Annotated in this window: 45 protein-coding genes and 1 pseudogene; 16 read left to right on the forward strand and 30 right to left on the reverse strand. The window is 64.4% G+C overall.

Annotated elements, in window-relative coordinates; translation table 11 throughout:
* The 5 genes from ACFOLG_RS07225 to tssJ all read right to left on the reverse strand — a co-directional run.
* Positions 1 to 575: type VI secretion system Vgr family protein (locus ACFOLG_RS07225; RefSeq protein WP_386090133.1), on the reverse strand; the 575-nt coding region annotated here is incomplete at its 3' end.
* On the reverse strand, positions 575 to 1060 hold the full coding sequence (gene tssE, locus ACFOLG_RS07230; protein ID WP_386090135.1) for a type VI secretion system baseplate subunit TssE: 486 nt from the start codon (positions 1058 to 1060) through the stop codon (positions 575 to 577). The genes tssE and ACFOLG_RS07225, both read right to left, overlap by 1 nt.
* 3 nt (positions 1061 to 1063) lie before the next feature.
* On the reverse strand, positions 1064 to 1768 hold the full coding sequence (icmH, locus tag ACFOLG_RS07235; protein WP_386090137.1) for a type IVB secretion system protein IcmH/DotU: 705 nt from the start codon (positions 1766 to 1768) through the stop codon (positions 1064 to 1066).
* Between the two features lie 7 nt (positions 1769 to 1775).
* A complete protein-coding gene (gene tssK / locus ACFOLG_RS07240) occupies positions 1776 to 3122 on the reverse strand; it encodes a type VI secretion system baseplate subunit TssK (protein WP_386090139.1) in 1347 nt (448 codons plus the stop codon).
* Between the two features lie 67 nt (positions 3123 to 3189).
* Positions 3190 to 3726: a type VI secretion system lipoprotein TssJ gene (gene tssJ / locus ACFOLG_RS07245; protein WP_386090141.1), complete on the reverse strand. Its 537-nt coding sequence runs from the start codon at positions 3724 to 3726 to the stop codon at positions 3190 to 3192.
* 162 nt (positions 3727 to 3888) lie between these two features.
* On the opposite strand from tssJ, the gene ACFOLG_RS07250 reads away from it, so the two are divergent.
* The 11 genes from ACFOLG_RS07250 to ACFOLG_RS07300 all read left to right on the forward strand — a co-directional run bounded on the left by ACFOLG_RS07250 (position 3889) and on the right by ACFOLG_RS07300 (position 17848).
* The gene (locus ACFOLG_RS07250) at positions 3889 to 4761 is read left to right on the forward strand and encodes a M15 family metallopeptidase (protein WP_386090143.1); all 873 of its coding nucleotides are present in this window, start codon (positions 3889 to 3891) and stop codon (positions 4759 to 4761) included.
* Between the two features lie 98 nt (positions 4762 to 4859).
* Complete coding sequence (gene tssM, locus ACFOLG_RS07255; protein ID WP_386090146.1) at positions 4860 to 8747, forward strand: type VI secretion system membrane subunit TssM; 3888 nt, start codon at positions 4860 to 4862, stop codon at positions 8745 to 8747.
* A gap of 6 nt (positions 8748 to 8753) precedes the next feature.
* On the forward strand, positions 8754 to 9782 hold the full coding sequence (gene tagF / locus ACFOLG_RS07260; protein ID WP_386090148.1) for a type VI secretion system-associated protein TagF: 1029 nt from the start codon (positions 8754 to 8756) through the stop codon (positions 9780 to 9782).
* A gap of 43 nt (positions 9783 to 9825) precedes the next feature.
* Positions 9826 to 10338, forward strand: a complete 513-nt coding sequence (gene tssB / locus ACFOLG_RS07265) for a type VI secretion system contractile sheath small subunit (protein ID WP_386090150.1) — start codon at positions 9826 to 9828, stop codon at positions 10336 to 10338.
* A 3-nt stretch (positions 10339 to 10341) separates the two neighbouring features.
* Positions 10342 to 11826: a type VI secretion system contractile sheath large subunit gene (tssC, locus tag ACFOLG_RS07270; RefSeq protein WP_386090152.1), complete on the forward strand. Its 1485-nt coding sequence runs from the start codon at positions 10342 to 10344 to the stop codon at positions 11824 to 11826.
* Positions 11827 to 11922: 96 nt separating this feature from the next.
* Positions 11923 to 12420, forward strand: a complete 498-nt coding sequence (locus ACFOLG_RS07275) for an Hcp family type VI secretion system effector (RefSeq protein ID WP_386090155.1) — start codon at positions 11923 to 11925, stop codon at positions 12418 to 12420.
* Between the two features lie 60 nt (positions 12421 to 12480).
* Entirely contained in the window at positions 12481 to 12963 is a 483-nt protein-coding gene (locus tag ACFOLG_RS07280; protein WP_386090157.1) for an OmpA family protein, read from the forward strand.
* 315 nt (positions 12964 to 13278) lie between these two features.
* Positions 13279 to 15441 carry a hypothetical protein gene (locus tag ACFOLG_RS07285; protein ID WP_386090159.1) on the forward strand — a complete coding sequence of 721 codons (2163 nt, stop codon included), beginning with the start codon at positions 13279 to 13281 and terminating at the stop codon, positions 15439 to 15441.
* Between the two features lie 114 nt (positions 15442 to 15555).
* A complete protein-coding gene (rstA, locus tag ACFOLG_RS07290) occupies positions 15556 to 16263 on the forward strand; it encodes a two-component system response regulator RstA (protein WP_386090161.1) in 708 nt (235 codons plus the stop codon).
* Between the two features lie 3 nt (positions 16264 to 16266).
* Complete coding sequence (gene rstB, locus ACFOLG_RS07295) at positions 16267 to 17565, forward strand: two-component system sensor histidine kinase RstB (protein ID WP_386090164.1); 1299 nt, start codon at positions 16267 to 16269, stop codon at positions 17563 to 17565.
* Between the two features lie 88 nt (positions 17566 to 17653).
* The gene (locus tag ACFOLG_RS07300; RefSeq protein ID WP_349588665.1) at positions 17654 to 17848 is read left to right on the forward strand and encodes a hypothetical protein; all 195 of its coding nucleotides are present in this window, start codon (positions 17654 to 17656) and stop codon (positions 17846 to 17848) included.
* Between the two features lie 76 nt (positions 17849 to 17924).
* On the opposite strand, the gene rph is transcribed toward ACFOLG_RS07300, so the two are convergent.
* The 3 genes from rph to ACFOLG_RS07315 are packed head-to-tail and all read right to left on the reverse strand — an operon-like array spanning position 17925 to position 20462.
* Entirely contained in the window at positions 17925 to 18641 is a 717-nt protein-coding gene (rph, locus tag ACFOLG_RS07305; protein ID WP_386090166.1) for a ribonuclease PH, read from the reverse strand.
* Positions 18642 to 18672: 31 nt separating this feature from the next.
* A complete protein-coding gene (locus ACFOLG_RS07310) occupies positions 18673 to 19518 on the reverse strand; it encodes a PP2C family protein-serine/threonine phosphatase (RefSeq protein ID WP_386090168.1) in 846 nt (281 codons plus the stop codon).
* Positions 19515 to 20462 (reverse strand): serine/threonine-protein kinase, encoded by a 948-nt coding sequence (locus tag ACFOLG_RS07315; protein WP_386090170.1) that lies wholly within the window; start codon positions 20460 to 20462, stop codon positions 19515 to 19517. Before ACFOLG_RS07315 ends, ACFOLG_RS07310 begins: the two co-directional genes overlap by 4 nt.
* 79 nt (positions 20463 to 20541) lie before the next feature.
* On the opposite strand from ACFOLG_RS07315, the gene ACFOLG_RS07320 reads away from it, so the two are divergent.
* Positions 20542 to 21408, forward strand: coding sequence for a YicC/YloC family endoribonuclease (locus tag ACFOLG_RS07320; protein WP_386090173.1), 867 nt, complete (start codon positions 20542 to 20544; stop codon positions 21406 to 21408).
* A gap of 137 nt (positions 21409 to 21545) precedes the next feature.
* Here the strand turns inward: ACFOLG_RS07320 and ACFOLG_RS07325 are convergent, their stop codons facing one another.
* The 17 genes from ACFOLG_RS07325 to smc all read right to left on the reverse strand — a co-directional run bounded on the left by ACFOLG_RS07325 (position 21546) and on the right by smc (position 41169).
* On the reverse strand, positions 21546 to 22415 hold the full coding sequence (locus ACFOLG_RS07325) for an NAD(P)-dependent oxidoreductase (RefSeq protein WP_386090175.1): 870 nt from the start codon (positions 22413 to 22415) through the stop codon (positions 21546 to 21548).
* A gap of 33 nt (positions 22416 to 22448) precedes the next feature.
* On the reverse strand, positions 22449 to 22790 hold the full coding sequence (locus ACFOLG_RS07330) for an EscU/YscU/HrcU family type III secretion system export apparatus switch protein (RefSeq protein ID WP_386090178.1): 342 nt from the start codon (positions 22788 to 22790) through the stop codon (positions 22449 to 22451).
* Entirely contained in the window at positions 22771 to 24117 is a 1347-nt protein-coding gene (gene fliK / locus ACFOLG_RS07335) for a flagellar hook-length control protein FliK (protein ID WP_386090181.1), read from the reverse strand. The genes ACFOLG_RS07330 and fliK overlap by 20 nt, the downstream gene beginning before the upstream one ends.
* The gene (locus tag ACFOLG_RS07340; RefSeq protein ID WP_386090183.1) at positions 24114 to 24482 is read right to left on the reverse strand and encodes a DUF2802 domain-containing protein; all 369 of its coding nucleotides are present in this window, start codon (positions 24480 to 24482) and stop codon (positions 24114 to 24116) included. The genes fliK and ACFOLG_RS07340 overlap by 4 nt, the downstream gene beginning before the upstream one ends.
* Before the next feature lie 93 nt (positions 24483 to 24575).
* The gene (locus ACFOLG_RS07345) at positions 24576 to 24899 is read right to left on the reverse strand and encodes a hypothetical protein (protein ID WP_386090186.1); all 324 of its coding nucleotides are present in this window, start codon (positions 24897 to 24899) and stop codon (positions 24576 to 24578) included.
* Positions 24886 to 25317: a flagellar export chaperone FliS gene (gene fliS, locus ACFOLG_RS07350; RefSeq protein ID WP_386090188.1), complete on the reverse strand. Its 432-nt coding sequence runs from the start codon at positions 25315 to 25317 to the stop codon at positions 24886 to 24888. Before fliS ends, ACFOLG_RS07345 begins: the two co-directional genes overlap by 14 nt.
* A gap of 3 nt (positions 25318 to 25320) precedes the next feature.
* Positions 25321 to 27324, reverse strand: coding sequence for a flagellar filament capping protein FliD (fliD, locus tag ACFOLG_RS07355; RefSeq protein ID WP_386090190.1), 2004 nt, complete (start codon positions 27322 to 27324; stop codon positions 25321 to 25323).
* Positions 27325 to 27339: 15 nt separating this feature from the next.
* Positions 27340 to 27744 (reverse strand): flagellar protein FlaG, encoded by a 405-nt coding sequence (locus ACFOLG_RS07360; RefSeq protein ID WP_386090192.1) that lies wholly within the window; start codon positions 27742 to 27744, stop codon positions 27340 to 27342.
* Between the two features lie 68 nt (positions 27745 to 27812).
* Positions 27813 to 29300: a flagellin gene (locus ACFOLG_RS07365; RefSeq protein ID WP_386090194.1), complete on the reverse strand. Its 1488-nt coding sequence runs from the start codon at positions 29298 to 29300 to the stop codon at positions 27813 to 27815.
* Positions 29301 to 29552: 252 nt separating this feature from the next.
* On the reverse strand, positions 29553 to 30362 hold the full coding sequence (locus ACFOLG_RS07370) for an S-methyl-5'-thioinosine phosphorylase (RefSeq protein ID WP_386090195.1): 810 nt from the start codon (positions 30360 to 30362) through the stop codon (positions 29553 to 29555).
* The gene (gene fliB, locus ACFOLG_RS07375) at positions 30329 to 31552 is read right to left on the reverse strand and encodes a flagellin lysine-N-methylase (protein ID WP_386090197.1); all 1224 of its coding nucleotides are present in this window, start codon (positions 31550 to 31552) and stop codon (positions 30329 to 30331) included. The genes ACFOLG_RS07370 and fliB overlap by 34 nt, the downstream gene beginning before the upstream one ends.
* A 106-nt stretch (positions 31553 to 31658) precedes the next feature.
* Positions 31659 to 32201: a hypoxanthine-guanine phosphoribosyltransferase gene (locus tag ACFOLG_RS07380; protein ID WP_386090199.1), complete on the reverse strand. Its 543-nt coding sequence runs from the start codon at positions 32199 to 32201 to the stop codon at positions 31659 to 31661.
* 65 nt (positions 32202 to 32266) lie between these two features.
* Positions 32267 to 33139: a UTP--glucose-1-phosphate uridylyltransferase GalU gene (galU, locus tag ACFOLG_RS07385; RefSeq protein ID WP_386090201.1), complete on the reverse strand. Its 873-nt coding sequence runs from the start codon at positions 33137 to 33139 to the stop codon at positions 32267 to 32269.
* A gap of 198 nt (positions 33140 to 33337) precedes the next feature.
* Complete coding sequence (gene ligA / locus ACFOLG_RS07390) at positions 33338 to 35773, reverse strand: NAD-dependent DNA ligase LigA (RefSeq protein ID WP_386090202.1); 2436 nt, start codon at positions 35771 to 35773, stop codon at positions 33338 to 33340.
* Positions 35774 to 35836: 63 nt separating this feature from the next.
* A complete protein-coding gene (locus ACFOLG_RS07395; RefSeq protein ID WP_386090205.1) occupies positions 35837 to 36973 on the reverse strand; it encodes a cell division protein ZipA C-terminal FtsZ-binding domain-containing protein in 1137 nt (378 codons plus the stop codon).
* 96 nt (positions 36974 to 37069) lie between these two features.
* Complete coding sequence (locus tag ACFOLG_RS07400) at positions 37070 to 37747, reverse strand: energy transducer TonB (protein WP_386090208.1); 678 nt, start codon at positions 37745 to 37747, stop codon at positions 37070 to 37072.
* A gap of 2 nt (positions 37748 to 37749) precedes the next feature.
* Positions 37750 to 41169 carry a chromosome segregation protein SMC gene (smc, locus tag ACFOLG_RS07405; protein ID WP_449369284.1) on the reverse strand — a complete coding sequence of 1140 codons (3420 nt, stop codon included), beginning with the start codon at positions 41167 to 41169 and terminating at the stop codon, positions 37750 to 37752.
* Between the two features lie 191 nt (positions 41170 to 41360).
* On the opposite strand from smc, the gene ACFOLG_RS07410 reads away from it, so the two are divergent.
* Together ACFOLG_RS07410 and ruvX are read left to right on the forward strand one after the other, a co-directional pair.
* A complete protein-coding gene (locus ACFOLG_RS07410; RefSeq protein ID WP_386090213.1) occupies positions 41361 to 41921 on the forward strand; it encodes a YqgE/AlgH family protein in 561 nt (186 codons plus the stop codon).
* On the forward strand, positions 41914 to 42345 hold the full coding sequence (gene ruvX, locus ACFOLG_RS07415; RefSeq protein ID WP_386090216.1) for a Holliday junction resolvase RuvX: 432 nt from the start codon (positions 41914 to 41916) through the stop codon (positions 42343 to 42345). The genes ACFOLG_RS07410 and ruvX overlap by 8 nt, the downstream gene beginning before the upstream one ends.
* Before the next feature lie 25 nt (positions 42346 to 42370).
* On the opposite strand, the gene ACFOLG_RS07420 is transcribed toward ruvX, so the two are convergent.
* Positions 42371 to 42586 (reverse strand): hypothetical protein, encoded by a 216-nt coding sequence (locus ACFOLG_RS07420; RefSeq protein ID WP_386090233.1) that lies wholly within the window; start codon positions 42584 to 42586, stop codon positions 42371 to 42373.
* On the opposite strand from ACFOLG_RS07420, the gene ACFOLG_RS07425 reads away from it, so the two are divergent.
* Positions 42482 to 42742: a hypothetical protein gene (locus ACFOLG_RS07425; protein ID WP_386090231.1), complete on the forward strand. Its 261-nt coding sequence runs from the start codon at positions 42482 to 42484 to the stop codon at positions 42740 to 42742. The two genes, ACFOLG_RS07420 and ACFOLG_RS07425, sit on opposite strands and share 105 nt — an antisense overlap.
* A pseudogene (locus ACFOLG_RS07430) lies at positions 42627 to 42914 on the forward strand (nucleotidyltransferase family protein); the annotation flags it as partial. The gene ACFOLG_RS07425 and the pseudogene ACFOLG_RS07430, both read left to right, overlap by 116 nt.
* Positions 42915 to 42956: 42 nt before the next feature.
* Here the strand turns inward: ACFOLG_RS07430 and ylqF are convergent.
* The 4 genes from ylqF to ACFOLG_RS07450 form a co-directional block, all read right to left on the reverse strand.
* Positions 42957 to 43895, reverse strand: coding sequence for a ribosome biogenesis GTPase YlqF (gene ylqF, locus ACFOLG_RS07435; protein ID WP_386090219.1), 939 nt, complete (start codon positions 43893 to 43895; stop codon positions 42957 to 42959).
* A 3-nt stretch (positions 43896 to 43898) separates the two neighbouring features.
* Positions 43899 to 44111 carry a DUF3820 family protein gene (locus ACFOLG_RS07440; protein ID WP_386090222.1) on the reverse strand — a complete coding sequence of 71 codons (213 nt, stop codon included), beginning with the start codon at positions 44109 to 44111 and terminating at the stop codon, positions 43899 to 43901.
* Between the two features lie 62 nt (positions 44112 to 44173).
* Positions 44174 to 44524 carry a DUF4870 family protein gene (locus ACFOLG_RS07445; RefSeq protein WP_386090225.1) on the reverse strand — a complete coding sequence of 117 codons (351 nt, stop codon included), beginning with the start codon at positions 44522 to 44524 and terminating at the stop codon, positions 44174 to 44176.
* Positions 44525 to 44541: 17 nt separating this feature from the next.
* Positions 44542 to 45066 carry a hypothetical protein gene (locus ACFOLG_RS07450; protein WP_386090227.1) on the reverse strand — a complete coding sequence of 175 codons (525 nt, stop codon included), beginning with the start codon at positions 45064 to 45066 and terminating at the stop codon, positions 44542 to 44544.
* Between the last annotated feature and the right edge of the window lie 478 nt (positions 45067 to 45544).

Raw genomic sequence — 45544 nt, forward strand, 5'->3', positions numbered from 1 at the left:
CGCCAGGACAGCCCTTCCTCACGCAGCAGGCGGCAGATGAAATCGTGATCGGATTCACGGTACTGCAGGCAGTAGCTGCGCGGCGGCAACGGGCCGGACAACACGAACTCCAGCGCCTGGCCGGCGGCGAACACCGGATTGATTGCCGCGTGCTCGGCAAAGATCTGCCGCACCATGGCCTCCACCGACAAGTCCTGAAACACCCGCGAGGTCTGGCGCAGCCGCAGCAGCGCGAACGGCGGCTCGACGGTCAGCGCGTACCTGGCGAAGCCGCCATCGCTGCCCAGCGCCTCGGCAGCGCTGACCATGCCGCAGCGGAGGCTCTCGCTGCCGTCGGCGCCGGCGATGCCGAGCCGCACCGGCAAACCCAGCAGCGTCTTCAGTTCGATGCTATCGCTGGCGGACAGGCACTCGACACGGAAGCGGTAGTCGCCGGCCAGCGCCTCCTCGCCGCTGAGTGTCAGCGGCAGCAGCGTCTCGCCCCAGCGCTGACCGTCGCCCAGTTGCAGGGTGAGCAGGCGCTGGTCCTGGTTGAAGGCGGACGCGAAGCTGGCGAGCAGGTCGGGGAGGTTCATCAGCCCTGCACCTTGTAAACGTTGGAAGACAGTTGCAGGGTGGCGTCAAAGCTCACCGGTGGACGGTGCGGGTGCACTTTCAGCACCGCATCCACCCGGAAACGCAGGTGCCGCTCCAGCTCGCGCGGCGCATCCAGGTTCACCCGTACCCGCGACAGGCGTGGCTCGTGGATTTCGATGGCGCGGCGCAGTTGTTCGCGCAGCAGCTCGCGGTCGTCCGGGTTGAGCAGGCTGATGCCGCTGAGGTCGGGGATGCCGTATTGCAGCATGCTGTCGTTGGCCAGGGTATGCGCGTCGAACAGCGCCGGCTGCGACATCACCCGGGTGTTAAGCAGCGATTCCAGGTCACGCGCCAGCGCACGGCGGAACTGCGGCAGCTCGTACTGCAGCGGGTCGGCACCGTGGCTGATGTCGGGCTGGTCGTCCAGCAGGCGATCCAGTACCGATGGCAGGATACGGGTATGCCGCAAGCCGTTGGGTTGCATGATCTAGATGCCGAACAGTGTGTGCAGTTGGCGACCCAGCAACCAGTGGTAGGTGCCCCAGATGGCGGCCGCAGCCAGCGCCAGCAGCGCGAAGTACAGCCACAGCGGCAGCTCGTGGCGCACAAAGGCCTGGAAGCGCTGCGGCAGCTGCCAGCTGGGAGCGAAGTCAGCCTTGCCACCGCGCACCTGCTGGATTTCCTGACCCAGCTTGTGGGTGAGGTAGCCGAGCTTTTCCTCGCCTTCCAGCAGGTAGCGGCCCTGGAAGCCCAACAGCAGGCAGGTGTAGTACACCTCCAGCTCCTCGATATGCCTGGCCGGGTCCAGCCGCAGCTGTTCCAGACGGTTGAAGAAGCCCTCGCCGGCCAGGTGCTCGCCGAACAGGCGCAGCTGCAGCGGCATGCGCTCCCATTCGTCGCGCAGTGCGAAATCGGACGCCAGCACAATCTCGTCCAGCAGTGCGCAGAATGCATACTTGGACTGGCCGATGGCCTCGTGCGATTTGCCGAAGTTGCGCGCATTGCGTTCGTACTGCTGCAGGAACTGGTCGATGCGGCGGTTGAATTCCACGCTGCTGCCCGGCGTGTTGCCATCTTTCAGCAGGAACAGCAGGTAGACGCCGTCTTCCAGCATTTCGCGCAGGCTGGGGCCGCTGGCGGCGACGGCGATGGTGGCGGTTTGCTCGGCGGGGGTTGCGGCAGCTTGACTCATGTTGGCCTCAGCGGAAAACGGCGATCAGTTCCAGGTTCAGCCCGGACAGGGTTTGCGGCACGTAGATGCAGATGCTGCGCGATTGCAGCATGCGGGCGTAGATGTCGCCCTGCGGCTGCAGCGCAAAGTAGTGATTGCCCACCCGCACCGGCATGGCGGACGGGGTCTGGGCGGCATGGCTCAACGCCACGCCGCGCATGGCGGAGTTGAGGATCTTCTCGACATCGTCCGGCGCACCGATCTTGAACTTGAGCGGCACGTTGTCTAGGATCTGGGCCGCCGGCTGCTCGCTCTGTACCGACAGGTAGAAGTCGACGTTGTCGAGGAAGCGGTCGCTCTCCAGCCGGCCGATGAAGAAGGACGGCTTGGGCGAATGCAGCGGTATCACCGCGTAGCGCGCCGAGATCACCGTCTCCAGCAGTTCGCGGATTTGCAGATCCAGCGTGGCAAACACCCGGTGCAGGTCTTCGTGCTGATAGGCCGGGATGTCGGCCAGTGCGTAGCGGGTGGAGAAGGTCTGCAACTCGCCGCAGAACTCGGCCAGCGCCATGTACAGCTCTTCCGGGTGCAGCGGGCTGCTCAGCGACAGGTGGCGCAAACGGGCGAAGTTGCGGTTGACGGTATGCAGCAGCCAGAAGGCAGAAATATCGCTGGCACCGTACTCCATCACGCTGCGCGCCTTTTCGCGCTGCGCGCCGGCCAGTGCCTGGCTTTTCACCAGCAGGATGTCCAGCAGGCGGCGCAGCAGCTGCGGCAGTTTGCCGGTGGCCGCAATGCCCAGCAGCGGCGGCAGGTGATCTTCCGCCTGCTGCCACTGTCCGGTGGCGTCCTTCTGCAAGCGGCACAGCGCGATCGCTTCGTAGCCGTCGCGGTTTTCTTCCTCGAACATCAGCCGCACGTCCGGCTCCAGCACGGCGACATCGGCTGGCAGCGCCTGGGTGTACAGGTCGGCCAGCTCGCTGCTGTCTCCCTGGTAGCGGCACGGGCGCCCCGCCGACTCACCGCTGCGGGTGTTGCCACCGTAGGGCTGCATGTCGGCCAGGCAGGCGTACAGCGTGGTGACCACGCCCAACTGCGGCACGGAGGCCAGATCCCGCGACAGCGGCAACGGCGCCGATTGCGGCGCCTGGTAGCAGGTACCGTCGCGGAACAGCAGGCCCAGCGCATCCACGCGCACCATGCCGCCCTTGAGCGCCTGCTCGTCCAGGCCCAGTTGCTGCACACCCCAGGCATGCCGGCTCAGCAGTTGCTGGCGCAGTACGGCATCCTGCTCAAGAAACAGCGATTGCTGCTGAAAATGCTGCGGGCGCAGGAACATGCCCTCGCCCCACAGCACGCGTTTGGCTGCTTGCATCGTCACATCCATCCAATGGCCTTGCGGCCAACCATTCAATTCACCACGACCGGGCGCTACGCCCCGCCTAGCGGCAATCCGCCTGCGGCATTACCGGCTGGCCCGGCATCGGCCTGGCCGGCGGCATCAACGCACGCAGGTAGCAATCCTCGGCGCGGAACAGCAAGCCCACGCGCCGTACGTCATCGGCCTTGTACAGCAGCCGCCAGAACTGGCGATCCGGCTGGCGGAACATACCTACCAGGCCGATGTGCGTCGCCTCCGGCGCCACCGTCAGGCTCCCTATCCCCGCCTTGCCGCCCGGCAGCAGCGTCAGCTCCTGGGAAGACAGCAGATCCGGCGCCAGCAAGTCCTTGTCCGACTTGCCCGCCATCAGTGCCTCCATGGTCAGGCGGTTGAACGCCTGATCCGACTTCAACTGGTAGACACGCACCACCACCGACAGCGGCTTGCCCTGCGCGTCCTTGTTCAGCATGGCGGCGGCTTCGCCGCCGACCAGCACCGGGCCGTTGCTGGCACAGCCGGCAAGCAGCAGTAACGGCATCAGCCAGCTTGTGGCTGGCAGCCAGCCGGGCAGCCGGCTGTTGAGGGTGTGCAGCAGCATTTGTGTGGGCGCCTCTGGAAAACATGCCAAAGTCGTATCATAATTGAAAAGCATTTTTTCTACAAAGATCACAAAAATACATAATTTTTATAGAAAAATTAAAAATTCAAAATAGCATTACAAAGTCATTGCATGGGTTGAGAAAAAATGTGGTCACCATTCATGGCCCTGTACCTGGCACCGGGCATCTGCCTGCTGCTGGTTGGCCTGATTTCCTGGATTGGCATTCGCTATTTCAGGAAAAATACTGTTGAAATTGAAGAGAGTATGCCAGAAACGGGCCAAGCCGGTGGCATCAGCGGCGCCAGCACGCCGCCAGTGATGCAACCCGCTGCCAGCGTTGCAGCCACAACATACCATGTGGCACACAAACCCAAAAAAATCATAAAAAAATACCTTGTCATTGCCAGAATACCGCTGGTATCGCTATCTTTGGCAGCCGTTTCGGTAGTAATGGTGCTCAATTTAAGTAGCAGGCATGAATCCTCAGAATTCATACCTAACGAATATTCACATAGTTCCAGGATCAAGCTCACGCTGCAGGAAGAGGAACTGGTACCGCCACCGCCCCTGCCACCTGAAGCGTTCCGCGATGCCATCAACGAGCAGCCGCGCCTGAGCGGGGCCGATCGCGACTGGAGCCGGCTGGAGCCGGCCTTCGTGCAAACCGTGTTGCGCGTGATGGCGAAGATGGAAGCCCGCGGTTTCCCCATGACGCTGCTGGAGGGCTACCGCAGCCCGGAACGGCAGGATGCGCTGGCCGGACAGGCCACGCTGGTCACCAAGGCCAAGGGGGGGCAGAGCAAGCACCAGTACGGGCTGGCGGTGGATCTGGCGCCGGTACGCAACGGCAAGGTGGTGATTTCGGAGCGCGACGCGTGGGCCATGCAGGCCTATCAGGCGCTGGGCGAGGAAGCCGGCGCCGCCGCATTGACGTGGGGCGGCAACTGGAGCTTCAAGGATTACGGACACATCGAGCGCAGCGGCTCACTGAAGCAGTTGCTGTCGGCAAGCAACAAACCAACAGGAAGGTGAACGAGGTGGTGAAAAAGGGTTGGCGTCAACATGCCAAGGTGGCTTCAGCGATCGGATTTCTGATCCTGATTGTCCTGGTATGGTTTCTCGGGGAATGGATGGGGCTGGCAACGGCGGAAGCGCGCCTGGGCTGCATCATCGCCATCATGCTGCTGTGGGTGGCGAGCCTGCTGATCGGCCAGCTGCTGGCCCGTCGCGCCAGCGGCTTGCTGGAAAAAATGCTGCGTCAGCAGGCGGACGATGCCGTCATTCATGCCGGCTCGGAAAAGCGCGCCGAGGTTACCCTGCTGCGCCAGCGCCTGCTGGGTGCCATCGATACGCTGAAGAAGTCCAAGCTGGGCAACAACGGCGGTGGCGCAGCGCTGTACGAGCTGCCCTGGTACATGATCATCGGCCACCCGGCCGCCGGCAAAAGCTCTGCCATCCTGCAATCCGGCCTGACCTTCCCGTTCAGCGACAAGAGCGGCATCCAGGGTGTGGGCGGCACCCGCAACTGCGACTGGTTCTTCTCCACCGAAGGCGTGCTGCTCGACACCGCCGGCCGCTACGCCACGCAGAGCGAAGACCGTGGCGAATGGCTGGCCTTCCTCAAGCTGCTGAAAAAGCACCGCCCCAAGGCGCCGGTCAACGGCATTCTGGTTGCCATCAGCCTGCCGGAACTGGCACAGCATCACAGCGAAGGCTTTGCCCTCTACGTGCGCCAGGTGCGCGAGCGCATTCACGAAGTCTGCAACACTTTCGGCCAGCATGTGCCCATCTACCTGGTGTTCACCAAGCTGGACTTGCTGGGCGGCTTCGCCGAGTTCTTCCAGGACATGCCGGAAGCAGAGCGCGACCGCGTCTGGGGCTGCACCCTGACTGCCAATCAGGGCAATGGCTTCGATGCCGGCAATGTGGCCAACCAGCAGTTCGAACTGCTGTACCGCGGCCTGGTACAGGCCGGTGAAGAAAAACTGCTGCAATACCGTGGCGACCTGGTGCGCCCGGCCCACTTTGCCTTCCCCATCGAGTTCCACGGTCTGAAAGAGGCGGTGACCAAGTTCATCACCCTGCTGTACGAGGAAGACCCCTACCACGCCCGCCCGCTGCTGCGCGGCTTCTACTTCACCAGCGCCCTGCAGGAAGGCACGCCGCGCATCGTGGCCGCCGGCCGCGTGCAGGGACAGTTCGACCTGGCGCCGTCGCAGCGCGACAAGCAGCAGGTGCCGGCCTCCTACAGCTTCTTCCTGGGCGATTTGTTTCGCAAAGTGCTGTTCCCAGACCAGCACCTGATTTCCCGCCAGGGTGCCCACGACGGCAGCCGCTGGCGCATGGCTGCCATGGCCCTGGGCGTGCTGAGCCTGTGTGCGCTGGCAGGGCTGTGGAGCTGGTCCTACATCGGCAACCAGCAGCTGCTGGCGGACATCAGCAAGGAGCGCATCAACGCGCGCAAACTGGCCGGCTCGGGCCAGCTGTATGACCGCCTGCGCGCACTGCAGCAGGTACAAACCCGCCTGGAACAACTGCAGGCTTACCGCCAGGACGGCGCGCCCTGGCAGATCGGCGTGGGCCTGTACCAGGGCAACGAACTGGAAACGGCGCTGCGCAACGAGTATTTCGCCGGCGTGAAGTTGCTGATGCTCACCCCGATCCAGCGCAACCTGGAAACCACCCTGCTGGCACTGGATCAGACCCAACCGGTCCCCGCGCCGACGCCGACACCTGCCCCGGCGGTAGTAGCCAAACCGGCAGCCCCGCCGGCTCCGGTACCGGCCAAGCCGCGCCCCAAGCTGCGCCCGCGAGCGCCGGGCCAGTCCTTGCCCAATATCCAGATCGGTGCGCTGGACGATGGTCTGCGAGCCCGCCCGGTAGCGCTTGCGGCCAACGATTACAGCGCCCGCCAGGCTGCCTGGTGGCGCCATGCAGCCCGTCCGGTAGCCACCAGCAGGCAGGCAGATGGCTACGCGCTGCGCCCGGCCAGCTGGAACCCGGCGGCGGCGCAGAGCAAGGCGCAGCAAGTGGTAACCGACACCATGGGAGCCAGCCGCAACCTGCCGGCCGGCAGCAGCACGCCAAGCAACCCGCAAGGTGCTGCCGCGCCGGCGGCTGCCGCCAAAGCGCCACAGCTGGACGCCAGCTACAACGCGCTGAAAACCTATCTGATGCTGTACCAGCCGCAACGCATGGAGCCGGCCCACCTGGCCGACCAGCTGCCACGCTACTGGCGTCCCTATCTGGAAGCGCAGCGCGGCCAGTACAGCAACGATGAAGTGATGGCGGTGGCGGAAAAACTGCTGGCGTTCTACATCAGCCAGATCAAGGCGCCGGACCTGCCGCTGATCACGCCCAACCTGCGCGTGGTCACCCAGGCGCGTGACGTGCTGCGCGGCTCCTTCAAGCGCATGTCGGCCGAGGAACGCGTGTTCAACGAAATCCGCGCCCGCGCCAACACCCGCTATGCCCCGCTGACCGTGGCCCGCATCCTGAACAACCGCGACCTCGACATCATGGCCGGCAGCCAGATGGTGGAAGGCGCCTTTACCCGCGAAGCCTGGGATCAATACGTCAAGGCTGCCATCAGCGAGGCCAGCAAGGGCGAGATCCGCAGCGACGACTGGGTGCTGGCTGCCAGCAGCCAGGACAACCTGGGGAAGGATGGCGACGGCGAGAAGAACCGCGTGGCGCTGGAAGCCATGTACCGCGCTGCCTACAGCGCCAGCTGGAAGAAATTCCTGCAGGGCGTCACCGTGCGCGACTTCACCTCCCCGGCACAATCGGCATCGGCCATGACCCGTCTGGCCGACCGCGAAAACTCGCCGATCAAGCTGATCCTGACGCGTGCCGCCACCGAGACGGCATGGGACAACCCGTCTGAACTCAACCGCTCGCTGGAAAACGCCAAGCAATCGGTGCTGGAGAAAACCGCCAGCCTGCTGACCGGCGGCGGCAGCGGCGAGGCCAAGAATAACGGCAAGCAATATGGCGAAGTCGGCCAGCAGTTTGCCGGCGTGGCCCTGCTGGTGAAGGGCGACAATGCGCCGCTCAACGGCTACCTCGACCAGCTGGCCAAGCTCAAGGCCAAGCTGGGTGCCATTGCCAGCACCGACGAGCCGGGCGCACTGGCCCGCTCCACCTTGCAGGCCACCTTCAACAACAGCGGTTCCGAGCTGGCCGACAGCATCGGCTATGTCGACAACGCGCTGCTGGCGCAAAGTACGCCAGACACCGTCAGCATGGTGCGCCCGATGCTGGTACGCCCGCTGAGCGGCGCCTACAGCGCCCTGCTCGGCCCGGTGAGCACCGACATCAACCAGGCCTGGGCCGCCGAGGTACTGCCGCAGTGGCGCCAGCTGGCTGCCAAATACCCGTTCAGCGAATCCGGCAATACCGCCTCCATCGCCGAGATTAACCGCTTCCTGAAAGCCAATGACGGCACGCTGGATCGCTTCATCAACAAATACCTGGCCGGCCTGGTGCAAAAACGCGGCGACGAGCTGGTACCGCGCGCCTGGGGTGCGTTGGGCATCAAGTTCAACCCGGCCTTCCTCAGCAGCGTCAGCAGCCTGAACGCGCTGGCCAACGGCCAGCTGCAGGATGGCGACGGGCTGCGCTTCGAGCTGCAGCCACAGCCCACTCCCGGCCTGTCGGAAATCGTGTTCGACATCGATGGCCAGGAGCTGCGCTACCGCAACGGCCCGCAAGCCTGGCAGCCATTCACCTGGAACGGCAACAGCCAGAGTGCCGGCGCGCGCATCCAGGTGCTCAGCTACAACGGCGCCAGCAGCGTGGTGGCCAACTACGCCGGCGGCATGGGACTGATGCGCCTGCTGGCCAGCGCCAAGGTGCTGCAGGACGGCCCGGATGGCACGTTGCTGGCCTGGCCGCTGCGCAAGGCGGAAGGCGAGGCCCAGACCGTACGCATCAACTTCCGGGTACTCAGTGGCGTGAACCCGCTGCAGCTGACCCGCCTCAACAAACTGACGTTGCCCGAGCGCGTGACGTTGTAACCGGGAATGACGGCCTTGAGCTTCACTTTCAAACGCACCCAGGAAGTCGCCGCCGCTTACTGCATCTTCGGCAAGCTGCCGCGGCGCGCCGACTTCATCCGCATCAATGCCACCCATCCGGCGGCGGCACAGCTGGACCAGCTGCTGGCGGACAGCATCAGCCTGCTGTCCGCCGATGCCGACGCCATCGCACGCTACCGCATCATGCCCGGCTCCTGCTTTGTGCTGCGCAGCCGCGACCGTGCCTGGCTGTCGCTGGGCGTGATCCAGCCCAGCCACGATGAAAGCGGCCGAAACTTCCCGCTGGTGGCCGCCACCCAGCTGCCGGCAACCTTGGCGCTGCCGCCGCTGGCGGTGCTGCTGCTGGCCGGCGAACTGTACTTCTCCGGGCTGAAGGAACAGCTGACCAGCGCCATCGACAACTCGGTGGAAATGCTGGCCTGCCGCCAGTTCCTCGAGGCGCAGTCGCTGTTTGGCGCCGCCTCCAGCGATGACGTGGCGCTGGCCGAACAGCTGCTGGGCCACCACCTGGCCACCACCGCGGCACAGCAACTGAACAGCCTGCTCGCCCGCCTGCAGGGGCAATCGCTGGAAGCCACCCTGCTGGCCTTCATCTTCCACAGCCAGATGCAACGTCGCTTCCACGACAGCCTGTGCGCGCAGACCTACCTGTTGCCACTGCCGGCCGCCGATGGCGAGGACGTGTTGGCCGCAGCCACCTGGCTGTCGCTGTACCAGGCCGCGGCCGGCACGCAGGACGCCGACGATGCGCAATGCCTGCTGATCAACCGCCCGGAAGGCCGCTTCCTGGCGCTGCAGCCACGCTCACCGGACGCGCACATCGTGGCGCAGTGCTGGGGCGAGCCGCTGAACGCGCGCTACGTGGTGGACATCGCCGACGAGCAGGCACCGTGGCGCCGCCACCAGTCCTATGCCGAGGCCAGCTACATCCTGGGCCGCCGCCTGAACGACCCCGGCCTCAACCTTGCGCAGTTGCGCGACCTGGTCGCCAGCCTTGCCCGCAGCATCGCCTGACACCGTTCAACCCTGACAGACCGTCTTTTTCGAGAGCCAAACCATGAGCAAAGAAAGCACCCAGAAAAAACTGTCGCGGGTTCGCCCGCCCCGCGTGCAGATCACCTACGACGTCGAGATCGGCGACGCCATCGAAACCAAGGAACTGCCCTTCGTGCTGGGCGTGCTGGGCGACTACTCCGGCCACAGCAAGAACCCGCTGCCCAAGATGAAAGAGCGCAAGTTCGTGCAGATCGACCGCGACAACTTCGACGAAGTGCTCAAGGGCATGGCGCCGCGGCTGGCCATCAAGGTGGGCAACAAACTGCAGGAAGACGGCAGCCAGCTGGCCATGGAGCTGAACTTCAACCAGCTGGCCGACTTCGAGCCGCAGAACGTGGTGTCGCAGGTCGAACCGCTCAAACAACTGCTGGATGCCCGCACCCGCCTGGCCGATCTGCGCAACAAGCTGGCCGGCAACGACAAACTGGAAGAGCTGCTGGATGAAGTGCTGCGCGACACCGAAAAGCTGCGCCAGATCAGCCAGTCCGCCAACAGCGAAAACACCGGGGAGTAAACCATGAGCAGCACGCAACAATTGGAAGCCGCGGCCAACCCCGGCGCACAGGAAGCCAGCAGCCTGCTGGACAGCATCATCGAACAGAGCCGCATCGCCACCAACGACAGCGAGAAAGGCCACACTCGCGACCTGATCGGCGAGCTGGTGGCCCAGGTGCTGGAAGGCAGCGTAACGATATCGCGCGATCTGTCCGCCAGCATCGATGCCCGCATCGCCGAGCTGGACGCCCTGCTGTCCGCCCAGCTCAATGAGGTGATGCACCACGCCGAGTTCCAGAAGCTGGAATCCTCCTGGCGCGGTCTGAAATACCTGGTGATGGAGTCGGAAACCAGCACCATGCTGAAGATCAAGGTGCTCAACGCCAGCAAGAAGGATCTGGTCAAAGACTTCAAGGCCTCGCCGGAGTTCGACCAGAGCGCCCTGTTCAAGAAGATCTACGAGGAGGAGTACGGCACCTTCGGCGGCGCGCCCTATGCCGCGCTGGTGGGCGACTACGAATTCACCCGCCACCCGGAGGACTTCTACCTGCTGGACGAGCTGTCCCACGTTGCCGCCTCGGCGCATGCCCCGCTGATCACCGCGGCCGCCCCCGGCCTGTTCGGCCTGGAAAGCTTCACCGACATCGGCAAACCACGCGACCTGGCCAAGATCTTCGACACCGTCGAATACGCCAAGTGGAAATCGTTCCGCGAATCGGAAGACTCCCGCTACGTGGGCATGGTGCTGCCGCACGTGCTGGGCCGCCTGCCCTATGGCCGAGACAACGTGCCGGTGGAGGCCTTCGACTTCGAGGAAAACGTTGACGGCAGCCACCACGGCAAATACCTGTGGACCAATGCCGCCTACGCCTACGCCGCGCGACTGACCGACGCCTTCGCCCAATTCGGCTGGCTGGCCGCCATCCGCGGCGTGGAAGGCGGCGGCTTGGTGGAAGGGCTGCCGGCGCACACCTTCAAGACCGACGATGGCGAAGTGGCACTGAAATGCCCCACTGAAGTGGCCATCACCGACCGCACCGAAAAACTGCTGTCCGACCTGGGGCTGATCTCGCTGGTGCACTGCAAGAACACCGACTACGCCGCCTTCTTCAGCGGCCAGTCGGTACAGAAGGCCAAGACCTACAACACCGATGCGGCCAACGCCAACGCGCGCCTGTCCACCCAGCTGCCCTACATCTTCGCGGTATCCCGCATCGCGCATTACATGAAATCCATCATGCGCGACAAGATCGGCAGTTTCGCCTCGCGCCAGAACGTGCAGGACTTCCTCAACACCTGGCTGGCGCAATACGTCCTGCTGGACGACTCCGCCAGCCAGGAAGCCAAGGCCAAGTACCCGTTGCGCGAAGCCCGCGTCGACGTGGTGGAGGTGCCGGGCAAACCCGGCGTCTACCGCGCCGCCGCCTTCCTGCGCCCGCACTTCCAGCTGGACGAACTCACCATTTCCCTGCGTTTGGTTGCCGAGCTGCCGCAGCCGGCTGGCTAACGCCTGTCGCCCGCACGGCAGCTGCTTGCGCAGTCGCCGTAGCTGGCACGTGTTCAGGAAGCTCTGCTTCCTTTTTATTACCCTAGGAGAATCCAAATGGCATTTGACGCCTTTCTGAAAATCGACGGCATCCCGGGCGAAAGCACCGACGACCAGCACAAGGACTGGATCGAGATCCAGTCCTTCTCCCACCTGATCGAACAGCCGGCCCAGGCCACCGCCAGCTCCGCCGGCGGTGCCACCGCCGAGCGCGTCAACCACGGTGTGTACGAGATCACCCACTTCCTGGACAAGGCCAGCCCGAAGATCTACGAAGCGTGCTGCACCGGCAAACACATCAAGGATGTCACCATCGAACTGTGCCGTGCCGGTGGCGACAAGGTGAAGTACATGGAAATCAAGATGGAACAAGTCCTGATCTCCAAGGTTGAGCCAAGCGGTTCCGCCAACGATGCCGGCTTCCCCGGCGAACAGGTGAGCTTCAGCTACGGCAAGATCAAGTGGACCTACACCCAGCAGAAACGTGCCGACGGCGCCGGTGGCGGTAACGTCAGCGCCGGCTGGGACCTGACTGCCAACAAAGTAATCGCCTAAGCCGTGTTGCCGGCCGGTGCCACGGCTTCGCCGCGGTGCCGGCCCAGAAGGAGTGCCCACATGCTCTACCGTTTTACCCTCCTCGCCGCCTGCAGCTTGCTGCTGGGCTGCGCCAACACCCGCAAACCCGTCACGCCGCCCATCGACCCCGCTACCGCACAAGCGCAAGAGAGCCGGGCCATTGCGGTGAAAGTGGCCGCCGGCGTGGAACAGGCCACCGCCAAGGTGGTAGAAGCCACCGGCAACAAGAGCGTTGTCAGCGACCCCACTCTGGTGCCATTCGACAAGATGAGCGCCAAGCTCACCCCCATTACCGAACAGCAAGTACGCGCGCTGGCTCCGGCGCTGGTGATTGCCAAGCAGATCATCGTTACCGGCTACTGCGACCGCCGCGAAGTGGGCAACGCCCCCGCCGCCGCCAAGGCCCGCGCCGAAACCGTCAAGAAACTACTGGTGGACAACGGCATTGCGGCCAACCGCATCGTTACCAAGATCGAGACCCAGCAGCGGCTGCATGCCGTGCGCGTCACCTTCAGCGGTTAACCCCCCGAGCCGCCCGCCCGCGGCGTCAGGCTGTGGCAGCCGCCACGGGCGGAGCAGCCTGGCACGTAGTCGGTGGTGGGCACGGCGCGGCCAACAGACCTCCCTGCGAGTCTTGGCTGGCGCCAAGACAGTTATGACAACTCAGACGGCGAGCCATGCTGCGTTTGCATGAAAAAACCACATGGCTGCCGGGGTTTGTTAATAAATGTTACTTGATAGCAAACAGTGGCCCAGCCTTCTGGTGGTATAAATGGAAGTTTAAATATTGCTGTATCAAATCCTGATGGCCGATCCCGGCCTCATGAAGGAAATATCATGCAAGCAACGCCAGAACGACCAACCGACACCCACTCCGACACCGACATGGGTCCGCAACAGCCCGCGGCGCAGCCGCGTCATCTGCACGCGGTGCCAGAACGCAGCGGCAACCAGCGCTACCAGTATTACACCGAGCGCGACATGACCCGCATCCTCACCAACCTGGACACCCTGCGGCGCGAAGCGTTTGCCGGCAACCAGGACGAAGGTCTGGACAGTTATGAGCGGCCGTTCCCGTCGGTATGCCTGATTGGTCTTGGCCGTTGCGGCTCGAACATTGCGCTGGACGTGGCCACCCTGGTGTACAACGCGCGCAAGTTCTACCTGAATGAATTCGGCAATGAAGAGAAGCCCAGCAGCGAGCAGGACTTCCGTCCGCGGCGCTGGATCAAGCGCACGCTGCTGTCGCCGCAGAAAACGCAGAAACCGGCGTTCCTGATCGAGCCGATGGTGATGCTGGGCGACCTGGACAAGGACATCAAGGGTCGCATCCGCTTCTCGCATCGTGGCGAACAGGGCGCCTTCCTGAACGACTACAGTAAGATGCGCATCATGGATCTGGCCGAGGTGCATGCCGGCGGGGCCGGTAACGCGCCGATCCTCGGCCAGTATCTGGCCAAGATCATCCTCAACAAGGACACCCAGAGCTTCTCCGACGAAGACTGGAAGCTGATCCACGCCTACCTGATCGACTCCTGCGGCATCCGCGCCAACCAGTCGCGGCTGTACTTCTACATCTTCAGCGCCGGCGGCGGTACCGGCTCCGGCATGGCCAGCGAGTTCGGCCTGGCGCAGCAGTATGCCTATATGAGCAAGACCTTCGAGACCCGCGTCGAGCCGGAAGGCAGCAGCAGCGGCGACGAACAGGGCTTCGTGTTCGAGCCGATCTTCACCAGCGGCATCTGCATCCTGCCGAATATTTCCGGCCAACATGTGGAAGGCTCGGAAGCGCTGCATATCAACGCCGGCCGCCTGCTGTGCAAATACCTGTCCGAAGAGTGGGACTTCTCCTACAACTTCGACAACGAGGAAGCCGGTGCCGAAAGCGTGATGCGCCGCATCCGCCCGTGGAACGCCATGATGCTGATCTCCAACGACATCATGCGCTACGCCGAGGAAACCGATAAGGGCAGCATCGAAGACCTGGACGTGAACGCCATGGAGCGCCACGCCAACCAGTACATCTCGCAGCAGATCTTCAACATCCTCACCGCCCAGGCGGTGACCACCGACTACGACGAGAACTACTTCCACCGCGCCGGCATCGACATCGGCGAGACCATCCGCCTCGATGCCAACGACCTGTTCATGAGCCTGGCCGGTCCGGTGGCGGTGGCGTACGCCGAATCGGTGGTCGGCGACCCACTGGACGTGAACAGCAGCAGCAAGTTCAATATCGACGACCTGTTCTTCCGCTCCATCGACCTGCCGCACTTCAACCCGGTAACGCAGGCGATCGAGGGCATCAGCCTGCTGCCGATCGAATCCGACCGCTACCGCACCGCGCTGAACGAGTACAAGGAATCCGGCTACGACCCGGCCAAGCTCAACGAGCTGTTCTTCTTCCGCAACTGCTCGTCGGTGGTGGCCATCCTGTCGCTGCCCAAGGGCTACAAGCTGTCCTATATGGACCTGAACCGCCTGAAGCAGCACCTGAACGGCCTGTTCCCCAGCACCACGCTGAAGCGCTACGCGCTGGTGATCGGCGCCTCGGCCAACCTGTCGCTGACCACGCTGGTGGCCAAGAGCCCGTGCCTGAGCGACGATTTCCTGACGCTGATCGTCGCCTACATCAAGCGCTGCTTCGCCCGCGGCGGCTACCGCTACAACGACACGCTGGACAACGCCATCCTAGAGCTGATCACCGCCGAGCGCTTTGACGAGTCGCGGCTGGAGGAGCTGCTGGACGAGTTCGAGAACCCGGCCAAGATCCTAGACACCAACTGGTTCGCCATCAAGCCGATGTACGAGAAGAAGTACCGCGAGCTGATCCGCGATCCGAAGAAGTTCGTGTCGATCAACGATATCCGCCTGACGCGCCATCACGTGCAGAAGGCCATCTGCTATCTGCGCGAGATCTACCGCCACCGCATCGGCAAGACCCGCGTGGTGTCGCTGAACGCCTACGCCGATCGCCACCCGCCGCTGCCACACGATTGATCGCCACCCGGCCTTGACGCCCCGCGCTGCGGGGCGTTTCATTTTGAAACAGCAAGCGCCTTGCCGCTGCCGCAACGACAAGGCCATACTCGCGTTTTAAACCGGAGAGTGGCGATGACTCACAAGATCCTGTTCGTCGAAGACGACGCCGAGCTGGCACAGCTGATGCAGGGCTTTCTGGCCCGCCACGACCTGGAGGTGGTGATCGAGCCGCGTGGCGACACCGCCCATGCCGCGCTGCTGCGCGAACAGCCGGACCTGCTGCTGCTGGACATCATGCTGCCGGGCAAGGACGGCCTGACGCTGTGCCGCGAAATCCGTCCGGAATTTGCCGGCCCGATCGTGATCCTCACCTCGCTGGACAGCGACATCAACCAGATTCTGGGGCTGGAGCTGGGCGCCAACGACTACGTGCTGAAGACCACCCCGCCGGCAGTGTTGGCCGCACGCCTGCGCGCACAACTGCGCCAGCACGAGCAGCGTCAGGGCGGCAGCACGGAAGCGGAGGGCGAGCAGTTGCTGGTGTTCGGCCAACTGCGCATCGATGCGCGCAGCCGCGAAGTGCTGCTGGCCGGGCAGCGCATCACGCTGTCCACCACCGATTTCGACCTGCTGTGGCAGCTGGCCAGCCACGCCGGCGAAGTGCAGGACCGCGACACGCTGCTGCGCGTGATGCGCGGCCTGAGCTACGACGGGCTGGATCGCAGCATCGACATCGCCGTGTCGCGGCTGCGCAAGAAGCTGGGCGACGACCCGGCGGCCCCGGCGCGCATCAAGACGGTGCGCAACAAGGGCTACCTGTTCTCGCCGGCCGGCTGGTAAGCCATGCGCAAGCTGTTCATCCAGTTCTATCTGCTGCTGATCGTCAGCTTCCTGCTGGCGGTGATGCTGGCCGGCCTGGTGTACAAGCAGGTGGCGGAAAAAACCGGCGACCGCGCGTTGGCCGACCTGCTGAAAACTTCGCTGACCCTGATCGAGTACAAGCTGGATGGCATCCCGCAGGCGCAGTGGCCGCAAGCGTTGCGCAGTCTGGACCGCGAGCTGGGCTTTAATGTTGCCATGCAGCGCATGGAAGAGCTGCCCATCGACAACACCACCCTGCACGCGCTGCGCGAAGGCGATATCGTGATGCTGGAGGATGACGATATCTTCCTGCAACGCATTGGCAAATCTCCCTATGCGCTGGTGGCCGGGCCGATGAGCTACCTGGTGTTCCTGCACGAGCTGCGCTGGTTCGACTATGCGTTGCTGGCGCTGATCGGCCTGTCGCTGGCGATTCCGGTGCTGCTGTGGATGCGGCCGCACTGGAACGAGCTGATGCAGCTGGAACGCAGCGCCAAGCAACTGAGCGAAGGCGAGTTTTCCGCCCGCGTGCAGCTGCCGCCACGCTCCGGGTTGCAACCGCTGGCGCAGGGCTTCAACCGCATGGCCGGCAACGTGGAGCGACTACTGGAAAGCAAGCAGACGCTGATCAACGCGGTGGCGCACGAGCTGCGCACCCCGCTGGCGCGGCTGCGCTACCGCTTGGCGCTGCTGGACATCGATGCGGCCAACCCGGCGCACGCCGGCATCGAGCGCGACCTGAACAGCGTCGGCGCGCTGATCGACGAATTGTTGCTGCATGCGCGCCTGTCACGCCCCGACCTGCCATTGCAACTGCAAGAGCTGCAGCCACAAGCCTGGCTGCAACAGCGGTTGGAGGACATTGCCGAGCTGTACCCGGAGCTGCGTTGCAATCTGCAAATAGAGCAGGCATCGGTCACCGCGGACAGCGTGCTGCTGGCGCGGGCGATGGACAACCTGATCGGCAACGCCGCCCGCTACGCCCGCAAGCAACTGCGGGTACGGCTGTATGCCGCCGATGGCTGGCAGTATTTCAGCGTGGAGGACGATGGCCCCGGCATCCCTGCCGATGACCGCCAACGCGTGCTGGAGCCGTTTGTACGCCTGGACCCGAGCCGCGACCGCGCCGAGGGCGGCCACGGCCTGGGGCTGGCCATCGTGCAGCAGATCATGCTGGCGCATCAGGGGCGAGTGGAAATCGCCGACAGCCCGCTGGGCGGTGCCGCATTCACGCTATGTTGGCCGCAGTTACAAGCCGTTACATCAGCGAACAAACCCTAACAGACAGCGGCTGCGCCACGCCCCTATGATGGTCCTCAGTCGTCGCGTGACGACGCCTGCTCTCCAAATTACTCGGGATTACCCAATCATGAAAAAACTGACTCTGATCGCTGCTGGCCTGGCATTCGCTGTTGCTGCTTCCTCCGGTTTCGCCGCTACCAAGCCGGCCGCTGCTGCTTCCGCTCCGGCTGCTGCTGCTCCGGCTAAGAAAGTAGAAAAGAAAGCCGCTAAGAAAGTGGTTAAGGCCAAGGCCACCAAGAAAGCTGCTTCCGCTGCCAAGTAATCGCAGCCAGCAGTAAACAAAACGGGCGCCAGCGGCGCCCGTTTTGCATTGTCCGCCCACCTTGGGCAGCGACCGGTCAGCCGGCCAGTGCGGCACGCTGCAGCGCCAGCAGTTCGCCGATGCCCTGCTCTGCCAGTGCCAGCAGGCTGTTCATTTCCGCCCGGCTGAACGGTGCACCCTCGGCGGTGCCCTGCACCTCGACAAAATGGCCGGCACCGGTCATCACCACGTTCATGTCGGTTTCGCAGCCGGAATCTTCCACGTAGTCCAGATCCAGCAGCGGCACGCCGGCCACAATGCCCACCGACACCGCCGCCACCTGGTCGCGCAGCGGGCTGGCGGCCAACTTGCCGTCCGCCAGCAGCTTGGCGATGGCATCGGCCAGCGCCACGTAGGCACCGGTAATGCTGGCGGTACGGGTGCCGCCATCGGCCTGGATCACGTCACAGTCGATCAGCACCTGGCGCTCGCCCAGCTTGTCCAGGTCGATAACCGCGCGCAGGCTGCGGCCGATCAGGCGCTGGATTTCCTGGGTGCGGCCGGACTGCTTGCCGCTAGCGGCCTCGCGGCGCATGCGGCTGCCGGTGGAGCGCGGCAGCATGCCGTATTCAGCAGTAACCCAGCCCTGGCCCTTGCCCTTCAGGAACGGCGGCACGGTTTCCTCCACCGAGGCGGTGCAGATCACCTTGGTATCGCCGAACTCCACCAGCACTGAGCCTTCGGCATGCCGGGTGTAATGACGGGTAAGACGCACGGTACGCAGGGCATCGGCAGCACGGTCGCTGGATCGCATGGCAGGAACTCCAAGGCAAAAGGAAGGCATTCTAGCGCAAAGCCGGGCGCAGGCCGTGCGGCAGCGGCAACTGGTCGAAGCCGGCGCGCGATACGTACAGACTGTCGACATAGCCATCGCGGCTGCCGACGACATCGTCTTCGCCCAGCAGAGTCACGGCAATGCCGGTCAGATTGTCCCGCCCGGCACCGGCGCGCTTCTCCACCACGTTCATCAACGCCGGCAACACCAGCTGCGGCTCGCGGCCGTGGAAGATGCGGGTGATCTCCTCGTCCAGCAGCGGCCCCCACAGGCCATCGGAGCACAGCAGCAGCGTTTCGTTACCCTGCAGCGGAATCGGCTCGCTGACCTCGATCTCCGGGTCGATCATCGCCCCCAGACAGTTATAGATATGGTTGCGCCCCGGGTAGGTCTGCGCGTCCTTCTCGCTCAGCTGGCCGCTTTCGATCAGCCGCTGCACCTGGCTGTGGTCGCGGGTGCGATAGCGCAGCCGGTCGCCCTGCAGCAGATATAACCGCGAGTCGCCGGCGTGCACCACGTACAGCTTGCCGTCCTGCACCAACCCGGCCACCAGCGTGGTGCTGGGCACTTCGTGCAGCCGATTCTGCAGCGCCTGCGCCAGGATCGCCTCGTGCGCCTCGGCCATCACCCGCTGCAGGAAGGCCGCCGGGCGCAGCAGCTGCGGGTGGGCGGAACGACGGAAGTTTTCCAGAAACACATCGACGGCGATCTGCGCCGCCACCTCGCCATACTCGCGCCCGCCCATGCCGTCGGCCACCACCAGCAGCAGCGACTGCGCCGACCAGATGGCGCCGTGGCGGTCTTCATTGTGTTCGCGCCCGCCGACGCGGGATTCGCTGGCAATGGCAAATTTCATCCGGCTTTCTTCCCCCCCAGCACGGCCAACCAGCGCCGCCAGCGCTTGCCGGCAGGCGGCAGCTCCTGGTAGCTGCCCAGCAGCTGCTCGCGCACCACGCCCAGGCTGCGCGGGCGCGCCTGCGGTGCCGGCGCCAGACACTGCTCGACCAGCTGCAGCAATTGCGGCGAATAGCGCCCGGCCAGCAGCCGCGTCGCCGGCGGCAGCGTGTCCTGCCGCAGCCGCAGGTTGGCCGCAGGCAGGCGGCCGCCGCCCATGGCGAGGTACATGCTGGCGCCCAGCCCGTAGATATCGGTCCACACCCCCAGCGGCTCGCCATTGTTGTACTGCTCCGGGGCGGCGAAACCGGGGGTGATCATCGCGGAGGCAAAGTGACTCTCATGCGCCACCTGCCGCGCGGTGCCGAAATCCAGCAGCATCGGCGAGCCGTTGCGCCGCAAATAGATATTGCCCGGCTTGATGTCCAGGTGCAGCAGGTGCTGCTTGTGCACTTCACCCAGGCCGGCGATCAGCTCGGCAAACAGCTTGCGCAGCCTGGCCTCCGGCATGCTGCCTTCGCTCAGTTCCAGCTCGCGCGCCAGCGAACGGCCATCGGCGTACTCCATCACCATGTACACCGTCTGGTTGGCACGGAAGAAATTGCTCACCCGCACCACGTTGGGGTGATGAATGCCGGCCAGCACGCGCGCTTCTTCGAAAAAGCACTTCAGCCCGAGCTTGAACACCTCGCGGTCCAGCTCGTTCAACACGGTGACGTCGCCGGCATCGCTGCGGCCAACCATGTCGCGCGGCAGGTACTCCTTGATCGCGTACTTGCGGTCATGGTCGTCCAGCGCCAGGTACACCTCGCTGAAGCCGCCGGAGCTGAGCACCCGCACGATGGTATAACCCTCCAGCCGGCAGCCGGGGACGAGAGAACGTGACTTGGATTGTGTACTGTCCATTGTTATAGTGTGCCCGCCCCGGAATCATGACTGCGATTCGGGGTCGTATCCCTTTAAAAACGCCATTCTGGAGCCCCCGATGATTCTCAGCATGACAGGCTTTGCCTCTACCACCCGCGAGTTTCCGGGTGGACTGATGTCCATCGAAGTACGTGCCGTCAACCACCGCTATCTCGACGTGCAGATGCGCCTGCCCGAGGAGCTGCGCAGTATTGAACCACAACTGCGCGAACTGATCGCCAGCCGCGTCACCCGCGGCAAGGTGGAGTGCCGCATCGGCCTGAATCAGACCGCCGACGACACCCCGCAACTGGAACTGAACCGCGACACCGTTGCGCGCCTGCTGGCCGTCTGCCAGGAAGTGCGCGAGCTGGCCCCGGGCATCCGCGACCTGGGCATGGGCGAAGTGCTGCGCTGGCCCGGCGCGCTCAAATCCAACTCGCTGCCGCCGGAAGCGCTGCAGCAACTCTGTATCGACGGCCTGGGCGTGGTACTTGAAGATTTTCGCGCCACCCGCGGCCGCGAAGGTCACAAGCTGTCCACCATCCTGCTGGACCGTATCAGCGGCATGGACGCCATCGTCGCCGCGGTCAAGCCCAAGCTGCCGCAAATCCTGGAAGCCTACCGCAACAAGCTGGCCAGCCGTTTGCAGGAGGCGCTGGGCAATGTCGATGACGACCGCCTGAAGCAGGAGTTCGCCCTGTTCGCGCAGAAGATCGACGTGGACGAGGAGCTGGAACGCCTCAGCACCCACCTGGCCGAAGTGCGCCGCATCCTGAAAACCGGCGGCCAGGTCGGCAAGCGCCTGGACTTCCTGATGCAGGAGCTGAACCGCGAAGCCAACACCCTGGGTTCCAAGTCGGTATCCACCGACACCACCCAGGCCTCGGTGGAGCTGAAAGTGCTGATCGAACAGATGCGCGAACAGATTCAGAACGTAGAATAATTCCCGCTTACGCGCAATGCCGTGCCGCAGATCAAAGCCACGCCCCGCGTGGCTTTTGTTTTATGCGCACGCCGGCCGCCCCGGCGCCACAAAAAACCGCCCGAAGGGGCGGTTTGCGTTACGGCGGCGGCGGGCGCTCAGTTATTGTCCGCCCAGATCAGGCGGGCGATGGCGGAGGAGTCCAGTTCGCCCTCGCCGTCCGCCACCAGCTCGCCGATCAGCCCGGCCACGCGCTCCGCCTCCGGCAGCTTGATGCCCAGCGACTGCGCGGTATCCAGCACGATGCCCATGTCCTTCAGATGCAGCTTGGCCTTGAAGCCGGGCGCGAAGTTGTCGTCGATCATGCGCTGGCCATGCACGTCCAGTACGCGACTGGCGGCAAAGCCGCCCAGCAGCGCCTCGCGCACCGGTGCCGGGTCCACGCCGCAGGCCTTGGCCAGCTTCATCACCTCGGCCACCGCGGCGATGCCGACGCCAACGGCGATCTGGTTGCAGGCCTTGGCCACCTGGCCGGCGCCGCTGTCGCCGATATGGGTGATAGTCTTGCCCATCGCCGCCAGCGCCGGGCGCGCCTTTTCCAGCGCCGTCGCCTGGCCACCCACCATGATGGTCAGCGTGCCGTTGATGGCGCCGACTTCGCCGCCGGATACCGGGCAATCGAGAAAGTCGATGCCCTGTGCTGCCAACCTGGCGGCGATGTCGCGTGCGCCCAGCGGCGAGATGGTGCTCATGTCCACGCACACCAGCCCGGGCGCAGCGCCCTGCGCCACGCCGTTGTCGCCCAGCAGCAGCTGTTCCACATCGACGGTATCGGCCACATTGGTCACCACCAGTTCAACGTTGGCCGCAAGCTTGGCCGGGCTGTCCGCCCACTGTGCGCCGGCGTCCAGCAGCGCCTGCGCCGCATCGCGGCGGCGCGCCCATACCGTTACCTCATGCCCCGCCGCGAGCAGATTGCGCACGCACGGCGCGCCCATGATGCCCAGCCCGATATAACCGACTTTCATTGCTGCCCCTTGTTTCAATGCCCGTGACAGGCGTCAGGATCGCACCGCCGCAGCCGGTGGCTGCCGCAGCGCCAGCCATTGGGCGAAGTCCACGCTTTCGCCCTTGGCCTGTTGTTCCAGAAAGTAAATGAAGGCCAGCACCTCCGCCACTGCGCGGTACAGCTCGGGCGGGATGTGGCTGTCCAGGTCCACCTGCAGCAGCAGGTTGATCAATTCCGGCGAGTCGTGCACGAACACGCCGGCATCCTTGGCCTGTTCGATGATGCGCTCGGCCATCTGGCCGTAGCCCTTGGCCACCACTTTCGGCGCGTTGTCGCCCTCACGGTAGCGCAGTGCCACCGCCGAGCGGCGGTTGTCAGGACGGCTCTGCTTCATGCTTTACCTGCAGGCTGGCCAAGGTCAGCCCGGCAGCCTCCATCGCGCCGGCCAGTTGCAGCCGGTGGGTTTCGATCAGTCCGCCGGCCTGGTCGCTGTCGGTGGCAAACACCAGCTGTACCTGGTTGCCCACCATGCGCAGCCGCGCCGCCACGCCGCCCAGCGCCGGCAGCTGCAGGTTGAGCTGGGTATGCCAGGCACGCATGTCGTCGGCTCCGCCGGCCTCGCGCTCCGGCGTCTCCTCGGCCTGAATCTGCCACTGCACCTGCTGGCCGGGCCAGGCCAGGCCGTTGTAGACAAACTGGCGCTGTTCCAGCGTTTCCAGCTGCCGCTGCACCAGCTGCCCCATTTCGCCCTGTGCCCTACCGGCCGCGCCCAGCTTGGCCTGCGGCTCTTCGCGCAATTCGTCCAGCGACAAGCGGCCATCCAGCCAGGCTTTCTGGTGAGACTCGTAAAACAAGCCGCTTTTTTCCACAGTCTGGCGCAGGCTGGCACTGTGTTCGCTGCCGGGCTGCCCCGGGTTGTCCAGCAGCGCCTTGCCGCTGCCGGCTACCTTGTCGCCGACGGTATCGTAGGCGGCGGCCAGCGCGGCGGCGGTGGCAGACAGGCGGCCGCCCTGCTGATTAGCGGCTTGCAGCAGGGTGCTGAGATAGCGGGTGGCGGCGCTCAGCGACACCGGCGCCGATTTGGCCATTTCCGGATCCTGCTCCAGCGTCACCTGCGCGAAGCTCACTACCGGCTCGGTGGCACGCACCCGCAGCAGCAAGGGGTCGGCATTCAGTGCCTTGGAGCCGGGCGGCGCCTGCAGCGTGAAGGCGGCATTCTTGGCCAGCACCACGGCGGAGCCATCGGCCAGGCGCTCGGCAACGCGCGCATGCACCCATTCGCCGCTCTGGAAGGCCGGCATCTTGCCGCTGGGCTGGTTCAGGGTGGCCAGTGGGGTTTCCTCCTGCCCGGCCGCCAGCCGCAGTGCATCCTGCAGTGCTGCCGCCGGCGTTTCCGACTGCAAGTCCACCAGCGCGAACGCCAGTGGCTGCAGGGTGGCGACGCGCAGGTTCAGCACATTGCCGGCCTGTGCCTGGCTGCCGACCGGCATGTTCAGCAGAAAGGTTTCGCCCTTGATCTGGGCGGCAAGCTTGCCATCCGGCAGCCGCTCGCTGACCGCGGCGGCAAGGCGCTCGCCAGTGGCCAACTCCGGCAGCCGGGCCGGCGTGCCGCTGACTTCGATCAGTACCCGCCCCTGTTCGCGCTCCAGCCGCGCATTCTGCGCCGGGCTGAGCGTGGTATCGCGCGCGGCGGAGCTACCGGGAAGCAACGGTGAAATCATGAGGTGGAGCTATTGCGGTACAGCGACAGAATCAATTCGGCCTCGCTGCGCGAGATGCCGCAGCGCTCGGCCACATCGGCGGGGCTGAAGCCACGCTTGAACAGTTCTATCGCCTGGTTGTAGGGGCTGGCGCCTTCACTGCTGGCCAAAGGTTGGCCGCTGCGCTGGCTGCGCGGTGTTTGCAGCTGTTGCTGGGCGATCAACGCCACATCCTGCAGGCCGCGCTGCAGGTGGCTGATCTGCCGCTGCAGCTCTTCCATGTGCTGCTGGCTGAATTCCAGGTAGGCAATCTTGCGATAGGCGCGGTACAGCAGGTAGGCCACTACGGCGGAGTGGATAACCAGTACCCAAATGATGTAATCCATCTCACACCTCTGGTCAGTGAAGGGGGCTCATACTGAAATCTAGCACCCCCAGCCGGCCCTGGTGGCGGGAAACACGACGCGAAAGGAAGCGTTTTATTGACCGTAAGTGGCATCCAGTTTGTTCTGGTTGCTCATCGTCACCAGCTGGCCAGACAGCTGCTTTTGTTCCAGCTGCGCCAGCATGGTCAGCTGCTGCAGCAGCAGCTGCGCCTGCAGCAACTCGGCACGCAGGCCGTCAGCCTCGGCCACCGACAGCTCCTCGGCAGACAGGATGCGGTAATCCAGTGCGGCCAACTGTTCGCGCCGCTCGGCAAAGCCATCCCAATCGCCACGCTGGGCCAGCAGCAGCATGTCCTGCAGCAGCGGAAGCAGTTGCCTTACTGCCGCGCTCTGCTGCGGCGAATCAGACGGCACCATAATTCAGGCCCGATTTGCCGTCGCCGCCGCCGGCCTGCGGCTTGCCGATTGCCTCCCAGGCACTCTTGATCTCGCCCAGCAGGCTGGCAACTTCGTCCAGAGCGGCGGCATCATTCTTGGTATTGGCAACAAACAGGCGCTCGCAGCAATAGGTGTACAGTGCTGCCAGGTTTTCGGCCAGTTCGCCGCCGGCATTGCGGTCCAGCGCCAGCAGCAGGCCTTCGTCGACGATGGCAATCGCCTTGCTGATCAGCCGGCCCTTTTCGGCGACATTGCCGTTTTCCATCTGGAAGCGCGCCTGCTTGATGGCCTGGATCGCGCCATCGAACAACAACAGGATCAGCTTGTGCGGTGACGCACTTTCTACCTCCAGCTCCAGGCTTTTCTGTCCGTACGCCTTTAGCGCTTGTCTATTCATGTATTACGAACTCGATTTTGTGAGTGCGGCCAACTGCTGCGTCAGGTAGTTACCCGTGCTTTGCATCTGGCTGACGGTAGCATCCAACGCATTGAACTGCTTGCGATAACGTGCTTCCGTTTTGGTCAGCCGATCGTTCATGCGGTCACGCTGTTCGCCAATGCGCTTGACGGTGGAATTGAGGCCATCGGTCTTGGCATCAATCACCCCGGTCTTGCTTGCCAGCAGGCTAGTCAACACGCCATCCAGTGCAAAGGCAAAACCCTTGCTGAACTCTACCGTGCCGCGATCGCCAATAGTACCGCCATTCACGGTGACTGACAGCCCTTCTACCGGGGTACCAATGGCGCCGGTCAGTTTATTGCCATCCGCCAAGGCCGAATAACCGCCAATGGTACCGGACACCTTGTCCGAACCGGCGATACCCACACCGGTATTAAACAGGCTCACACTACCCGTATCGGTGGTCACACTGTCCAGCCCACCAAGCACTTCAACCGTGGAGCTAGTGCCGGTCTTGGTCGAGCTCAACAGCAGCTTACCGGAGCTATCCACCGACACCGTCACCTTGTCGCCCTTGGTGGTCAGGGTACTGTCGGCATTGATTACCTCCTGCAGCTTGCTCGCCAGCGTGGCCGGCGTGTAGGTCGCCGCCGGCAAGGTAAGGCTAGCCGTGCTATCACCATTGATCTTGACACTGAAGCTGGCCGGTGCAGTCACGACGATAGCGCTGCCCAGTGCCGAGGCCCCCAGCAGCGTGCCGTTTTGCACCGCCGTCAGGTTGATCGCATAGTTGCCGGTCTGGGTATTGCCGGTCGCTGCAGAAAATTTGATATTGCCGTCAGTCGGTGTCCCCACCGAGCCGAACAACTTCAAGACATCGTCAGGGTTGGCGTCAATGGCTGCCTGCAGCTTGGTGGTGTTCAGTGCCAGGCTACCATTCTTGTCAAACGCCAAACCGATTTCTGCTGGGCGGGTGAAGTCACCATCGATGTTCTGCACCACAGAAAAAGCGGTACGAATCTGGTTGCGGATGGCGCGGATGCTGGCATCGCCGGCCAACGGTGGCGCGGTACGCTGTTGCCCCTTGGCCGGCTTGGTAGTGGTATCTACCTTGCTGACATCATTCAGCGCTTTATCCAACTCGTTGTAGCTTTTGACGAAGTCCTGAATAGCCTTGCTGATACCGGAGCTGCTGCGGGTAACATCGATCTTGGCCGCCGAATCGGTCGCCGCATGCACTTTCACCAGGCTAAAGGTCAACCCATCCACGGCATCCGTGACGGTGTTGCCCTGCTTGGTAATCGTCATGCCGTCCAGCTCGAAGATGGCATCTTTCGCCGACTGCACCTCGGTCAGCTTGGTGCCTGCCGGATCATTGGTAAAGGCGGCCAGGCTACTGTCGCTCGACTCGACTTTCAGGGTGCTTTTGGTGCCGGTGGCCGTGGTGTACACCAGACGGTTACCGGTGCCATCGTTCACGATGCTGGCGGTAACACCGATATTGGCCTTGTTCACCGCATCGCGGATGCCCGCCAGCGTAGAGCCGGCTGGAATCGTAACTGTCTGCGGTACTTTTTCCGGGTTCAGCGCAAAGCTGGCCCCCGAGGTGGTGCCAAAGCTGAAGGTCAACGTGCCGCCGCCAATGGCCGTCGTCGTACTGGCAAAGGCTGTCGTCGCCAGTTTCTGGCTTTGCGCCAGCTGATTGACACGCAATAGGAAACTGCCGGTACCGGCCGCATTGCTACCGGAGACCTTGACGTTGTCTTCGGAAGAACTCGTGGCCTGAATGGCGTTGAATTTGCTACTGTCCTGCAATGCCTTGGTGGCCGACTGAAAGGCAGACAGTGCCCCCTTGACCTGTCCCAGCGCGGAAATCTGCGCCTGAACCGTCGCCTCCTTGGAATTGAGCTGCTGCAACGGCCGCGACTCCACCGCCATCAGCTGACTGACCATGTTATCGATAGGCAGGTTGGAACCGATACCTGCAGAGCTCAAAGTAGCCATTACATTACTCCTGTATCAAGCACGCTCTTCAAACAGCACGCCCAATACCTTGTCCAGATTCTTGGCAATCCGCAGCACTTCCTCGGAAGGAAACTGGCGAATAACCTCATCGTTGCTGGTATCCATTACCTTGACCACCTGAATGCCAGAGTCTTCATCGATACTGAAGTTCAGCTCACGGCCATAAGCCTGCATGGCGGAGCTGACCTTCTCCACCGCCTTACGCAGCTCGTCATCGGAGGCCGCCGTATTGCGCCCCTTGTCGGTGGCGCCAGCAGCCTGCACCGCCTGCGGCGACACCGCTACCGCACCGCTACTGACGGCAGCCGAGGTCTGGCTACGGGCGGCAAGATCCGCCGCATTGCTGCTACTGCCAGGCAATACGCCCGGGCCAGGAAGATTACCCAGAATATTCATCATTACTCTCCATGGGCAAAAACCCGGCAGCCAAGCTGCCGGGTTCAATCATACCGATCCTACCGGCTGGCTTAACGCAGCAGGGACAGCACGCCCTGCGGCAGCTGGTTGGCCTGTGCCAGCATCGCAGTACCGGCCTGTTGCAGCACCTGGTTCTTGGTCAGCTTGGCGGTTTCGGAAGCGAAGTCGGCATCCTGGATGCGGCTGCGCGATGCGCTCAGGTTCTCGGACGAGGTCTGCAGGTTCGAGATAGTGTTCTCGAAGCGGGACTGCAGGGCACCGAACTGGGCACGTTGGCCGTTGATCGACTGCAGCGCAGAGTCAACAATCTTCAGCGCCTTCTGGGCACCGGCGAAGTTGGAGATATCCAGCGACTGTACCGAATCCAGCTTGGAGTTGGTGATTGCGGCGGCGGCATCATCCGAGGTCAGGCCGGTACCAGTGTCGGTAATACCGAAGCTCTTGTCGGAACTCAGCGACAGCTGACCAGCGATCATGGTTTGAGTCGCGGCAGCAGCGGCACCAGTCTGTGCCGAGCCGAGCAGAGCACCGGTCGACTTGTAGGTATCAACAACAACCGTGCCAGTCGAAGCCGCAGTGGTACCCAGGGTAATGTTGTTACCGTTCTGGTTGGTCAGCTTGATGCCACCGTTGGTGCTGTCGTACTCGGCAGTCACGCCAGTTTTACCAGTCTGGGCATTGATGGCGTTGATCGCACCGGCATAGTCATCGGCGGAAGCTGCGGTCGCACCCATGCTGACGGCAACGGTCACGGCAGAAGTATTGTCGGACTGCAGGGTCAGGGTGTAGTTCTTGCCGCCCTGCAGCGCCACGTTGGCGGTGGTGGTCGCACTGGCAGTCACGCCGGTCTTGGCGGTGTTGGCGTTGATTTCCGCGGCAACGCTCTGCGCCGAGGAGGTCGCAGTAGTGGCGGTAGTGGTGTAAGAACCCAGGCCACCATCAATCTGGATGGTCTTGGCTGCAGTGATCGGGTTGGTCGCTGCGGCAGCAAATGCTTTCACCGCCGGGGCAGTAGCAGAAACCGAGTTGTTACCGTAGTTGCTGGTACGGAAGTTGGTACCGGTGGCGGTAATGGTCTGGCCGGCGTTAGCGCCAACCTGATAGGTCAGGGAGCCGGAAGTACCGTCCAGCAGTTTCTGGCCGTTGAATTCAGTAGTCTGGGCGATACGATCCAGTTCGGAAGTCAGCTGACCGACTTCAGACTGCAGTGCCTGACGGTCAGTGGCGGAGTTACTGGAGTTGGAAGACTGCACCGCCAGTTCGCGGATACGCTGCAGGATGTCACCGGAAGAAGACAGTGCGCCTTCGGCAGTCTGCGCCATGGAGATGCCATCGTTAGCGTTGCGGCGGGCTTGATCCATACCGCGGATCTGGCCGGTCATACGCTCGGAAATGGCCAAGCCGGCGGCATCGTCTTTGGCGCTGTTAATGCGCAGACCGGAAGACAGGCGCTGCAGGGTGGTGCCCAGGGCGTTCTGGGAGCCGGACAGATTGCGTTGTGCGTTCAGCGAGGCAACGTTGGTATTGATGGTCAGCATGGTAGTGCTCCTTGATTTTCATTCAGAGGGGCGTTGAGCTGTCGGCCCCATGCCGATGCTACCGCCTTCATGATGTATATCGTCGCTGCCCACGCTTACTTTAGGGGGGATTAACAAGTTTTTTGCCGTGAAAGCGGCCTATTTTTCGTTCATCTATAAGCCAACACTTGCCACTGTAGCAAGCCGGCATTTATCAGTGCGACAGCAGCCCTCGTTATAGGCACGAATGGCCGCTGCCGCGACAGGCAAAGCCTAGGCGCCTTGCGCGCAGAACGCCGCCAGCAGGGCCTGTACTTTCGCCATACCATCGGCCAGGGCATCGTCGGCAAACTGGATGTGCTCGCGGCTGGCGCCCTTGCCCGCCGCCCAGTTGGCAATGTGGCAGACATGCAGGTACTGCAGGCCCAGCTCGCGGGCCAGTGCCGCCTCCGGCATGCCGGTCATCCCCACCATGTCGGCGCCATCGCGCTGCAAGCGCAGCACCTCGGCGGCGGTTTCCAGTCTGGGGCCTTGCGTCACCGCGTACACACCGCCGTCCAGGCAGGGCACGGCGCTGTCTTGGGCCGCGGCCAACACGGCGCCGCGCAACGCCGGATCATAGGGCTGGGTAAAATCCACCCGCACCAATGGCCGATCCGGCCCTTCATAGAAGGTGTGCTTGCGCCCCCAGGTGTAATCGATGATGTTGTCCGGCACCACCAACATGCCCGGCGCCATGTCCGGCCGAATGCCGCCCACGCTGCCGATGGCCAGAATCCGCTTCACACCGACGCTGTGCAATGCCCAGATATTGGCACGGTAGTTCAGCTCATGCGGCGCAATCGAATTGCCATAACCGTGACGGGCCATGAACACCACGTTCTGGGCGCCGACGCGGCCGAACGTCAGCGCGCAGGACGGGTCGCCAAACGGGGTGCGCACCACCTGGCGATGGGTAATCTGCAGAATGGGAAGCTGGGCGAGGCGACTGCCTCCGATGATGGCTAGCATGATGTTTTCCTTGTTATGCAAAGCAGCGGGCCGAAGCCTCAAGCGGCACGCAACGGCAGCAGCAACAGCCAATGCTCCACCTTGTTCATGCCGGCCTGCTGGAAAGCCTGGCCACACTGCTCCAGGTAAGTCGGCATATGAATATTGACCCGGTAAAACAGGTAGATCAGTTCGATGATTTCATCCTCCCTCAGGCTGCGGCCACGCGCCTGCATCAGCCCTGCCAGCCAGAAGCGCAGGGTCAGGTACTCGATGCACATGATCTGCACTTCGCCCAACAGGCGGCGGGTCCACGGGAACAAGGCGCTGGCGGCATGATTGAACAGCACCCGGCGCAATACGCTGTCGATGCTATCGATATCGTCGGCGGCAGCGAACTGGCGGGCGATGCCGGCATCCCCCTCCTCCCCGCCCCCGTTGACCAGGCCCTGTAGCGCCTCTTCGATCAACTGCAGATAGCGCGGATTGCGGAAATCCAGATCGGCACGCACGCGACTGGCGGCGGCCAACACCTTGACATGCAACAGGTCGTGGCGACGCAGCGCCCCCAGTTCTTGTAACAGGCTGCCGTCCAGCAGTTGCCGCTCCCAGTCCGCCAGCACTGCCGCCACCTGCTGCTCATCGGCTCCGTCATCGTGGAATAGCGGTTGCAACACCTCCGCCAGCAGCAGCAGCACCGCCAGCGACTGCCAAGCTGGCAGCTCCGCCGTGGCCAGCACCGTCAGAAAGAAGTCGCGCACCTGGCGCGAGGCCGTCCACTCCATCTCCGGACGGCCCTTGCCGATCATCTGCTGCCGCACCGGTTGCTGGCTCAGCTGCAGCAGCAGCGCGTCGTCATCGGACAGCAGCAGCCGCGCGATCTCCGGACAGGCTGGCGAGGCGAACTGCTCCAGCTGGCCACCCAGCGACTTGGTCAGCCGCGGAAAGGTGGAACAGACGTCCGGCAGCATCTGCTCGCCGCATTTCTGGTGCAGGCGGCACAAGCCCTCGGTGCTGAGCAGCTCGCAGTTGCCGCGTTCGTCATCCTGCTTGGCGAGAAAACCATAGTCGCCACTGCCGGACTTGCCTGCACCGCGCTGCAGCGCGTGCATGATCACCGGCTTGAGCTCCCTGTCCGGCAGCCCCTTCAGGCGCACATAGGTATCGTGGTCGACACCTACGGCCCAGCCATGGCAACAATCATCCGGGCATGCCGCCCCCAGACAGGAAAACTTCTCCAGATAGGCGGGGGCCACCACTTCCAGCATCTTTGTCTGCGACATCGTCATCTCTCTGCGTTTGAGTGTTTCTGGTTCCAGCTTGGCATACCCGGCGGCAAAGCAAAATGAAAATGCCCGCTAACGCGGGCATGTCGGGTGAATCACTGGCTTATTTCAAGGCATGAATCGCCGGCAGATTGCGCCAGGCACCGCGCACATCCATGCCGTAGCCGAACACGTAGCGGTCCGGCACATCGATGCCGACGAAATCGGCGGCAATCGGTTTTTCCTTGCTGATCAGCTTGTTGGCGAACACGCCGCTGTAGAAGGCCTTGGCGCCCATGGCCAGTACCTTGTCGCGGATGGCGGCCATGGTGTGGCCTTCGTCCAGGATGTCGTCCAGCACCAGCACCACGCGGTCGCGCACGTCTTCCTTCGGTGCGGTTTTCCACACCAGCTCGCCACCCTGGGTCTTGTCGCCGTAGCGCGACACGTGCACGTAGTCGAAGTCCAGCGGGAAGATCAGCCGCGGCAGCAGCTGGCCGGTGAACACCACCGCACCGCCCATTACCGACAGTACCAGCGGGTAGGTTTCACCCAGTTCGCGGGTGATGTCGGCCGCCATGCGGTCCACCGCGGCATCCACCTCCTGGGCGGAGAACAGGATGTCGGAGCTATTGAGAATACCGCGTGCTTCGGCAACGTTCGGCATGTTGATTCCTTTCAAAATACGCGCGCCGCCGTCAGCAACGCGGCGGCGCAAAAAATCGGTTCGGTTTACTGTTGCGACAGATTGGCGAGGTAGGCGGCAAACTCGCGGCCAACCTCGTGGTGCTTCAGCCCCAGCTCCACGGTGGCTTTCAGGTAGCCGATCTTGGAGCCGCAGTCGTAGCGCACGCCGTCGAAGGCGTAGGCCAGCACCGGCTCCTCCTTCAGCAGCGCGGCAATGGCATCGGTGAGCTGGATTTCGCCGCCGGCGCCGGCCGGGGTGTTGAGCAGCTTGTCGAAGATGCGCGGCGTCAGGATGTAGCGCCCCACCACCGCCAGGTTGGACGGTGCCACGTCCGGGTGCGGCTTTTCCACGATGCTGCTTACCTGCTCGCGGCCCTGGCCATTCGGCTGGATCTCCACGATACCGTAAGAGCCGGTCTCCTCGCGCGCCACGGTTTCCACCCCCAGCACCGAGCTGTGGGTCTCGTTGAACACGCGCACCATCTGCTCCACCGCGCCCGGCTCGCCATCGATCAGGTCGTCAGCCAGGATCACCGCGAACGGCTCGTTGCCCACCACCGGCTTGGCGCACAGCACCGCGTGACCCAGGCCCAGCGCCTCGGTCTGGCGGATGTAGATGCAGCTGACGTTGTCCGGCACGATGCCCTGCACCAGTTCCAGCAGCTTCTTCTTGTTGCGGTTTTCCAGCTCGGTTTCCAGCTCGTAAGCCTTGTCGAAGTGGTCTTCGATGCTGCGCTTGTTACGGCCGGTGATGAAGATCAGTTCGGTAATGCCGGCAGCCACCGCCTCTTCCACCGCGTACTGGATCAGCGGCTTATCGACGATGGGCAGCATCTCCTTGGGGCTGGCCTTGGTGGCCGGCAGAAAGCGGGTGCCCATGCCGGCAACCGGAAACACGGCTTTGGTGATTTTTTGCATATCAACTTGCTTTCTCAACACAAGCGTTTAAGAACCGGCCTACGATCTGCTGCGCGTCGGCGATACGGCGTTAAAAACGTCTTCGGAATGCTCATTTACTATTTGTAAATTCCGCTTCCTCAGCCATTTTCGCCTTGTCTCGCCTTAGCTCGCGAGATCGTAAACACGTTCTAACGAATGGCCGCCATTGTAGGCGTTTTAGCCGCCGCTCTCCAGCAAGGCCAGCAGGCCGGCCTCGTCCAGCACCGCCACCCCCAGCTCCAGCGCCTTGTCGAGCTTGCTGCCCGCCTCGGCGCCGGCTACCACGTAGTGGGTCTTCTTCGATACGCTGCCGGACACCTTGCCGCCAGCGGCCTCGATCAGCGCCTTAGCCTGGTCGCGTCCCATGGTGGGCAGCGTGCCGGTGAGCACGAAGGTCCTGCCGGCCACCGCGGCATTGCCGGCGCTCGCCTCCGCCTGCGGCGCCGCCACCAGGATGTCGCGGCAGTAAGCGGCAATGGCCTGCAGCGCGGCGCGGTTGCCGGCCTCGTCCAGCCAGTCGGCCAGCGCGTTGACCACCTCGGCCGGCAGCTCCAGCTTGATGATCTCCACCCGCGGGCATGCGGCCAACGTGGCCAGCTCGCCCTGCTGCGCCGCCAGCTGCTGCGCGCGCACCTCGGTGAGCCGCGGCACGCCGAGGCGGGCGTAAAGGTTGGCCGCAGCCAGCTTGTCGTGCAGCTGTGCCCTGGGCGCATGCTCGTCCGCCGGCGCCACGCCAGCAGCCAGCAGCGCATCGATCACCTGCTCGTTCTGCGCCTCGGCAAAGAATTCGGCAATGGCATCGGCCACCACGCCGCCGATGTCCGGCAGCGCCGCCAGCACCGCACGCGGCGCACGGCGCACATGGTCCAGCGTGCCCAGCCAGTCGGCCAGGGTCTTGGCAGTGGATTCGCCGACGTGTCGGATGCCCAGCGCGAACAGCAGCCGCGCCAGTGGCGGGGTCTTGCTCAGCGTGATCGCCTCGATCAGGTTCTCCGCCCACTTGGTGGCCACCTTGCCGGCTTTCACCGTTTCCGGGGTGATGCCCTCCTGCTCGTCGGCGCGGCGCTTCATTTCCAGCAGGTCGGCAAGCTGCAGCCGGAACAGGTCGGCCACGCTGGCCACGTAGTCGAACTCCACCAGCTTTTCGATGTAGCGCTCGCCCAGTCCGTCGATGTCCATCATGCGGCGGCCGGCAAAGTGCTGGATCGCCTGCACCCGCTGCGCCTTGCACACCAGGCCGCCGGAGCAGCGCGCAATCGCCTCGCCTTCCTCGCGCACCACGTGGCTGCCGCATACCGGGCAGGCAGTGGGCAGGCGGTAGGCCGGGTACATCGCTTCCTCACCGCCACTGAACAGATCGCCACCGGACGTTGGCCGCATCGGCCGCTCGGCCAGCACCACCGACACCACTTCCGGAATCACGTCGCCGGCACGGCGCACGATCACCGTGTCGCCGACGCGCACATCCTTGCGCCGCACTTCGTCCTCGTTGTGCAGCGTGGCATTGGTCACCGTGACGCCGCCGACGAACACCGGCTGCAGCCGCGCCACCGGGGTGATCGCCCCGGTGCGGCCAACCTGCTCCTCGATCGCTTCCACCCGGGTCAGCGCTTCCTCGGCCGGAAACTTGTGCGCAATCGCCCAGCGCGGCGCGCGCGACACGAAGCCCAGCCGCTCCTGCAGCGCACGGCTGTTCACCTTGTACACCACGCCGTCGATCTCGAACGGCAGGCCGATGCGCTGTGCCAGCACGCCTTCGTAGTAGCCGGCCAGGCCGGCGGCGCCCTGCACCACCGGTCGCAGCGCGGCAGCCACCACCGGGAAGCCCAGCGCCGCCAGCCAGTCCATTTCGCCGGCGTGGGTAGCCGGCCAGTCGGCGCCTTCCACCTGGGCGATGGCATAGGCGAAGAACGACAGCCGGCGCTGCGCGGTGATGCGCGAATCCAGCTGCCGCAAGCTGCCGGCGGCGGCATTGCGCGGGTTGGCGAAAGTCTTGTCGCCGCGCTCGCGCTGCGCGGCATTGAGCTTGTCGAAGTCCGCCTTCAGCATCAGCACCTCGCCGCGCACTTCCAGCAGCGTGGGCAGGTTGGCCGCATGCAGCTGCAGCGGCAGCGAGCGCACGGTGCGGATATTGGCGGTGACGTTCTCGCCGCTGGCGCCATCGCCACGGGTGGCGGCCTGCACCAGCACGCCATCGCGATACAGCAGGCTCACCGCCAGACCATCGAACTTGGGCTCGGTGGCATATTCAACGTTGGCCGCAGCCAGATCCTTGCTCACCCGTTCGTCGAAGGCGATCAGCTCGGCGTGCCGGCTGGCAAAGTCCGCCAGCTGCATGTCAGAAAAGGCATTGGACAGCGACAGCATCGGCACGCTGTGCACCACGCTGTCGAAGGCCGGCAGCGGCGCACCGCCCACGCGACGGGTGGGCGAGCTGTCGTGCTGCAGCGCCGGGTAGTCCGCCTCCAGCTGCTGCAGCTCGCGGAACAGCCGGTCGTACTCGGCGTCCGGCACCGTCGGCGCATCCTGCACGTAGTACTGGTGGTTGTAGCGCTCCAGCTGTGCGGCCAACTCGCGGGCGCGGGTTTCGATCTCGGCGGTAGGCTTGGTCATGGTAGGCCCCAAATGCAGCACGCCGGCAGCGCCGGCGTGTCGGTAGTGATTGGACTGAACGGCTCAGGCAAACAGCCGCAGCGCGGCCACACTACCCGGCGCAATGCCGCGGTCGTCCATATTGCCGTAGATGCGGATCAGCTGTTCGCGGATGTGGGCGATGCCCTGCTCGCTCAGTTCGCGGCGGTTGTCGTCCATCAGCCGGGCGTTGAACTCCTGCCCCAGATGGCGGGCGAACTGCATGGCGCGGTCGAACACCGCCACGCCGCCGGCCACGCGCGGCACGTCGAACAGCAGGGTCAGCGCCGGGAAGTTCTTGTCCAGCAGCGTGTGCATGGTGAACGGCGTCTGGTCGGCGGAGGCCAGCGAGAACAGGGTATTGCCGGAATCCGACAGGTAGTGGAACTGCCCATCCGGCTCCAGCTGCAGGCCGCCGGCCTCGGCCACGCTGCGCAGGCGCGCGCCCGGAATCGGCGAGGTCGGCACGATGCTGATGCCGATCAACACGTCGACATCGACACAGAAACGATCCAGCTCACGCGCCGCCACCAGCTTCTGCTGCCGTTGCGGGAAGCTCACCTGTGCGCCCTGCTGCTCGGCATAGTGGCCGACCTGCTGGCAGAAACTGGCCAGCTCCTGCTCGGTCACCGCACCGCCGCGGTCCACCAGCTGCAGGCCGAAATTCACCTGCTTGTACGGCGTGCCCGGCATGATCTCGGCCGGCTTCCACAGCCCGCGGTCGGTGCGCAACAGTACCTGCACCCGCTTGGCGACATTGAAGCGCGGCAGGCTGTTCAGCCCGTGCGGCTGCGGGAACACCACTTCGGCGATGAAATCCAGCGACGGGTCCAGCAGCGACACCACCAGCGCCTGGTGGTCGGCGCTGTCCAGCTCGGCGGCCGGCGCCTCGCTCACCACCGGCACCGGTTCCGGCTCGTAGCGGCTGATGCTGGGCGGCGGCGGCTCGTCGTTCAGGTAGGCCGGCGTGTCGTCATCCTCGTCCAGCAATACCGGCTCCAGCCGCTCCTGGCGACCATCGCGCACATTGTTCTTCGGCACGTCCAGCAGCGCGTCGGCGTGGTGTGCAAAGGCTTGGCGCGTCTTCTTGCGAAAACGCCACTCCTGGTAAAAATTGAGGCCGTATACCAGCGCAATCACCAATGCGCCCAGCAACAGCAATCCGATTTGTATTTCGCTCATTGAGCTTTATCCACAGCGGCAGCCAGTATATAGGACAGCATTATAACAAATGCCGACGGGGGCACGCGGACCGAAGCAGGCCGCGATGCCTGTTTTTTATTCACTTTCCTGCAAGTTGAAGCGTACCGGTTGTTCGGTCTCGGCGACAACCACCTTGCCAGCCTCCAGCTGCGGCAGGAAGCGCCACTGCCACACCGCCGCCATCGCCGCCCGGTCCAGCCGGCTAAAGCCGCTGGAGCGCAACAGCAGCACGTCGCTGACCGCCCCCTGCGTATCCACCTTCAGCCGCAGCCACACCACGCCGGCCTCGTTCAATTCGCGCGACAGCGGCGGATACGCCGGTCGCGGTGCGGACAGTACCCGCACGCGGCGGTTTTCCCCCGCCGCGGCACTAGCGTTGGCCGCAACCCCGGCCCCTGCCGCGATCGCCGTGGCGGCCGGCGCGACTGTCGGCGTAGCGGCAGCGGCCACCGCCGGCGCCGCCTGGGCTGGCGACAGTGCCGGCTGCGGTGTCGACTGCACCGTGACGGCAGGCGGCGCCTGACGCGGCGCGCTCTGGCTTGGCCGCACGCCAGCGGCCGGCGGCGCTGCGGCACGGGCCGGCGTCACCAGCTTGCCCGCCGGCGCTGCCGCCGGACCCGAACTGGCAGCCGGCGCCAGGCGCAACTCCAGCCGCAGCGGCAGCCGCGGTGCCAACGGCAGGCTGACGCTCTGCGCCAGCGCCGCCAGCAACAGCACATGCAGCAGCAGCGACAACAACAGCGCCCGGCGCATTACTAGCCGGTTTCGCGCATTTTCAGCGCTTCCACGATGTCCACCGCCACGATGCGGCTGACGCCCTGTTCCTGCATGGTCACCCCCACCAACTGCTCGGCCATTTCCATGGTCAGCCGGTTATGGCTGATGTACAGGAACTGGGTGCTGGCCGCCATCTGCTTCACCAGGTCGCAGAAGCGGCTGGTATTGGCATCGTCCAGCGGCGCATCCACCTCGTCCAGCAGGCAGAACGGCGCCGGGTTGAGGCTAAACAGCGAGAACACCAGGCTCATCGCGGTCAGCGCCTTCTCGCCGCCGGACAGCAGGTGGATGGTGCTGTTCTTCTTGCCCGGCGGCTGGGCGATGATCTGGATGCCGGCCGACAGCAGGTCGTCGCCGGTCAGCACCAGCTCGGCGCGGCCGCCGCCGAACAGCGTGGGAAAGAACTCGCTCATCTTGGCGTTTACCGCCGCGTAGGTCTGCTGCAGCATGTCGCGGGTTTCGCCGTCGATCTTGGCGATGGCCTCTTCCAGCGTTGCCATCGCCTGCAGCAGGTCGTCGGTCTGGCTGGCCAGGTAGTCGCCGCGCTTGCTGGCTTCCTCCAGCTCCTGCAGCGCCGCCAGGTTGACCGCACCCAGGCCTTCGATGGCGCGCGCCAGTCGCGCGATCTCCGCCGCCAGCGCATTCGGCTTCAGGTTGTCGTGCAAATGCGGCAGCAACTCGGCTTCGTCAGCGCCGGCGCCCTGCAGTTCCTCGTTGAAGCGCTCCAGGTTCAGCCGCGCCTCCTGGTGCTTGAGCAGCCAGTCCGAGCGCGCCTCGCGCAGTGCCGGCAGCGCGGCGCTGACTTCCTGCTGTTTTTGGGTGTGCTGACGCAGAGTTTCGGTCAGCGCGTTCAGCGCGTCGCGCGCGGCGGCCAGGCCCTGCTCGCGCGTTTCGCGCAGCGCCAGCGCCTCCTGCAGTGCGTCGTCCGGCGCCGCCTCTTCCACCGTTTCCGCCTCGATGGCCAGCGTTTCCAGCCGCTCGGCCAGTTGCAGGTCGCGCTCTTCCAGCTCGCGCGCACGGCGCGCCAGCTCGGCCACTTTCTGCTCCGCCGTACTCAGCGCCAGGCGAATCTCGTGCACCTGCCGCTCGGCATCACGGGTGCGGTTGCGCGCCAGCTCCAGCCCGGTTTCGGCGTTCAGCCGCGCCAGGCGCACTTCTTCCAGCGCTTGCTGCAGCTCTTCCAGCTGCATGGCGTTTTCCTCGGCCAGCAGCTCGGCCTCGGCGATAGTGTCCTGCCCGTGCCGGCGCTCTTCCGCCAGCCGCGCCTGCTCGGCATGGATCGCCGCCAGCCGCGCCGCGCCCTGCCGTGCCGCCTGGTCCAGCTTGACGTGCTCCAGCGTGGCAGCATTCAGCTCGCCCTCCAGCCGCGACAGCGCCCCCTTCTGCGCGCGCACCGCCTCGGCCAGCATGCCCAGCGTGGCCTGCGTGCCGTCGCGGCGGCGCTGCAGGCGGGTGATTTCCGGCTCGATGGCCGCCAGCCGCTCGGCGGCGGCATCGCGCGCCGCCTTGCGCGCCATCATGCCGTCGCCGCTGCCGGCGGCATGAAAGCTTACGCTGGCGCAGCTGACGCGATGCCCGTCCGGGGTGATCCAGCATTCGCCGGCCGCCAGCTCTCCACGGCGGGCGATGGCCTGCGCCAGGCTGTCGGCGCAGTAGACGCCGGCCAGCCAGTCCGCCACTGCGGCGGCAAACGGCGCCGCCACCTGCAGCTGCGCGCTGAGCCGCAGGCGGCCAACGTTGGCCGCAGCGGGCGCGGCGCTGCCGTCCACCACGGTCAGCGGCGCCGGCGGCATGGCTTCCGGCAGCAGCGCGGCGCGCGCCGCCAGCCGCTCGGCCAGCATGGCCTCCACCGCCACCCGCCACGCCTCGTCCACCTGCAGGCTCTGCCACAGCGTCGGCGCCGCGGCCAGCTGCTGCGCCTGCAGCCAGCCGGCCAGCTGCTCGCCGGCGGCTTCGCGCGCCAGCACGGCGTCCAGCGCCGCCACTTCCGCCTCGGCACGGGCGGCGTCGGCGCCCAGCTGCGCCAGCTGCTTGTCCAGCTGCTCGCGCTCGGCGCTCAGGTCGGCCTGCTTGGCCTCGTCGGCCGCCAGCCGGGCGCGCACTGCGTCCAGCGCGCTCTGCGCATCGACCACCTGCGCCTGCGCCAGCTGCAGCGCGGCGGCATCCGGCAGGTTGAGATCCTGCAGTTCGCGGCGCAGCGCGTCGTCGCGCCCGGCCAGCTGTTCGATGCCGCGGCGCTGGTGCTCGCCCTGCTGCCGAGCCAGGTCGCGTTCGCGGGTGAGGTTGGCGATCTGCGCCGTCATCTGCGTCAGGCGCTGGTCGGCAACACGGAATCCAGCCTCGGCGGAGGGCAGACTGTCGGCGCCGTCCTCCAGCCCCATCTGCGCCTCTTCCATGCGCAGCTGGGCCTCTTCGCGCCGCGGCAGCCAGTCGTCCAGCTCGGCCGCCACCTGTGCCTTGTGTTCGGCCAGCTGCTGGCGCTCGCTGCGCGCGCTATTCAGTTCGCGTGTCAGCCGTTCACTGCTTTGCAGCCGGTGGCGCTGCTGCTCTTCCAGCCGCGCCAGGGTGGCATTGGCCTCGAACAGCGCCTGCTGCGCCTCGTGCACCGCGTCGCTGGCGGCGTAGTGCGTCTCGCGCACGGTTTCCAGCTCGGTTTCCAGGTGGGTGTGGGCGGCTTCCAGCGCGGCTTCTTCGGTTTCGATGCGCGCCAGCTCGCCGCGGGCGGCGGCCTCCTGCCGCGCGGCTTCCTCGCGCCGCGCCAGCGCCAGCAGGTTCTGCTTGAAGGTCAGCGCGCCGCGCATGTCCTGATAGTTGGCCGCCACTTCGGCCTGCTCGGTGAGTTTCTCCACCTGCCGCGACAGCTCCAGCTTGAGGTCCTCGATGCGGGTGAGGTTGTCGCGGGTATCGGCGAGGCGGTTTTCGGTCTCGCGGCGGCGCTCCTTATAGCGCGATACGCCGGCGGCCTCCTCCAGGTAGGCGCGCAGCTCTTCCGGCCGCGCCTCGATGATGCGCGAGATCATGCCCTGCTCGATCACCGCGTAGCCGCGCGCACCGACGCCGGTGCCAAGGAACAGGTCGGTGATGTCGCGGCGGCGCACCTGCTGGTTGTTGATGTAGTAGCTGGATTCGCCCTGGCGGGTGAGCACGCGCTTGATGGCCACCTCGGCGTACTGCCCCCACGGCCCGGTGAGCTGGCCGTCGCCGTTGTCGAACACCAGTTCCACCGCGGCGCGCGACACCGGCTTGCGGGTGGAGGAGCCGTTGAAGATCACGTCCTGCATCGACTCGCCGCGCAGCTGCTTGGCCGACGATTCGCCCAGTACCCAGCGCACGGCGTCGATCACGTTGGACTTGCCGCAGCCATTGGGGCCGATCACCGCCACCAGCTGGCCGGGCACGGCGATGCTGGTGGGGTCGACAAAGGACTTGAAGCCGGCAAGCTTGATATGGGTGAGGCGCAAGGCGTGATCCGCAAAAGGTTGATTCAGCCGCGCATTTTAGCAAGCCCGCCGCCTGCTGCGGCCAACCTTTGCGTGCCGCGCCGCGATGTTGCTTTGCCGGCCATGACATTGGTTGCCATAATGCAGCCATGGATACGCTCTCTCTTGCCAATCATTTCCTCATCGCCATGCCGGACATGGCCGACCCGCTGTTTGCCAAAAGCATCGTGTATGTCTGCGAGCACGGCGAACAGGGTTCCATGGGGGTCATCATCAACAAGCCGTCCGGCATCGTGGCGGCGCAGCTGCTGGAGCAGATCGACCTGCCGCTGCCGGAAGGCGAAGCCAGCACCTGGCCGGTGTTTTTCGGCGGCCCGGTGCAGCCGGATCGCGGCTTCGTGCTGCACAACCCGATCGGCAACTGGCAATCCACGCTGACCATTACCGACCACTTGGCACTGACCACCTCCAAGGACATCCTGGCGGCGGTGTCGGAAGGCAAGGGCCCGGAAAAGCTGCTGCTCAGCCTGGGCTATTCCGGCTGGGAAAAAGGCCAGCTGGAAGAGGAGATCGCCAATAACGGCTGGCTGACGGTGCCTGCGGAAGAGTGGGTGCTGTTCGACACCCCGGTGGAAGAACGCTACAACTGCGCCATCAAGCTGCTGGGCTTCGACCCGGCGCTGCTGACCAATGTCTCCGGCCATGCATAAGGGCACGGTGCTGGGTTTTGACTTCGGCGAGAAGCGCATCGGCGTGGCACTGGGCGAGCCGGAAGTGGGCATCGCCACACCGCTGGACACCATCAACAGTGAAGTGAACGAGGTGCGCTTTGCCGCCATCGGCAAGCTGGTCAGCGAGTGGCGTATTACCGGCTTCGTGGTGGGCCTGCCCACCCACATGGATGGCAGCGAGCATCAGCTCACCGCGCTGTCGCGCAAGTTTGCGCAGCGCCTGAAGGGGCGCTTCGAGCTGCCGGTCTGGCTGGTGGACGAGCGGCTGACCTCGGTGATTGCCGAAGGGCTGCTGGAAGATGCCGGCGTCTACGGCCGCCGCCAGAAGGAGATGCTGGACCAGGTGGCGGCGCAGGCCATCCTGATGGGCTGGTTCGAGCAGCCGGGCGAGCCGATTGCCTGAGCGGCCGCCCCCGCCTTGGCTGGCGTCAGGACTGCGCCAGGACGAGCTGCGCTGGAACTGCCTGCAATGCGTGCGCGACGAGCTGGGTGACGGTTTCTGGTTGGCCGCAGGCTTCGTCCGCAATCTGGTGTGGGACATGCAGCACGGTCACAGTCCACCTACCCCGCTCACCGATATCGATGTGATCTACCTTGCTCTCTATATTGACCTGGCCGCCTGCCGGCAGCAGGAAGCCGGTCATGAGCATCGCTTGCTGCAACGCCTGCCTCTGCCCATGGCAGGTACGCAATCAGGCGCGCATGGCAGCGCGGCACGGCCATCTACCATACCGGAGTTGTGTCGAGGCCATCAGTTACTGGCCGGAAACCGCCACCTGCTACGCCGTCCGTGTCGATGAGCATGAGCAGCTGCACTGGCTGGCCCCGCTGGGCTGGGGGCCGCTATTTTCCCGCCAGATCCAGCGCAACCCGGCCTTCAGCGGCGGCGATGCCGCCTGGCAGCAACGTCTGCAACACAAGCACTGGCATCAACGTTGGCCGCAGCTGCAGCTGATATCAAGCGACAAATAAAAACAGGCGGATATCTCCGCCTGTGTCGTCCGGGCCGCCAACTTACCTGCGCACGCCCTTTTTCTTTTCTTCGCGCTCCAGCCGCGCGTCTTCCTTTTGTGCCGCGCGCAGTACCTCATGCTCCTTGGCGGCCTTCTCCCACGCCGCCCACTCCTCCGGCAGCTCCAGCGAGATGCGGCCGATATTGCCGTCGCGGAAGTCGGTGAGCACGATCTCCGACGCCTTCTGGATATTGATGCGCCCGCCCGGCAGCACCGCGCCGCGCTTCTTGCCGATCAGCTCCAGTACCTGCCAGTCCTGCAGCCCGTCGCTGTCGCCGATCTTGTAGCGCGCATCCAGCTCGGCCGGGTAGCGTTTCATCAGGTACAGCAACAACTCCAGCACCACTTCTTCTTCGTCCAGTGCATTGCGGCCAACGGCGCCACTGGCGGCCAGGTTGTAGCCGCCCTGCGGCACGATGATCTTCGGCCACAGCATGCCCGGGGTGTCGAACAGCTCGATATCGTCGGCCAGCATGATGCGTTGCTGCCCCTTGGTAATGCCCGGCTCGTTGCCGGTCTTGGCGATGCGCCGCCCCATCAGGCTGTTGATCAGTGTGGATTTGCCGACGTTGGGGATGCCGCAAATCACCACCCGCAGCGGCTTTTCGACACCGCCGCGGCCGGGCGCCAGCTCGCGACAGGCCGCCACCAGCTTCTGCGCTGGCGCCGCATCGGAGGCATCCAGCCCCAGCGCCTGGGTGCCCGGCTGTTTGCGATACCACTGCAGCCATTGCTCGGTCACACGCGCATCGGCCAGATCCTGCTTGTTCAGCACCTTCAACGCCGGTTTGCCGCGCGCCAGGCGGGCAATCATCGGGTTGGCGCTGGAGCCGGGCAGGCGCGCATCCAGCATTTCAATTACCACATCGATACCGCCAAGACGCTCTTCCAGCTCCTTCTTGGCTTTGTTCATGTGGCCAGGGAACCATTGAATGGCCATTGGCTATCGCTTTCTGAGTGGATCGAGCAGATAGCTCAACCCGTTGTGATCCAGTTCGTGCATCAGCGCCAGCAGGCGGCCGATTTCTCCTGGCGGAAATCCTTCGCGGGCGAACCAGTTGAGGTAATGCCCCGGCAGGTCGGCGATGACCCGCCCTTTATACTTGCCATAGGGCATGGTGCGCGTCAGCAGCAGGCCCAGCTGTTCGGTATCCATGGCACGTCGTGTCAGTGAGAAGGCGCGCATTGTGCCAAAAAATCATCGACTTGACAGCAGGCTTACGGCAAATCCTTGCCATCATTAAATGCCAGATAGCCTTTCACCACCCGGTAAATGCTCCACACCCAGACACCGAACATCATCACCGCGCCGAGTCCGAACAAGAAGAGCAGCGGCGCAGAAATCGCATAGCCCGCCAGCGCCCACCAGAAGGTACGCATCTGCCAGCGGAAGTGGCTTTCCCAGCGCGTTCCGCGCGCGTCATCCAGTTTCACGTAATTGATGATCACCGCCACGATGGCAGTCACCCCCACCAGCAGGCTGCAAGCCTGCAGGATGTAGACCACCAGTGTCAGCGTCCGCAGCGTGTCCTCTTCACGCGGCACACGCTCGATATAACCATCACGCATTGCATCATCCTTCCCTATCAAGACAAAACCGCCTGTAACCGCGCCAGGTGCGCCGCCATCGCCTGGCGCAACTGTAAGGACTGCGCCACCGGTGACGCCAGCTTGGCCTGCCGTGGCGAACGGGCCGTCGCGGCAATCGCGCAACCACCAGCGGCACCAATGGCAAATGACTGCAGCGAGGCAAGCTCCAGCCCCAAGCGCTGCGCAATGACACGCAACGCGCGATTAACAGCATCCATCAGCGCCAGCTCTGCCCCACCCAGCACCAAGTGCTCCAGCTGAAACACCACCACCCGCGCCGCCAGCCAGTCGGCCGCAGCCGGCTTACCACCGTTGGCCGCAATGTAGGCCAGGGTGCGCACCTCTGGGAACAGCGACTCCATCACACAGGGCTGCTGTCGCTGCTGCCACTGTGACAGCTGTGGCAGCAGTTTGTCCGCAGCACAGGCAGACAGGCGCTCGGCATCGCAAAAAATATTCAGACTTACGACTGGCAACGTTGCAGGTAGGGTGCCCGACCAGATACGGCTGCTTTCCATCATGTTCGCTCCTGGAGCCATAACTGGGAAATCAGCCACTGCAGATAGACCAATGCCGCCAGTTACGGCGGCATTGTTGGAAAATTCTGTGAGTTCAGTCCACAAGGTTTCCTGGCGCCGCCAGAGAGGAGCGGTAGCCATAATAATACGCAACGGAAACAATGCAGCTGAAAGTAGTCATCTGGCCATCATCGCCAATTTTACTTCGAGCGTCAACCATAAAGGTCAACACCGACCAAGCCCGAGTGATTCGCCCAACACAGCGAGCGGCCATTCAGTGTGAACAGCCGGAAGTACTGGAAGTGCTGACCCGCGACGGCTGAGCGCCTGCTCATCGCCCGACGCCGCAAACACCAAAGCCCGCTCACGCGGGCTTTTTGCTTGTCGGTGCAGGGGCCGGGGCCGGCCGGCGGCCAACGTTGGCCGCACGGGCATGGCATGAGGTGGGTATCGGGCGGCGTGCAGGCCAGGCGAGCGGCTT

The organism is Vogesella facilis, from assembly GCF_042648525.1.
GTDB classification, from domain to species: domain Bacteria; phylum Pseudomonadota; class Gammaproteobacteria; order Burkholderiales; family Chromobacteriaceae; genus Vogesella; species Vogesella facilis.

Coding starts and splice junctions, on each gene's coding strand:
- ACFOLG_RS07410 (WP_386090213.1), top strand. CDS start 41,361: ATGGATACGCTCTCTCTTGCCAATCATTTCCTCATCGCCATGCCGGAC.
- icmH (WP_386090137.1), bottom strand. CDS start 1,768: ATGAGTCAAGCTGCCGCAACCCCCGCCGAGCAAACCGCCACCATCGCC.
- galU (WP_386090201.1), bottom strand. CDS start 33,139: ATGCAAAAAATCACCAAAGCCGTGTTTCCGGTTGCCGGCATGGGCACC.
- ACFOLG_RS07395 (WP_386090205.1), bottom strand. CDS start 36,973: ATGAGCGAAATACAAATCGGATTGCTGTTGCTGGGCGCATTGGTGATT.
- ACFOLG_RS07440 (WP_386090222.1), bottom strand. CDS start 44,111: ATGGATACCGAACAGCTGGGCCTGCTGCTGACGCGCACCATGCCCTAT.
- ACFOLG_RS07345 (WP_386090186.1), bottom strand. CDS start 24,899: ATGGTGCCGTCTGATTCGCCGCAGCAGAGCGCGGCAGTAAGGCAACTG.
- ACFOLG_RS07400 (WP_386090208.1), bottom strand. CDS start 37,747: ATGCGCCGGGCGCTGTTGTTGTCGCTGCTGCTGCATGTGCTGTTGCTG.
- tssK (WP_386090139.1), bottom strand. CDS start 3,122: ATGCAAGCAGCCAAACGCGTGCTGTGGGGCGAGGGCATGTTCCTGCGC.
- tssC (WP_386090152.1), top strand. CDS start 10,342: ATGAGCAGCACGCAACAATTGGAAGCCGCGGCCAACCCCGGCGCACAG.
- ACFOLG_RS07310 (WP_386090168.1), bottom strand. CDS start 19,518: ATGAAATTTGCCATTGCCAGCGAATCCCGCGTCGGCGGGCGCGAACAC.
- rph (WP_386090166.1), bottom strand. CDS start 18,641: ATGCGATCCAGCGACCGTGCTGCCGATGCCCTGCGTACCGTGCGTCTT.
- tssB (WP_386090150.1), top strand. CDS start 9,826: ATGAGCAAAGAAAGCACCCAGAAAAAACTGTCGCGGGTTCGCCCGCCC.
- ACFOLG_RS07320 (WP_386090173.1), top strand. CDS start 20,542: ATGATTCTCAGCATGACAGGCTTTGCCTCTACCACCCGCGAGTTTCCG.
- fliK (WP_386090181.1), bottom strand. CDS start 24,117: ATGATTTCACCGTTGCTTCCCGGTAGCTCCGCCGCGCGCGATACCACG.
- ACFOLG_RS07300 (WP_349588665.1), top strand. CDS start 17,654: ATGAAAAAACTGACTCTGATCGCTGCTGGCCTGGCATTCGCTGTTGCT.
- ACFOLG_RS07340 (WP_386090183.1), bottom strand. CDS start 24,482: ATGGATTACATCATTTGGGTACTGGTTATCCACTCCGCCGTAGTGGCC.
- ruvX (WP_386090216.1), top strand. CDS start 41,914: ATGCATAAGGGCACGGTGCTGGGTTTTGACTTCGGCGAGAAGCGCATC.
- ACFOLG_RS07325 (WP_386090175.1), bottom strand. CDS start 22,415: ATGAAAGTCGGTTATATCGGGCTGGGCATCATGGGCGCGCCGTGCGTG.
- ACFOLG_RS07330 (WP_386090178.1), bottom strand. CDS start 22,790: ATGAAGCAGAGCCGTCCTGACAACCGCCGCTCGGCGGTGGCACTGCGC.
- ACFOLG_RS07365 (WP_386090194.1), bottom strand. CDS start 29,300: ATGCTGACCATCAATACCAACGTTGCCTCGCTGAACGCACAACGCAAT.
- fliS (WP_386090188.1), bottom strand. CDS start 25,317: ATGAATAGACAAGCGCTAAAGGCGTACGGACAGAAAAGCCTGGAGCTG.
- tssM (WP_386090146.1), top strand. CDS start 4,860: ATGGGGCTGGCAACGGCGGAAGCGCGCCTGGGCTGCATCATCGCCATC.
- ACFOLG_RS07280 (WP_386090157.1), top strand. CDS start 12,481: ATGCTCTACCGTTTTACCCTCCTCGCCGCCTGCAGCTTGCTGCTGGGC.
- ACFOLG_RS07380 (WP_386090199.1), bottom strand. CDS start 32,201: ATGCCGAACGTTGCCGAAGCACGCGGTATTCTCAATAGCTCCGACATC.
- tssE (WP_386090135.1), bottom strand. CDS start 1,060: ATGCAACCCAACGGCTTGCGGCATACCCGTATCCTGCCATCGGTACTG.
- ACFOLG_RS07445 (WP_386090225.1), bottom strand. CDS start 44,524: ATGCGTGATGGTTATATCGAGCGTGTGCCGCGTGAAGAGGACACGCTG.
- rstA (WP_386090161.1), top strand. CDS start 15,556: ATGACTCACAAGATCCTGTTCGTCGAAGACGACGCCGAGCTGGCACAG.
- ACFOLG_RS07275 (WP_386090155.1), top strand. CDS start 11,923: ATGGCATTTGACGCCTTTCTGAAAATCGACGGCATCCCGGGCGAAAGC.
- ACFOLG_RS07360 (WP_386090192.1), bottom strand. CDS start 27,744: ATGATGAATATTCTGGGTAATCTTCCTGGCCCGGGCGTATTGCCTGGC.
- tssJ (WP_386090141.1), bottom strand. CDS start 3,726: ATGCTGCTGCACACCCTCAACAGCCGGCTGCCCGGCTGGCTGCCAGCC.
- ACFOLG_RS07425 (WP_386090231.1), top strand. CDS start 42,482: ATGCAGCACGGTCACAGTCCACCTACCCCGCTCACCGATATCGATGTG.
- ACFOLG_RS07315 (WP_386090170.1), bottom strand. CDS start 20,462: ATGGACAGTACACAATCCAAGTCACGTTCTCTCGTCCCCGGCTGCCGG.
- ylqF (WP_386090219.1), bottom strand. CDS start 43,895: ATGGCCATTCAATGGTTCCCTGGCCACATGAACAAAGCCAAGAAGGAG.
- fliD (WP_386090190.1), bottom strand. CDS start 27,324: ATGGCTACTTTGAGCTCTGCAGGTATCGGTTCCAACCTGCCTATCGAT.
- rstB (WP_386090164.1), top strand. CDS start 16,267: ATGCGCAAGCTGTTCATCCAGTTCTATCTGCTGCTGATCGTCAGCTTC.
- tagF (WP_386090148.1), top strand. CDS start 8,754: ATGACGGCCTTGAGCTTCACTTTCAAACGCACCCAGGAAGTCGCCGCC.
- ACFOLG_RS07420 (WP_386090233.1), bottom strand. CDS start 42,586: ATGACCGGCTTCCTGCTGCCGGCAGGCGGCCAGGTCAATATAGAGAGC.
- ACFOLG_RS07450 (WP_386090227.1), bottom strand. CDS start 45,066: ATGATGGAAAGCAGCCGTATCTGGTCGGGCACCCTACCTGCAACGTTG.
- ligA (WP_386090202.1), bottom strand. CDS start 35,773: ATGACCAAGCCTACCGCCGAGATCGAAACCCGCGCCCGCGAGTTGGCC.
- ACFOLG_RS07285 (WP_386090159.1), top strand. CDS start 13,279: ATGCAAGCAACGCCAGAACGACCAACCGACACCCACTCCGACACCGAC.
- ACFOLG_RS07250 (WP_386090143.1), top strand. CDS start 3,889: ATGGCCCTGTACCTGGCACCGGGCATCTGCCTGCTGCTGGTTGGCCTG.
- fliB (WP_386090197.1), bottom strand. CDS start 31,552: ATGTCGCAGACAAAGATGCTGGAAGTGGTGGCCCCCGCCTATCTGGAG.